This window comes from Novosphingobium profundi (genome assembly GCF_018491765.1).
Taxonomy (GTDB): Bacteria; Pseudomonadota; Alphaproteobacteria; order Sphingomonadales; family Sphingomonadaceae; genus Novosphingobium; species Novosphingobium profundi.
Genome location: NZ_JABWCU010000016.1, coordinates 1 through 56925 on the forward strand (window position 1 = coordinate 1; position 56925 = coordinate 56925).

General features: G+C 67.0%; 51 protein-coding genes. 25 read left to right on the plus strand and 26 right to left on the minus strand.

Going from position 1 to position 56925, the window contains the following annotated elements; all coding sequences use genetic code 11:
* Positions 1 to 242, plus strand: a 242-nt coding sequence (locus HT136_RS18090; RefSeq protein WP_214201232.1) for a GNAT family N-acetyltransferase, incomplete at its 5' end; no start/stop codon positions are given.
* Positions 243 to 273: 31 nt separating this feature from the next.
* Here HT136_RS18090 and phoB read toward each other — a convergent pair.
* The 8 genes from phoB to HT136_RS18130 all read right to left on the minus strand — a co-directional run bounded on the left by phoB (position 274) and on the right by HT136_RS18130 (position 8751).
* Entirely contained in the window at positions 274 to 960 is a 687-nt protein-coding gene (phoB, locus tag HT136_RS18095; RefSeq protein WP_214201233.1) for a phosphate regulon transcriptional regulator PhoB, read from the minus strand.
* Positions 961 to 1002: 42 nt separating this feature from the next.
* Positions 1003 to 1698, minus strand: a complete 696-nt coding sequence (gene phoU / locus HT136_RS18100; protein ID WP_214201234.1) for a phosphate signaling complex protein PhoU — start codon at positions 1696 to 1698, stop codon at positions 1003 to 1005.
* Between the two features lie 56 nt (positions 1699 to 1754).
* Positions 1755 to 2516 (minus strand): phosphate ABC transporter ATP-binding protein PstB, encoded by a 762-nt coding sequence (pstB, locus tag HT136_RS18105; protein ID WP_214201235.1) that lies wholly within the window; start codon positions 2514 to 2516, stop codon positions 1755 to 1757.
* A 4-nt stretch (positions 2517 to 2520) separates the two neighbouring features.
* Positions 2521 to 3408 (minus strand): phosphate ABC transporter permease PstA, encoded by an 888-nt coding sequence (gene pstA / locus HT136_RS18110; protein WP_214201236.1) that lies wholly within the window; start codon positions 3406 to 3408, stop codon positions 2521 to 2523.
* Positions 3401 to 4774 (minus strand): phosphate ABC transporter permease subunit PstC, encoded by a 1374-nt coding sequence (gene pstC / locus HT136_RS18115; RefSeq protein WP_214201237.1) that lies wholly within the window; start codon positions 4772 to 4774, stop codon positions 3401 to 3403. Before pstC ends, pstA begins: the two co-directional genes overlap by 8 nt.
* A gap of 31 nt (positions 4775 to 4805) precedes the next feature.
* Entirely contained in the window at positions 4806 to 5852 is a 1047-nt protein-coding gene (locus tag HT136_RS18120) for a substrate-binding domain-containing protein (protein WP_214201238.1), read from the minus strand.
* A 239-nt stretch (positions 5853 to 6091) separates the two neighbouring features.
* Positions 6092 to 7540 carry a porin gene (locus HT136_RS18125; protein WP_343222234.1) on the minus strand — a complete coding sequence of 483 codons (1449 nt, stop codon included), beginning with the start codon at positions 7538 to 7540 and terminating at the stop codon, positions 6092 to 6094.
* Between the two features lie 149 nt (positions 7541 to 7689).
* Positions 7690 to 8751, minus strand: coding sequence for a sensor histidine kinase (locus tag HT136_RS18130; RefSeq protein ID WP_246543885.1), 1062 nt, complete (start codon positions 8749 to 8751; stop codon positions 7690 to 7692).
* Positions 8752 to 9025: 274 nt separating this feature from the next.
* On the opposite strand from HT136_RS18130, the gene zwf reads away from it, so the two are divergent.
* The 8 genes from zwf to HT136_RS18170 all read left to right on the plus strand — a co-directional run bounded on the left by zwf (position 9026) and on the right by HT136_RS18170 (position 20584).
* Positions 9026 to 10468 carry a glucose-6-phosphate dehydrogenase gene (gene zwf / locus HT136_RS18135; RefSeq protein ID WP_214201239.1) on the plus strand — a complete coding sequence of 481 codons (1443 nt, stop codon included), beginning with the start codon at positions 9026 to 9028 and terminating at the stop codon, positions 10466 to 10468.
* Positions 10469 to 10578: 110 nt separating this feature from the next.
* Positions 10579 to 12408, plus strand: coding sequence for a phosphogluconate dehydratase (edd, locus tag HT136_RS18140; RefSeq protein ID WP_214201240.1), 1830 nt, complete (start codon positions 10579 to 10581; stop codon positions 12406 to 12408).
* Positions 12409 to 12479: 71 nt separating this feature from the next.
* On the plus strand, positions 12480 to 13463 hold the full coding sequence (locus HT136_RS18145) for a glucokinase (RefSeq protein WP_214201241.1): 984 nt from the start codon (positions 12480 to 12482) through the stop codon (positions 13461 to 13463).
* Positions 13460 to 14086, plus strand: coding sequence for a bifunctional 4-hydroxy-2-oxoglutarate aldolase/2-dehydro-3-deoxy-phosphogluconate aldolase (gene eda / locus HT136_RS18150; protein ID WP_214201242.1), 627 nt, complete (start codon positions 13460 to 13462; stop codon positions 14084 to 14086). The genes HT136_RS18145 and eda overlap by 4 nt, the downstream gene beginning before the upstream one ends.
* Before the next feature lie 62 nt (positions 14087 to 14148).
* Positions 14149 to 16935: a phosphoenolpyruvate carboxylase gene (locus tag HT136_RS18155; protein WP_214201243.1), complete on the plus strand. Its 2787-nt coding sequence runs from the start codon at positions 14149 to 14151 to the stop codon at positions 16933 to 16935.
* A 150-nt stretch (positions 16936 to 17085) separates the two neighbouring features.
* Complete coding sequence (locus HT136_RS18160) at positions 17086 to 18291, plus strand: hydrolase (RefSeq protein ID WP_214201244.1); 1206 nt, start codon at positions 17086 to 17088, stop codon at positions 18289 to 18291.
* Complete coding sequence (locus tag HT136_RS18165; protein ID WP_214201245.1) at positions 18288 to 19307, plus strand: arginine N-succinyltransferase; 1020 nt, start codon at positions 18288 to 18290, stop codon at positions 19305 to 19307. Before HT136_RS18160 ends, HT136_RS18165 begins: the two co-directional genes overlap by 4 nt.
* A 14-nt stretch (positions 19308 to 19321) precedes the next feature.
* Positions 19322 to 20584 carry an N-succinylarginine dihydrolase gene (locus HT136_RS18170; protein WP_214201246.1) on the plus strand — a complete coding sequence of 421 codons (1263 nt, stop codon included), beginning with the start codon at positions 19322 to 19324 and terminating at the stop codon, positions 20582 to 20584.
* A 91-nt stretch (positions 20585 to 20675) separates the two neighbouring features.
* On the opposite strand, the gene HT136_RS18175 is transcribed toward HT136_RS18170, so the two are convergent.
* The 3 genes from HT136_RS18175 to HT136_RS18185 all read right to left on the minus strand — a co-directional run bounded on the left by HT136_RS18175 (position 20676) and on the right by HT136_RS18185 (position 24413).
* Entirely contained in the window at positions 20676 to 22892 is a 2217-nt protein-coding gene (locus tag HT136_RS18175) for a transglycosylase domain-containing protein (protein WP_214201247.1), read from the minus strand.
* A 149-nt stretch (positions 22893 to 23041) separates the two neighbouring features.
* Positions 23042 to 23455: a peptide-methionine (R)-S-oxide reductase MsrB gene (gene msrB, locus HT136_RS18180; RefSeq protein ID WP_214201248.1), complete on the minus strand. Its 414-nt coding sequence runs from the start codon at positions 23453 to 23455 to the stop codon at positions 23042 to 23044.
* Positions 23456 to 23528: 73 nt separating this feature from the next.
* The gene (locus tag HT136_RS18185) at positions 23529 to 24413 is read right to left on the minus strand and encodes a dienelactone hydrolase family protein (RefSeq protein WP_214201249.1); all 885 of its coding nucleotides are present in this window, start codon (positions 24411 to 24413) and stop codon (positions 23529 to 23531) included.
* A 151-nt stretch (positions 24414 to 24564) separates the two neighbouring features.
* On the opposite strand from HT136_RS18185, the gene HT136_RS18190 reads away from it, so the two are divergent.
* On the plus strand, positions 24565 to 25038 hold the full coding sequence (locus tag HT136_RS18190) for a protein tyrosine phosphatase family protein (RefSeq protein WP_214201250.1): 474 nt from the start codon (positions 24565 to 24567) through the stop codon (positions 25036 to 25038).
* On the opposite strand, the gene purU is transcribed toward HT136_RS18190, so the two are convergent.
* Both purU and HT136_RS18200 read right to left on the minus strand, forming a co-directional pair.
* A complete protein-coding gene (gene purU, locus HT136_RS18195) occupies positions 25028 to 25882 on the minus strand; it encodes a formyltetrahydrofolate deformylase (protein ID WP_214201251.1) in 855 nt (284 codons plus the stop codon). The two genes, HT136_RS18190 and purU, sit on opposite strands and share 11 nt — an antisense overlap.
* A 29-nt stretch (positions 25883 to 25911) precedes the next feature.
* Complete coding sequence (locus HT136_RS18200; protein ID WP_214201252.1) at positions 25912 to 26931, minus strand: NAD(P)H-dependent flavin oxidoreductase; 1020 nt, start codon at positions 26929 to 26931, stop codon at positions 25912 to 25914.
* Between HT136_RS18200 and HT136_RS18205 the strand changes: the two genes are divergently transcribed.
* Positions 26915 to 27442 (plus strand): hypothetical protein, encoded by a 528-nt coding sequence (locus HT136_RS18205; protein ID WP_214201253.1) that lies wholly within the window; start codon positions 26915 to 26917, stop codon positions 27440 to 27442. The two genes, HT136_RS18200 and HT136_RS18205, sit on opposite strands and share 17 nt — an antisense overlap.
* Positions 27443 to 27623: 181 nt before the next feature.
* Here HT136_RS18205 and HT136_RS18210 read toward each other — a convergent pair whose 3' ends face one another.
* Both HT136_RS18210 and HT136_RS18215 read right to left on the minus strand, forming a co-directional pair.
* A complete protein-coding gene (locus tag HT136_RS18210) occupies positions 27624 to 29978 on the minus strand; it encodes a glycoside hydrolase family 3 N-terminal domain-containing protein (protein WP_246543886.1) in 2355 nt (784 codons plus the stop codon).
* A gap of 261 nt (positions 29979 to 30239) precedes the next feature.
* Positions 30240 to 30575 carry a GIY-YIG nuclease family protein gene (locus HT136_RS18215; protein ID WP_214201254.1) on the minus strand — a complete coding sequence of 112 codons (336 nt, stop codon included), beginning with the start codon at positions 30573 to 30575 and terminating at the stop codon, positions 30240 to 30242.
* Positions 30576 to 30669: 94 nt separating this feature from the next.
* Between HT136_RS18215 and HT136_RS18220 the strand changes: the two genes are divergently transcribed.
* Positions 30670 to 31224 (plus strand): DUF2239 family protein, encoded by a 555-nt coding sequence (locus tag HT136_RS18220; protein WP_214201255.1) that lies wholly within the window; start codon positions 30670 to 30672, stop codon positions 31222 to 31224.
* A gap of 105 nt (positions 31225 to 31329) precedes the next feature.
* On the opposite strand, the gene HT136_RS18225 is transcribed toward HT136_RS18220, so the two are convergent.
* Positions 31330 to 32589 carry an aspartate kinase gene (locus HT136_RS18225; protein WP_425516903.1) on the minus strand — a complete coding sequence of 420 codons (1260 nt, stop codon included), beginning with the start codon at positions 32587 to 32589 and terminating at the stop codon, positions 31330 to 31332.
* 103 nt (positions 32590 to 32692) lie between these two features.
* Between HT136_RS18225 and ubiG the strand changes: the two genes are divergently transcribed.
* The gene (gene ubiG / locus HT136_RS18230) at positions 32693 to 33490 is read left to right on the plus strand and encodes a bifunctional 2-polyprenyl-6-hydroxyphenol methylase/3-demethylubiquinol 3-O-methyltransferase UbiG (protein WP_214201256.1); all 798 of its coding nucleotides are present in this window, start codon (positions 32693 to 32695) and stop codon (positions 33488 to 33490) included.
* Between the two features lie 26 nt (positions 33491 to 33516).
* A complete protein-coding gene (locus tag HT136_RS18235) occupies positions 33517 to 34725 on the plus strand; it encodes an APC family permease (protein ID WP_214201257.1) in 1209 nt (402 codons plus the stop codon).
* Here the strand turns inward: HT136_RS18235 and pnuC are convergent.
* Genes pnuC through HT136_RS18250 form a run of 3 tightly spaced genes read right to left on the minus strand, consistent with a single transcriptional unit; the run spans position 34722 to position 35976 of the window.
* Positions 34722 to 35318 carry a nicotinamide riboside transporter PnuC gene (gene pnuC / locus HT136_RS18240; protein ID WP_214201258.1) on the minus strand — a complete coding sequence of 199 codons (597 nt, stop codon included), beginning with the start codon at positions 35316 to 35318 and terminating at the stop codon, positions 34722 to 34724. The two genes, HT136_RS18235 and pnuC, sit on opposite strands and share 4 nt — an antisense overlap.
* Positions 35315 to 35662, minus strand: a complete 348-nt coding sequence (locus HT136_RS18245) for an arsenate reductase (RefSeq protein WP_214201259.1) — start codon at positions 35660 to 35662, stop codon at positions 35315 to 35317. The genes pnuC and HT136_RS18245 overlap by 4 nt, the downstream gene beginning before the upstream one ends.
* Complete coding sequence (locus HT136_RS18250; RefSeq protein WP_214201378.1) at positions 35659 to 35976, minus strand: antibiotic biosynthesis monooxygenase family protein; 318 nt, start codon at positions 35974 to 35976, stop codon at positions 35659 to 35661. Before HT136_RS18250 ends, HT136_RS18245 begins: the two co-directional genes overlap by 4 nt.
* 82 nt (positions 35977 to 36058) lie before the next feature.
* Between HT136_RS18250 and aroC the strand changes: the two genes are divergently transcribed.
* The 5 genes from aroC (at position 36059) to HT136_RS18275 (ending at position 41565) form a co-directional block, all read left to right on the plus strand.
* On the plus strand, positions 36059 to 37171 hold the full coding sequence (aroC, locus tag HT136_RS18255; RefSeq protein ID WP_214201260.1) for a chorismate synthase: 1113 nt from the start codon (positions 36059 to 36061) through the stop codon (positions 37169 to 37171).
* Between the two features lie 7 nt (positions 37172 to 37178).
* On the plus strand, positions 37179 to 37598 hold the full coding sequence (locus HT136_RS18260; RefSeq protein ID WP_343222235.1) for a GFA family protein: 420 nt from the start codon (positions 37179 to 37181) through the stop codon (positions 37596 to 37598).
* Complete coding sequence (locus HT136_RS18265) at positions 37591 to 38076, plus strand: YaiI/YqxD family protein (protein WP_214201261.1); 486 nt, start codon at positions 37591 to 37593, stop codon at positions 38074 to 38076. Before HT136_RS18260 ends, HT136_RS18265 begins: the two co-directional genes overlap by 8 nt.
* Positions 38077 to 38179: 103 nt before the next feature.
* Positions 38180 to 38599: an SPFH domain-containing protein gene (locus HT136_RS18270; RefSeq protein WP_246543887.1), complete on the plus strand. Its 420-nt coding sequence runs from the start codon at positions 38180 to 38182 to the stop codon at positions 38597 to 38599.
* Between the two features lie 98 nt (positions 38600 to 38697).
* Entirely contained in the window at positions 38698 to 41565 is a 2868-nt protein-coding gene (locus HT136_RS18275; RefSeq protein ID WP_214201262.1) for a TonB-dependent receptor, read from the plus strand.
* 117 nt (positions 41566 to 41682) lie between these two features.
* Here HT136_RS18275 and acpA read toward each other — a convergent pair whose 3' ends face one another.
* Positions 41683 to 43368, minus strand: coding sequence for an acid phosphatase (gene acpA / locus HT136_RS18280; RefSeq protein ID WP_214201263.1), 1686 nt, complete (start codon positions 43366 to 43368; stop codon positions 41683 to 41685).
* A gap of 248 nt (positions 43369 to 43616) precedes the next feature.
* Between acpA and ahpC the strand changes: the two genes are divergently transcribed.
* The gene (gene ahpC, locus HT136_RS18285) at positions 43617 to 44180 is read left to right on the plus strand and encodes an alkyl hydroperoxide reductase subunit C (RefSeq protein ID WP_214201264.1); all 564 of its coding nucleotides are present in this window, start codon (positions 43617 to 43619) and stop codon (positions 44178 to 44180) included.
* Between the two features lie 213 nt (positions 44181 to 44393).
* On the plus strand, positions 44394 to 46007 hold the full coding sequence (gene ahpF, locus HT136_RS18290) for an alkyl hydroperoxide reductase subunit F (RefSeq protein ID WP_214201265.1): 1614 nt from the start codon (positions 44394 to 44396) through the stop codon (positions 46005 to 46007).
* A 171-nt stretch (positions 46008 to 46178) separates the two neighbouring features.
* Here ahpF and HT136_RS18295 read toward each other — a convergent pair whose 3' ends face one another.
* Positions 46179 to 46970 (minus strand): TonB-dependent receptor domain-containing protein, encoded by a 792-nt coding sequence (locus HT136_RS18295; RefSeq protein ID WP_214201266.1) that lies wholly within the window; start codon positions 46968 to 46970, stop codon positions 46179 to 46181.
* 61 nt (positions 46971 to 47031) lie between these two features.
* Here HT136_RS18295 and HT136_RS18300 point away from each other — a divergent pair, with 61 nt between their 5' ends.
* Positions 47032 to 48270 (plus strand): PepSY-associated TM helix domain-containing protein, encoded by a 1239-nt coding sequence (locus HT136_RS18300; RefSeq protein WP_214201267.1) that lies wholly within the window; start codon positions 47032 to 47034, stop codon positions 48268 to 48270.
* A 400-nt stretch (positions 48271 to 48670) separates the two neighbouring features.
* Here the strand turns inward: HT136_RS18300 and HT136_RS18305 are convergent, their stop codons facing one another.
* The 3 genes from HT136_RS18305 to HT136_RS18315 all read right to left on the minus strand — a co-directional run bounded on the left by HT136_RS18305 (position 48671) and on the right by HT136_RS18315 (position 51337).
* Positions 48671 to 49255 (minus strand): Smr/MutS family protein, encoded by a 585-nt coding sequence (locus HT136_RS18305; RefSeq protein ID WP_214201268.1) that lies wholly within the window; start codon positions 49253 to 49255, stop codon positions 48671 to 48673.
* A gap of 19 nt (positions 49256 to 49274) precedes the next feature.
* On the minus strand, positions 49275 to 50447 hold the full coding sequence (gene mltA, locus HT136_RS18310) for a murein transglycosylase A (protein WP_425516905.1): 1173 nt from the start codon (positions 50445 to 50447) through the stop codon (positions 49275 to 49277).
* Between the two features lie 197 nt (positions 50448 to 50644).
* Positions 50645 to 51337, minus strand: a complete 693-nt coding sequence (locus HT136_RS18315; protein ID WP_214201269.1) for a Tim44/TimA family putative adaptor protein — start codon at positions 51335 to 51337, stop codon at positions 50645 to 50647.
* 307 nt (positions 51338 to 51644) lie between these two features.
* Between HT136_RS18315 and secB the strand changes: the two genes are divergently transcribed.
* The 3 genes from secB (at position 51645) to trpS (ending at position 54919) form a co-directional block, all read left to right on the plus strand.
* Positions 51645 to 52157 carry a protein-export chaperone SecB gene (gene secB, locus HT136_RS18320; protein ID WP_214201270.1) on the plus strand — a complete coding sequence of 171 codons (513 nt, stop codon included), beginning with the start codon at positions 51645 to 51647 and terminating at the stop codon, positions 52155 to 52157.
* Positions 52158 to 52267: 110 nt separating this feature from the next.
* Positions 52268 to 53881 (plus strand): murein biosynthesis integral membrane protein MurJ, encoded by a 1614-nt coding sequence (gene murJ / locus HT136_RS18325; protein ID WP_214201271.1) that lies wholly within the window; start codon positions 52268 to 52270, stop codon positions 53879 to 53881.
* 18 nt (positions 53882 to 53899) lie between these two features.
* A complete protein-coding gene (gene trpS / locus HT136_RS18330) occupies positions 53900 to 54919 on the plus strand; it encodes a tryptophan--tRNA ligase (RefSeq protein ID WP_214201272.1) in 1020 nt (339 codons plus the stop codon).
* A gap of 56 nt (positions 54920 to 54975) precedes the next feature.
* On the opposite strand, the gene HT136_RS18335 is transcribed toward trpS, so the two are convergent.
* Entirely contained in the window at positions 54976 to 56064 is a 1089-nt protein-coding gene (locus tag HT136_RS18335) for a glycoside hydrolase family 76 protein (RefSeq protein ID WP_214201273.1), read from the minus strand.
* A 10-nt stretch (positions 56065 to 56074) separates the two neighbouring features.
* Positions 56075 to 56716: an MOSC domain-containing protein gene (locus tag HT136_RS18340; protein ID WP_214201274.1), complete on the minus strand. Its 642-nt coding sequence runs from the start codon at positions 56714 to 56716 to the stop codon at positions 56075 to 56077.
* Between the last annotated feature and the right edge of the window lie 209 nt (positions 56717 to 56925).

Sequence of the window (56925 nt, forward strand, 5' to 3'; positions counted from 1 at the left end):
GCACCGCGATGGCCGGTTACGACGGCCATCGCGGCTGGCTCTATTCGATCGCGGTCGATCCTGACTGGCAGGGCCAGGGGGTGGGCAGCGCGCTCGTCATCGAGGCGCAGGCGCGCCTCAAGTCGCTGGGCTGCGGCAAGGTCAACCTACAGGTGCGCGCGGGCAACCAGACCGTTACCGCGTTCTACCGCAAGCACGGCTTCGTGGTTGAAGAACGCGTGAGCATGGGCAAGCGTCTCTAGGTCGAGGCGCCTTGCCCTGCCCCAGGCGCGCTCAGTTCACGTCCATGGCATAGCCCGCCGCACGCACGGTACGGATCGGATCGGCTTCGCCATCGCGGTTGATCGCCTTGCGCAGGCGACGGATGTGGACGTCGACGGTGCGCTCGTCGATGTCCGAGTCCATGCCCCAGACCCCGTCGAGGATCTGCTGGCGCGAGACGACACGGTTGGGGCGCTCCATGAAGTAGCGCAGCAGGCGAAATTCGGTCGGACCCAGATGCAGCGGCTCGCCGCCACGGCGCACGCGGTGGCTGGTCGCGTCGAGCTCGATGTCGCCCCACACCAGCACGTTGCCGGCCAGGCTGGGGCGCGAACGGCGCAGCAGCGCCTCGATCCGCGCCATCAGCTCGCGCGGCGAGAACGGCTTGGTGACATAGTCGTCCGCGCCGGTCTTGAGGCCGCGGATGCGGTCCTCCTCCTCGCCGCGCGCGGTGACCATGATCACCGGGATCTGCGCGGTCTCCTTGTCCTTGCGCAGCTGGCGGCAGACCTCGATGCCGGGGATCTGGTCGAGCATCCAGTCGAGCACGATGGCGTCGGGAGCCTGCTCACGCACCATCAGCAGCGCTTCCTCGCCATCGCCCGTGCTGCGCACGTCATAGCCTTCGGCGGACAGGTTCCAGGTGAGCAGTTCGCACAAGGCGACATCGTCTTCGACAACAAGGACCGAGGGGTTCATCGCAGCTTCCTTGATGGTTTCGGGGCGTTACGGCGAGGCGGATCAGACCGCGTCGCTGGTGTCGTCGGTCTGGCTGTCGCGCTCGGTGCAGTACTCGCCGGTGGCGGCGTAGTAGACCATCTCGGCGACGTTGGTGGCGTGGTCGCCAATGCGTTCCAGGTTGCGCGCGATGAACAGCATCTGCGCGGCCACGGTGATGGTGGAGGGGTTCTCCATCATGTGCGTGAGCAGCGAGCGGAACAGCGTGTTGTAGAAATGGTCGAGCTTGGCGTCGCGGCGGATCACCTCGACGGCGAGCTGCGCATCGCGTGAGCCGTAGGCGTTGAGCACGTCGCGCACCATGCCTTCGGCGATCTCGGCCATCGTGGGCACCAGCGTCACCGGCTCGATCCGCGAGGCACGGTCGAGCGCGTCAACGCGCTTGGCGATGTTCTTGGCGTAGTCGCCGATACGCTCGATCACGCCCGAGATCTTGAGCGCGGCGATCACGTCGCGCAAGTCGTCGGCCATGGGAGCCCTGAGCGCGATGGTGCGCACCGCGAGCCTGTCGACCTCGGCCTCGAGCGCGTCGAGGCGCGCGTCGTTGGCGACGACTTCGGCGGCGAGCACGTCGTCGTGCTCGGTCAGCGCCTTGATCGCGTCGCGGATCGCCACTTCGGCGAGGCCGCCCATTTCGGCCACGAGGCCGCGCAGCTGACCGATCTCGGAATCGAATGCCTTGACGGTATGATCAACCATACGAAAGTCCCTGTATGTCCCCCGGTCCCGTGCTCGGGCCGGCGACGCTTATGCAATCAGCCGTAGCGGCCGGTAATGTAGTCCTTGGTGCGGTCCTCGCGCGGCGTGGTGAAGACCTGGCTGGTCTCGCCGTATTCCACCAGGTTGCCGAGGTGGAAGAACGCGGTGCGCTGCGACACGCGGGCCGCCTGCTGCATCGAGTGGGTCACGATGACGATGGCGTAGGAATTCTTCAGCTCGTCGATCAGTTCCTCGATACGCGCGGTGGCGATCGGGTCGAGCGCGGAGCACGGCTCGTCCATCAGGATAACCTCGGGGCTGACCGCGATCGCGCGCGCGATGCACAGGCGTTGCTGCTGGCCGCCCGAGAGCGCGGTGCCCGCATCGCTCAGGCGATCCTTGACCTCGTCCCACAGGCCCGCCTTGGTCAGCGCACGCTCGACGATCTCGTCCATTTGCGCCTTGCCCTGGGCCAGGCCGTGGATGCGCGGCCCATAGGCGATGTTCTCGTAGATCGACTTGGGGAACGGGTTGGGTTTCTGGAACACCATCCCCACCCGCGCGCGCAGCGCCACGGGGTCCATCGAAGCGGCGTAGATGTCCTCGCCGTCGAGCAGGATCTCGCCGGTAACTTTCGCGCCGGCAATGGTGTCGTTCATGCGGTTCAGCGAACGCAGGAAGGTCGACTTGCCGCAGCCCGAGGGGCCGATGAAGGCGGTGACGATGCCGTTGTCGATGTCGATCGAGACGTTGTCGATCGCCTTCTTCTCGCCGTAGTAGACGTCGACGTTGCGGGCAATAAGCTTGGGTTCGGTCATAATCCTACCAGCGGACCTCGAATTTGTTTCGAAGGTATATGGCAAGGCCGTTCATCGCCAGCAGGAAGACCAAGAGGACGATGATGGCGGCCGAGGTGTTCTGGACAAAGCCCTTGTCGATCTCGTCCGACCACAGGAAAATCTGCATCGGAAGCACGCTCGAGGGGTCGGTGATGCCGCCCGGAGGGGTGGCGACGAAGGCACGCATGCCGATCATCAGCAGCGGCGCGGTTTCACCCAACGCGCGGGCCATGCCGATGATCGTGCCGGTCAGGATGCCCGGAAGCGCGAGCGGCAGCACGTGGTGGAAAGTTGTCTGCACCTTGCTCGCGCCGATCCCGTAGGCGGCTTCGCGGATCGAAGGCGGGACTGCCTTGATCGCGTTGCGCCCCGAAATGACGATCACGGGCATCGTCATCAGCGCCAGCGTCAACCCGCCGACCACCGGCGAGGAACGCGGCAGGTGCAGCGTGTTGATGAAGACCGCGAGGCCGAGCAGACCGAAGATGATCGAGGGCACCGCCGCGAGGTTGTTGATCGAGACCTCGACAAGGTCGATCCACTTGTTCTTTGGTGCGAATTCCTCGAGGTAGATCGCAGCCAGTACGCCCATCGGGAAGGCCAGCACGAGCGTGACGAACATGGTCAGGAGCGAGCCCTTGGCCGCGCCCCACACGCCCGCCATGTCCGGACTGGTCGAGTCCGAACCGGTCAGGAACGACCAGTCGAGACCGCCCAGGCCGTTCTTGAGCATGATCACGAGGAGCAGCACCAGGAAGGCCATCGAAAGCACGATCGCGCCCAGGCCCAGCGCCTTGAACCGGCGTTCGGAGGCGTGGCGCCTGGCGAGGCGCCGGCGCGCCTCGGGCGTCTGCCATTGGGGATTACTCATAAGCTTCCCGGAACCGCTTCACCACGCGCAGCGCGATGATGTTAAGGACGAGGGTGACGATGAACAGGATCAGGCCCAGCGCGAAGGCCGAAAGGGTCTTGGGGCTGTTGAACTCCTGGTCGCCCGTCAGCAACTGGACGATCTGGAAGGTGACCGTGGTCATCGAAGCGAAGGGATTCGCCGAAAGATTGGCGGCGGCACCCGCGGCCATGACGACGATCATGGTCTCGCCGATGGCGCGGCTGATCGCCAGCATGACGCCCGCGACGATGCCGGGAAGCGCGGCGGGCAGCAGCACCTTCTTGATCGTCTCCGAACGCGTGGCGCCCAATGCCAGCGAACCGTCGCTCATCGCGCGCGGCACGGCGGCAAGCGCGTCGTCGGCCATCGAGGAGACGAAGGGAATGATCATCACGCCCATCACCAGCCCTGCGGCCAGCGCGCTCTCGGTCGAGGGGTTCTGCATGCCGATCGAGGCGGCGAAGTCGCGCACCAGCGGGGCGACGGTCAGCGCGGCGAAGTAGCCGTAGACGACGGTCGGGATGCCCGCGAGGATCTCGAGGATGGGCTTCAGCCACTTGCGCATCGAACGCGAGGCGTATTGCGTGAGGTAGACCGCGCTCATCAGGCCGAGCGGGATCGCCACCAGCATGGCGATGATCGCGCCGATGTAGATCGTGCCCCAGAACAGCGGCACCGCGCCGAAGTTCTCGGCGATGTCGGCGCCGCGCGCGTTGCCCGGCGACCAATGGGTGCCGGTCAGGAAGGCGATCGGCGAGACGTCCTTGAAGAACAGCCCGGCCTCGAACACCAGCGAGGCGACGATGCCGAAGGTGGTCAGGATCGCGATCAGCGAAGCGAGCAGCAGCACGCCCATGACCGCGCGTTCGACCTGGGTGCGCGCCTCGAAGCGCGCCCGGATACGGGTGAAGCCGTAGGCACCGCCCGCGAAGGCGACGATCGCGACCAGCAGCGCGCCGATCAGCGAGAAGCGCGTGACGATCGCGCGCAAGGGCGCTGCGAGCGCCTGCGACTGCGCGTTGAACACCGAGGCGCCCGGGTCGTTGGCAAGCATGTGCGCCTCGGCCAGGATGGCGCTGCGGTGCATGGCATCGGCCGGCAGCGTGGCTGCGACCGGATCGGCCATCAGCGCGCCCTCGACGAGGCCGGGCTGGATCGCCGACCACGCCGTCCAGACGACCAGCGCCGGGACCACGATCCACAGCGCCAGGTGCCAGCCATGATAGGTGGGCATCGAATGCATCGAGCCGCGCCCGTCGTAGAGGAGGCGCGCACGCCCCCTCCCCACGAACCAGCCGACGAGGCCGAGGCCCACCACGGCCAGGAGGATTCCTGTCAAGATCATGGCCGAAAAGCCGGTCCTTCCTGGTTGGGATTTACTTCAGGACGCTCGGGTCGAGCAGCGTGCCTTCGGCGATGATCTTGGCGTTCTTGGCGCGCACGTCATCAGGCGAGATCACCATGCCCTTCTTCTGGAGAAGGCCGTCGGGACCCCAGAGCTTGGGCCAGGCGTCGACATAGGCCTTGAGGCCCTTGACCGGCGCCATGTGCTGCTTCTTCACGTAGATGTAGAGCGGACGCGCGCCCGGGTAGGAGAAGTCCGAGATCGAGGCGTAGGTCGGCGTCACGTCGGACATCGGAATGCCCTTGAGCGTGTCGGGGTTCTCTTCGAGGAAGGAGAAGCCGAAGATGCCGATTGCCTTGGAATTTTGCGAGATCTTCTGAACGATCAGGTTGTCGTTCTCGCCCGCGTCAACATAAGGACCATCCTCGCGGATGTCGTGGCAGGCCGCCTCGTACTTGTCCTTGTCGCTGTCCTTGAGCGCGACCATCGCCGGATCGGTCTTGCAGCCGGCCTCGAGGATGAGTTCCTTGAGCGCGTCGCGCGTGCCCGAGGTCGAAGGCGGGCCGTAGACGAGGATCGGCATGTCGGGCAGCGCCGGGTTGACGTCCTTCCAGGTCTTGGCGGTATTCGGCTTGCCGAACGGATTGGCGGCGAGCGCCTTGTAGATGTCGACCGGGGTCAGCTTCATGCCCGGGCCGTTCTTGCCTTCGGCGAAGGCGATGCCGTCGATGCCGACCTGGATTTCCATGATCTGGGTGACGCCGTTGGCCTTGCAGGTCTCGTATTCCGACTTCTTCATCCGGCGCGAGGCGTCCTCGACATCGGGGTAGTCGAAGCCGACGCCCTGGCAGAACAGCTCCATGCCCGCGCCGGTACCGGTCGATTCGATGACCGGCGACTTGCTGCCGGTGCTGCGCGCGAAGTCTTCGGCAACTGCGGTCGCGAAGGGATAGACGGTCGAGGAACCGACGGCCGTCACATAGTCGCGGGCGCCCGAAGCGCCGCCACCCGAACCACCGCAGGCACTGAGCGCGAGCACCGAGGCTGCGGCAAGGACGAGAGAACTGATCGATCGCATGAAGATATCCCTTGGTCTGGACTTCCGGAACCGCCCCTATTGGTCTTGAATGACACTTCCATGACAAAAGTGTGACATTCTTCCCGGGATGCCGGATCGTGTCGTTTGGTGACAGTCGGTATTTGGTCTTCCGCGCGCGGTGCAGGGCCCGAATTCAGGCACCTGCGCCGCAGGCAGGCTCTAGGGCCTGACCCAGTGCGATGCAAGCCGCGCGCGCGGGACGCGGCCGGCATCGGCGCTCAGAAGTCGATTTGTGCGCGCATCGCGATGACGTCGACTCCGTAGTCGCGGCTGCCCGACGCGGTGGCGTAATAGGCATCCGTATAATCGAGGTGCGCGTAGTTGAGCATCAGGCGGGTGTAATCGGTCTGGGTCCAGATGATCGAGGCTTCGTAGCCCTTCTGGATGCCGCCGACGATCCCCGCGTCGGTGAGGTCGAGGTAGTCGTAGCGCGCATTGAGCTGGATCGCGCCGATGCCGCCCTCGCCCACCGGGTGCGCCGGCTTCACCCGGTCGAACACGCCATGCTTGTAGCCGCGCGTATCGCCCCTGGTGAGGAAGTAGCCGACTTCGAACGACCCGCCGAAGAAGGTCGGGTTGGCAAGATCGCCGGGCCGCACGACATGCTGCCAGTAGGCTTCACCGCTGGCGTGGAAGCGCCCGGCGATCACCGCGCTCTCCAGCCCGATGCCCTGCTCCGCGGTGGCGGAGATAAGGCCGGTGTTGAGGTAGCGCGTGCTGGTGAAATGCTCGAAGGGGCGCTGGCGATACCGCACGGTCGCATCGTCGCCCGCCAGCCCGGCGTAGTGGTACGAGGCGCCCAGGTGCAACTGGGTCGAGCCGATCTTGGGCGCATAGACCACGCGCGTGTCGAGGCTGTAGTTCTTGTTGGTCAGGTCCTCGGCGTTGTCCGAAAAGACGCCGCCCTGGAGCAGCAGCGCGCCGGTCGCGTACTGCGCCGAAAGGCCGAGGCGACGCTCGAAGTTGAAGGCATCGGTGAAGGCCGCGCGCTCGAGGAACGAGGTGTTGAGGCTGCTCGAGATTTCCTCAAGCCCCTGGAAGTTGTTGTGCTGGCCCGCGATGATCTCGAGGCCCTTGTCCTCGTAGCTGATGTAGGCGTCGGTCAGGTCCTGCGCGGCGGGCGCGAAATCGTACTCGAACTTGTATCCAAAGCCGCCGGGGATGCTCCCCTGAACACGCAGGCGCGCGCGGCGGATCTCGCTACCGATCCCGTCGCTCGGCCCCGCGCTGTCGGGCGCGCTGATGTAGCCGGCGTCGAGATTGAGGCGACCGCCCAGCTTGAACGACCAGCCGTCCTTGGTCTTGAATTCGGGTGCGCCCTTCCAGGCGATCTGGGTTTCCTGCGCCTTGGCGCTGCTGGCCTGGGCCGCGCTGGCGACCTGGGTCGCCGACTGCGCGGCCGCGCTGGCGCTCTGCGCCGTGACGGTGGCACTCTGCGCCACCGTGCTGGCCTGGGCGGCGTCGGCCTTGGTCTGCTCGAGTTCACCCTCGAGCTGATCGATGCGCTGTGCCATGCGGGCGATCTGGGCGCGCATTTCGGCAAGCTCCTGCGCGGTTGCGCTGGGCTGCGCGGCCGAGCCGGAACCGGCGGCGAACGCCTCCACCGGCGCACCACCGGCCAGGACGAGCGCGATCGCGCCCGTGGAAATACCAAGAATGGAACGCACCCGAGACCCCTTTTCTTACGTCGTCGTGTCTGTCGGGCGACGCCAATATGACCACTGAATGTCACTTTGATGACACCAAGCAGACACAATTGGCGTGGAAGCCTTCCGGGCGCGAAAACGATCGAACAAGTCTCTGTTGCGCGTACGCTTTATTGATCGCGCAGCGGCAGCATCAGCGAAGCGGTGGTGCCCTTGCCGGGGCGGCTCTCGATGTCGAATCGCCCGCGGTGGCGCTCCACGATGTGCTTGACGATGGAAAGTCCAAGACCCGTTCCGCCCGCAGCCCGGCTGCGGCTGTTGCTGGCCCGGTAGAAGCGCTCGGTGACGCGCGGCAGGTGCTCGGGTGCGATCCCCTCGCCTTCGTCGCGCACCATGACCAGCAGCCAGCCGGTGCTCGCGGCCTCGACCGAAACGTGGACCGGACCGCCGGGCTGACCGTACTTGAGCGCGTTGTCGATAAGGTTGCGCAGGACCTGCAGGAGTTGGCCCCGGTCGCCCGCAACCACCGCACTTTCGCAATTGGTCACCAGCTCGACGTGCGCGCTGTCGCGGAATTCCCCGGTCAGCTCGCGCGCAAGATGCACCACGTCGACCGATTCGGACGGCGCCTCGTGCTTGACCGCCTCGATCCGCGACAGCGACATGAGGTCGGAAATGAGCGCCTGCATGCGCTGTGCCTCGTGGCGGATGGTGCCCAGGAACCGCTCGCGCAGTTCCTCGTTGCTCCCCGCCTTGGGGTTCATCAGCGTCTCGACGTAACCGATCACGTTGGCCAGCGGCGTGCGCAGTTCATGGCTGGCGTTGGCGACGAAATCGGCGTGCGACTTGGCAACGCTCACCCTTTCGGAGAGATCGTAGAGGCTGACGATGCGGTCGGTCCCGTTCACGACCTTGCAGTCCACCTCCCACACGCTGCCCCCGGTCGAGAGGCCGGGGATGCGCGCGGTGCCGCCACTTTCGCTCAGGATCGCGGCGACGGCCTTGGGATCGCGGATGGCGATGCGCACGTCCTGACCCACGATATGGGCGCCCAGCAGGGATTTCGCCGCGGCATTGGCAAAGCGCACCTGCCCGCGCGCGACCATCAGCGCCGGGGTCTGCAGATGTTCCAGAAGATCGACACCCTCGATGACCATTCGTGCGCGTGCTCCGCTTTCGACCGGCGGCTCGACGAAAATGCCCTCCCCCGGATAATTCCATTCATCCTTCATGCGCCCTGCCCTTGCATTCGGCAAGTAGACCTAGCCCGCCTGCAAGACAGTCCTGTTGCACCCCGCGAACACCGCCTTTCCCGCCAGAGGTGCGCCCCTGCACGAGTTGCCCGAACGCCGCGCGCAGGGGTAGCCGAGGCGCGTTCAAAACGGACCATCGACCTAGCGGACCAGATAGACCCTTGATATGCTGCACCCGCGTGGTCCAAAGGGGCACCTCGAAGATTCACGAAGGCCGGGAGGAGGAGCCCGGCCATCAGGTGGAAAGGCTTACGTGACCAAATTCACTTCCGATCGACTCCTCCTGTTCGGCGCGACGGGCGATCTCTCGCGCCGGATGCTCCTGCCGTCGCTGTGCGCGCTGGACGCGGAGGGTCTGCTTGACCCCGAAATCGAAATCATCGGCACCGCCCGCTCCGAGATGGACGACCTCGCGTTCCGCAATTTCGCGCGCGAATCGCTCGAGCAGTTCCTCGCCCCCGAGCGGCGCGGCGGCATGGCCCGGTTCCTCAACCGGCTGACCTACCAACAGCTCGATGCGACCGATCCGGAAGGTTACAAGGCGCTGGCGGAAAAGGTCGGCCAGCCCAAGCATGGTCTGTCGATCTTCCTCTCGACCGCGCCCAGCCTGTTCGAGCCGACGATCCGGGGGCTCGAGAACAACGGCCTCGCCGGCCCCAACGTGCGCATCGCGCTCGAGAAGCCGCTCGGCGTCGACCTCGCCTCGAGCAAGGTCATCAACGACGCGGTCTCGCTCGCCTTCCCCGAGGAACGCATCTTCCGCATCGACCATTATCTCGGCAAGGAGACGGTGCAGAACCTGCTCGCGCTGCGCTTTGCCAACCTGATGTTCGAACCCTTGTGGAACGCGGCGCACATCGACCACGTGCAGATCACCGTGGCCGAGACCGTGGGCCTGGAATCGCGCGTCGCCTATTACGACGATTCGGGCGCGCTGCGCGACATGGTGCAGAACCACATGCTCCAGCTCCTCGCGCTCGTCGCGATGGAGCCGCCGGTCTCCTACGAGGCAACGGCCGTGCGCGACGAGAAGGTCAAGGTCCTGCGCTCGCTGCGCTCGGTCCAGGCCGACGAGACCGTGACCGGCCAGTACCGCGCGGGCGCCGTCGCCCGCCAGGCCGTCCCCGGCTACGACGAGGAACTCGGCAAGGATTCGAACACCGAGACCTTCGTCGCGATCAAGGCCCACATCGACAACTGGCGCTGGCAGGGTGTGCCCTTCTACTTGCGCACCGGCAAGCGCCTGCCCAGGCGCACCACCGAAGTGGTGGTGCAGTTCCGCGACGTGCCGCACTCGATCTTCTCGGGTCGTGGCGCGCGCACGGTGCCCAACCGCCTCGTCATCTCGCTTCAGCCCAACGAGAACATCACGCTCTCGCTGATGGCCAAGACCCCGGGCCTCGACCGCGAGGGCTTCGGCCTGCGCGCGATCCCGCTCGACATCTCGATGCCCGACGCCTTTGCCGGGCCGCAGCGCCGCATCGCCTACGAACGCCTCTGGCTCGACCTCATCGAAGGCGACCAGACCCTGTTCGTGCGCCGCGACGAAGTGGAAGCCCAGTGGGAGTGGATCGACGCGATCCGCGCCACCTGGGAGGAACAGGAACTGGCGCCCAAGACTTATACCGCCGGGAGCTGGGGACCGTCCGCCGCCATCGCGCTTGCCGAGCGCGGCGGCGTGACCTGGCACGAATAAGGCCAATAATGCCCATGCGGCCCGGTTCGCGGGCCGCCCCATGATTGTGCGCGCACGTGCTGCCTCGTTCAGCCGGACAGGCGGCGCGGTGCGCGATCAGGAGACTACCCATGACCCATCTCGCCCCCGTCGTCGACCGCGTCACCGACCGGATCATCGAACGCTCCAAGGAGAGCCGCGCCGCCTATCTCGCCATGGTGCGCGCCGAAGCCGGCCGCCATTCGGACCGCTCGTTCCTGTCCTGCTCGAACCTTGCGCACGGTTTTGCCGCGAGCGGTGAGGACAAGGGCGCGATCGCGGCGATGAGCACCGTCAACATCGGCATCGTCACCGCCTTCAACGACATGCTCTCGGCGCACCAGCCCTATGGCCGCTACCCCGAGCAGATGAAGCTGTTTGCTCGCGAGGCGGGCGCAACCGCGCAAGTCGCGGGCGGCGTGCCCGCGATGTGCGACGGCGTGACGCAAGGCTTCGACGGCATGGAGCTTTCGCTCTTCAGCCGCGACACGATCGCGCTCTCGACCGCCGTAGGCCTGTCCCACGCGATGTTCGACGGCGTGACCTTGCTGGGCATCTGCGACAAGATCGTGCCGGGCCTCGTCATGGGCGCGCTGCGCTTCGGCCATCTTCCCGCGGTGTTCATCCCCTCGGGACCGATGCCGAGCGGCATCTCGAACAAGGAAAAGCAGAAGACCCGCCAGCTCTATGCCGAAGGCAAGGTCGGGCGCGAGGAACTGCTCGCCAGCGAAAGCGCCAGCTACCACTCGGCGGGTACCTGCACCTTCTACGGCACCGCCAACTCCAACCAGATGATGATGGAGATGATGGGCCTGCACATGCCGGGCGCCGCCTTCGTGCCGCCCAACACCCCGCTGCGCCAGGCGCTGACCCGCGCCGCCACCCACCGCGTCGCCGCGATCACCAAGAAGGGCAACGACTACCGCCCGATGGCCGAACTCGTCGACGAGAAGGCGATCGTCAACGCCATGGTCGGCCTGCTCGCCACCGGCGGCTCGACCAACCACGCCATCCACATCCCCGCGATGGCGCGCGCGGCGGGCATCGTGATCGACTGGCAGGACCTTTCGGAACTGTCCTCGGCGGTGCCGCTGCTCACGCGCGTCTACCCCAATGGCTCGGGTGACGTGAACCACTTCCACGCCGCAGGCGGCATGGCCTGGATCGTGCGCGAACTGCTCGATGCCGGCCTTGCCCACGAGGACATCCTGACCGTCGCCGAAGGCGGCATGCGCGCCTACGCCACCGAGCCCACGCTCAACGAAGGCGAACTGACCTGGAAACCCGCGCCCGCAACGAGCGGCGATGAAAGCATGCTGCGCACCGTCGCCCAGGCCTTCCAGCCCGACGGCGGCATGCGCCTCGTCGAAGGGAACCTCGGCCGCGCGACCTTCAAGACCAGCGCGGTCGACAAGGAACGCTGGACGATCGAGGCCCCGTGCCGCGTGTTCGACACGCAGGAAGCCGTCAGCGCCGCCTTCAAGGCGGGCGAGCTCGACAAGGACGTCGTCGTCGTCGTGCGCTTCCAGGGCCCGCGCGCCAACGGCATGCCCGAACTGCACAAGCTGACCCCGCCGCTCGGCATCCTGCAGGACCGTGGCCACAAGGTCGCGCTGGTCACCGACGGGCGCATGTCGGGCGCTTCGGGCAAGGTCCCCGCCGCGATCCACGTCACCCCCGAGGCGCTTCCCGCCGCCGATGGCAGCTGGGGCCCGCTCGCCTACCTCCAGGACGGCGACATCGTGCGCGTCTGCGCCGAGACCGGCGAACTCTCGACCACCGCGGATCTCTCGGGTCGCACCCCGGCTCCCGCGCCCAAGCCGGCGATGGGCATGGGCCGCGAACTCTTCGCCATGTTCCGCGTCAACGCGAGCGGCGCCGAGGACGGCGGTTCGGCCATGCTCGCGATGGCGGGCCTGTGAGCGAAAGCGCAACCATCGACACCCCCCGTACCGCCCCCAAGCGAGGGGCGGCGGGGCCTGCGGAGAGAAAGATGACACAGCTCGTTTCCGTCGACATCGGCGGAACCCACGCCCGCTTCGCGATCGCCACCGTCGATGACGCGGGCGCAATCACGCTGGGCGATCCGGCCACGCTCCATACCAAGGACCACGGTAGCTTCCAGCTCGCCTGGCAGGCCTTCGCGGCGATGAACGGGGGCGCCCTGCCCAAGGCCGTCGCCTTTGCCGTGGCGGGTCCGGTCGGCGGCGAGGTTATCAAGTTCACCAACAACCCCTGGATCATCCGCCCCGCGATGATCGAGGAGCGCCTAGGCGCCACCAGTTTCACCATCGTCAACGACTTCGAGGCGGTCGGCCACGCCGTCGCCTGCGCCGACGAGAGCGAGTTCGTCCATCTCGCTGGCCCTGAAATCCCGCTGCCCCCGCGCGGCACGCTTAGCGTGCTGGGCCCGGGCACCGGGCTCGGGGTCGCCCATGTCTGGCGCGACGGGGCCAAGGGCTACCACGTCCAGGCGACCGAAGGCGGGCACATCGACTTCTCGCCGCTCGACCTCGTCGACGACGCGATCCTCGCGCGGCTGAGGAAGCGCCACAATCGCGTCTCGGTCGAACGCGTGGTCTCGGGTCCGGCCATCGTCGACATCTACGAGACATTGGCCGCGATGCAGCACACCGCGCACATCGACAAGACCGACATCGAGATCTGGACCGCCGGAACCTCGGAATCGCGCGAGGACCCGCTCGCCAACGCCGCGGTCGACCGGTTCTGCCTCTCGCTTGGCGCGGCCGCAGGCGATTATGCCCTGGCGCAAGGCGCGAGCGGCGTCGTGATCGCCGGCGGCCTTGGCTACCGTATCCGCCAGACCATTCTGAAGTCCGGCTTTTCCGAGCGCTTCTGCGCCAAGGGGCGCTTCGCCAACATGATGGCGAACCTGCCCGTCAAGCTTATCACCCATCCGCAGCCCGGCCTGTTCGGCGCGGCTGCCGCCTATGTCCGGGAGCACCTTTCGCAATGACTACCTACACTGACCGCGTTGAAGCCGTGATGCGCCTGGCGCCCGTGATCCCCGTGCTGGTGATCGAGGACGTCGCCCACGCCGTGCCGATCGCCGAAGCTCTCGTCGCCGGCGGGTTGCCCGCGCTCGAAGTGACGCTGCGCACGCCCTGCGCGCTCGACGTCATCAAGGCGATGAAGACCGTGCCCGGCGCCAAGGTGGGCGCGGGCACCGTGCTTAGCCCCTCCGACATGAACAAGGCGCTTGATGCAGGCGCGGAATTCCTCGTCTCGCCCGGCCTCACCCCGGCGCTCGGCGAAGCCGCGCTCAAGGCCGACGTGCCGCTCCTGCCCGGCACCGCCAACGCCACCGACATCATGCTGGCGATGGACATGGGCTTCGATCGCCTCAAGTTCTTCCCCGCCATGGCGGCCGGTGGTCCCTCGGCGCTCAAGGCGATCTCGGCCCCGCTCGCGGGCGCCAAGTTCTGCCCGACCGGCGGCATCACCCCGGGCAACGCGCCCGAGTGGCTCGCGCTCGACTGCGTGGTCTGCGTGGGTGGTTCGTGGATGGTGCCCAAGGGCGCGCCCGACGTCGCCAAGATCGAGGCCGACGCGCGCCTCGCCGCCGCCCTCACCGCCTGAGCCCCCGACGCGCCGCCCCCCTATTTCCGCGCCGACCTGCCGATTGCGAAGGAACCCTGACGATGACCGGACCTGCCCTGACAACTGTCGAGGAATTGACCGCCCGCCTTCGCGAACTGCACAAGCTCACGGCCCAGACACCGCTCTACAACCCCGTTTTCCAGCTCGGCCTCGAACTGTCGCGCAAGCTGGAGAACGGGGAGATGACGCTCGACCAGATCGAGGCGTTGGTGGCCGAAATGGAATGCGAGGGGCTGCGCGCGCGCGCCGCGCGGCTCGACCGGGTGCTGGGCACGCTCTCGCCCGAGAGCAACGACGCCGCGCTCGATGCGGCCGCCGCGCAGGATGACTTCACCGACTTCGCGGCGCACTGGCAGCGGCCCGCGGGGCACGTCGTGTTCACCGCGCACCCCACCTTCCTCCTGACCGAAGCGCAGACCGAAGCGGTCGCCACCTCGGCATCGCACGGCGATTTCTCGCAGGCCAGCGTCTGCGCCGCGAGCGCCGTGCGCGACACCATCACCCTCGACTACGAGCACGCCAAGGCGATGGACGCGATGAAGCGCGGCCAGAAGGCCCGCGACCGCATGGCCGCGCGCCTGTTCGACATCGCCGCGCACCGCTGGCCCAAGCGCTGGAAGAGCCTCCAGCCGATGCCGGTCCGCTTCGCCACCTGGGTCGGCTACGACATGGACGGGCGCACCGACATCTCGTGGAACACCTCGATCCGCTACCGGCTTGAGGAAAAGGCGATGCGGCTCGAAGGCTATGCCGAGAGCCTCGCCCCGATCGAGCCCAACATCGCCGCGCGTCTGCAGCGCGCCGCCACGCACACCGCCGAGATGGCGCGCCTCTTCGCCCAGGACTTCTCAAACCCCGAAGCCCTGTCCAGCGCCGCGAATGCGCTGACCGCCTCGCATCCCGACAAGCTCATCAGCCTGTCCGACGTGATCGCCGAGCTCGAGGAAGAGGCCCGCCACGCCGGCCACGAAACCGCGCGCGAACTGCTCGTCGTGGCGGCAGCCATGCGCGGCGATGGCCTGGGCATGGGCGGCATTCATTTCCGCGTGAACGCCTCGCAGCTCCAGAACGCGATCCGCCGCCGCATCGACCCCGATGGCAAGCTTTCGCTCTCCAGCCAGGCCGCGCTGATGCGCATGCGCGAGCTGCTCGCCGAAGTGAAGCCGGTGAAATCCAACTTCGCCGCGCTCGCCATCGAAAACAGCACCGCCGTGCGCCAGTTCCTCGCCATGGCGCAGATCCTTGCCCACATCGACGCCGACGCACCGATCCGCATGCTCGTCGCCGAGTGCGAGCAGCCCACCACGGTGCTCGCCGCGCTCTACTTCGCACGCAAGTTCGGGATCGAGGACAAGGTCGACGTCTCACCCTTGTTCGAGACCGAAACCGCGCTCGAACACGGCGGCCGCTTCCTCGATGCCGTGCTCGCCGAGCCCGCCTATCGCGATTACGCCAAGCTGCGCGGGCGCGTGTGCATCCAGACCGGCTTTTCCGACGCGGGCCGCTTCGTCGGCCAGATCCCGGCCGCTCTCGCGATCGAGCGCCTCCAGGGCCGTCTTGCCGAAGCGATGGCCGCCAACTCGCTGACCGACGTCTCGGCGCTGATCTTCAACACCGGCGGCGAATCGATGGGCCGCGGCTGCCATCCCATCAGCATCGATGATCGCTTCGACTGGCAGATGTCGCCCTGGGCGCGCCGCCGTTTCCTGCGTGCCAGCATCCGCCTCGAACCCGAAGTCTCGTTCCAGGGCGGCGACGGCTACCTCTGGTTCGGCTCGGACGAACTCGCCCTCGCCACGCTCACCCGCATGGCCGAGAAGCCGCTCTGGGGCGCCGACGCCGACGCACAGACCGACGTGTTCTACCGCCGCACCGATCTCAGCCTGGACTTCTACCGCGCGATCCGCCGGGTCCAGCACGAACACCTTGAATCGGCAACCTACAGCCGGGCGATCACCGCCTTTGGCCTGGGCATGCTCAACGACACCGGTAGCCGCAAGTCGCGCCGCCAGTCGGACCTCGCCTCCGACCGCACGATGAACTTGCGCCAGATCCGCGCGATCCCGCATAACGCGATCCTCCAGCAGCTGGGCTACCCGGTCAACGTGATCGCGGGTGTAGGCACGGCGGCCGACGGCAACGTCGAGGAAATCGCCGAACTGCTCAAGGACAGCGCGCGTGGGCGCCAGATCATCCGCATGGTGCGCGCCGCCGACGCGCTCGGCTCGATCAAGACGGTGAGCGCCTATGGCGAGCTGTTCAACTCGGCCTATTGGGCGAGCCGCCCTTATCGCGGCGACGAGCAGTACATCTCCGAGGCCTGCCTCACCATCGGCGAACACCTCACCAAGGATGATCGCACCGGCGTGTTCCGCCGCCTCGCCTCGCGCCTGCGCGTCGACGCGATGAAGCTGCACAAGCTACTCGACCTTGTCCCCGACGAGGCTCCCCTGCCCGATCGCGAGCACACCCGCCGCTCGCTCGGGGTGCTGCAGGCGCTGCGCATCGCGCTGATGAAGCACATGTTCCTGCGCGCGGTGATGGTCCCCGCCTTCTCCCGCGCCAACGACATCAGCCGCGACGACGTGCTCGAGATGGTCTTCACATTGCGCATCGAGGACGCGCTCGCGCAGCTGCGCCGCGCCTTCCCGGTCCACTTTCCCTCGATCCAGGATTTCCAGATCGACGAGCCGAGCGAATACCCTGATGGTAGCGCGGCGGGCTATGGCCAGATCCACGAGGACTACATCCAGCCGATCGAGCGCAGCCACGCCTTGGGCCTGCGCATCACCACCGCCATCGCCAACGAGTTCGGCGCGCACGGGTAGGCGCGCGGGGCCTTTGCTTGCCTCGTCGAAAGAGATCGTAGCGCTCGTTGGCCCAAGCCTGCAGGTTCGGTCGGAACCCGGCCCTTGCCCTCCCGTTATAATTATGTTTCGTATTCGAAAAATGATTGGACAGGGAAAGGACCGCGCCGGATGACCGGACTGACCCGTGACGAAGAGGCCCTGCTGGCCCCCATCGAACGCGCGCCCATCGAGGCGCGCACGCTCGATTGGGCGGGGGTGAACAGCGGCACGGCCAACCTAGAGGGCCTCGCCACGATGGCCGAAAAGCTGGCCGATGCCTTTGCCGAGCTGCCCGGAGAAGTGACCCTCGTCGAGCCCGGCGAGGTCGCGAAGGTCGACGCCAGGGGTGATGCACAGGCGCAGCCCCATGGGCGCCATCTCGTCCTTTCGGTGCGCCCCGAAGCGGAGCGCCGCGTGATCCTGACCGGCCACATGGACACCGTCTATGCCAAGGACCACCCGTTCCAGACCTGCGATTGGCTCGACGGCGACACGCTCCACGGGCCGGGTACGGCCGACATGAAAGGCGGCCTCTCGCTCCTGCTGGACGGCCTGCTGGCCTACGAAAGATCCGCGCCGACGCTCGGCTACGATGTCCTGATCAATTCGGACGAGGAAACCGGCTCGCTCTCCTCGAACGCGCTGATCGCGAAACTTGCCAAGGACAAGCTTTTCGCCCTCACGTATGAGCCCGCCCTGCCGGATGGCTCGATGGCGCGCGCGCGGCCGGGTTCGGGCAACTACGCCGCGGTGATCCGCGGGCGCTCCGCCCATGCCGGGCGCAATCCCGAGGACGGGCGCAACGCCCTCGTCGCCGCAAGCGACCTCGCGCTGCGGCTCGCCGCCGGGCGGCGCGAAGGGCTCTCGGTCAATCCCGCGCGGATCGAGGGTGGGGCCCCGAACAACACCGTGCCCGACCTTGCCATCCTCCATTTCAACGTGCGACCGCGCACGCCCGAACTGGCCGAGGCCGCGCAGGCGATGGTCGAGGCCGCAATCGCCCAGGTCGCCCACCTTCACGAGGTCGAGATCCATCTCCACGGCGGCGTCTCGCGCCCGCCCAAGCCGATCTCGGGCAAGACCGAAGCGCTCTACGGAGTAGTCTCGCAAGCCGCCGCCGACCTTGGCCAGGCGATGCACTGGAAGGACACCGGCGGCGTGTGCGACGGCAACAACATCGCGGCTTGCGGCGTCCCCGTGCTCGACACGATGGGCGTTCTGGGCGGCGCGATCCATTCGCCGGACGAGTTCCTGCTCGCCTCTTCGCTCGCGCCGCGCGCGGGGCTCACCGCACTCGTTCTCCACCGCATCGACCGCAAGGGCCTGCCCGCATGACCTTTCTCCTTCGTCCCGCCCGCGAGAAGGACCTCGAGGCGCTCTACCGCATGGCCAAGAGCACTGGCGGGGGCTTCACCAACCTGCCGCCCGACCGCCCGACGCTGAAGGCCAAGCTCGCCACGGCGGCGCAGAGCTTCGCGCGCGAGGAGGAGGGGCTCGGCAACGACCTATTCGTCTTCATCCTCGAGAACACCGCGACGGCACGCATTGGCGGAACCTGCCAGATCTTCTCGCAGGTGGGCACCAAGTACCCCTTCTATTCCTATCGGATCGGGCGCATCACCCAGCATTCCAAGGAGCTCGACCGCACCTTCCGCGCCGAGATGCTGACGCTGTGCACCGATCTCGACGGATCGAGCGAGGTCGGCGGGCTGTTCCTCGACGCGGGCGAACGCGCGAGCGGCGTCGGCAAGCTGCTCGCGCGCAGCCGCTATCTCTTCATGCGCGCGCACCGTTCGCGCTTTGCCGACCGCACGCTCGCCGAACTGCGCGGCGCGATCGACGATGCAGGCAACTCGCCGTTCTGGGACGGGCTCGCAGGGCGCTTCTTCGACATGTCCTTTCGCGACGCCGACGAATTCAACGCGCGCCACGGTCACCAGTTCATCGCCGATCTCATGCCCAAGCACCCGATCTACACCGCGCTCCTCTCCGAAGCCGCGCGCCAGGTCATGGGCCAGCCGCACTTCTCCGGGCGTCCCGCCAAGCGCATGCTGGAGAACGAGGGCTTCACCTTCCAGAACTACGTCGACATCTTCGATGGCGGACCTTCGATGATGGCCGAGACCGACCGCATCCGCACCATCCGCGAGGCGCAGGACGCGCCGATCACCGCGCTCGCGCCCCGCAGCGACGATCCGGCCACGCATCTCGTCTCCTGCGGGCATCTCGCCCAGTTCCGCGCTTGCCAGGGCGAGTTGACCGGCGATGCCGCCGGCGTCACGCTCGATGCCGAGAGCGCCGAACTGCTGGGTGTCGGCATCGGCGACACGATCACCTTCGCCCCGGCCTGAGGACCTTTTCTGTCATGATCACCGAAATCAACTTCGACGGGATCGTCGGCCCCTCGCACAACTACGCCGGGCTCAGCCTCGGCAATCTCGCCTCGGCGAAGAACCTGGGCAAGGTTTCGCGCCCGCGCGAGGCGGCGCTCCAGGGCCTCGCCAAGATGCGCGCCAATCTCGAACGCGGGCTGGCGCAGGGGTTCTTCCTGCCGCAACGCCGCCCCGACGAAGGCTGGCTGCGCGCGCTTGGCACCACGCCGGAAGCCGCAAGCCCGGCCCTTCGCGCCAACGCCATGTCCGCCTCTTCGATGTGGGCGGCCAACGCAGGCACGGTGAGCCCGGCAAGCGATTGCGCCGACGGACGCTGCCACATAACCGTCGCGAACCTGGTGACGATGCCCCACCGCAGCCACGAATGGCGCGAGACGCTGGCGCAGTTGCAGCTCGCCTTCGCCGACCCCGAAGCCTTCTGCGTACACGGCCCGGTGCCGCCCCCTTTCGGCGATGAAGGCGCCGCCAACCACATGCGGCTTTGCACGCGCCACGAGGGTCCTGGCGTCGAGGTCTTCGTCTATGGCGAGACCGGTGGCCCCTTCCCCGCGCGCCAGCACCGCGAGGCAAGCGAGGCCATCGCCCGCCTCCACGGGCTCGATCCCGAACGCACCGTCTTCGCCCTGCAATCGCCCAAGGCGATCGCGGCGGGGGCCTTCCACAACGACGTCGTCGCCGTCGCCAACGAGCGCGTGCTCTTCGCGCACGAACTGGCCTTCGCCGACAGGGACGCGCTCTACGCCGAGTTGCGCGCAAAGTTGCCCGAGATCGAGATCGTCGAAGTCCCCGCCTCGGCGGTAAGCCTCGCCGATGCGATCACCTCCTACCTGTTCAACGCGCAGCTCGTTACCTTGCCCTCAGGCGAAACCGCGCTGGTGCTACCCGGCGAGGCCCGCGAAACCCCGGCGGTGTGGAACTGGCTCGAGGCCCATGTCGCGGGCAATGGTCCGATCCGCCATCTCTTCGTCCATGACTTGCGCGAATCGATGGCCAATGGAGGTGGTCCTGCCTGCTTGCGCCTGCGCGTCGTTGCCGATCCCGCGCGCGTCGATCCGCGCTTCCTGGCAAATCCCGACAAGCTGGCCGCCATCGAGGCCGTCGTGCGCGAACACTGGCCCGAGGCGATCGCGGTGGAAGACCTCGCCAGTCCGGCACTGTGGCGCCAGTGCGTCGCGGCAAGGGCCGCGCTGTGCACCGCGCTTGACCTGCGTGAAATGGACCGGGACGCCTTCTGACACCGGACAAAGGATCATGAAAAAGGGCGGCGCGGGATTGCTCCCGCGCCGCCCTTTTTTTTTCATTTTCCGACCGTACCCGGCAGGCGCCTCAGTAAGGTGGCTGGGGCTGGGGCGTCGACGTGCCGCGCGGTACGGGCGGGCGCTGTCCCGGCAAGCCGCGTGTGACGGTTACCGGAGGCGGGGTGGACGGGCCCTGCGGGCGCGTGACGGTGCCCTGCCGGCCGGTCGCGCGGTCGAGGAAATCCTCGTTCGCCGCTGCCGGTCCCTGCGATGGCATGGGAACCGGCGCCGGTCCGGGGCCCGGCCCGGGGAACGGCGAACCATCCTCGTAGCGCGGTTGGTCGGCATTGGCTCCGCCGGTCGTGGCATCGGGGTACACCACGTTCCCGTTCTCATCGACGTAGTAGTAATCGTCGGGATCGCCCTGGAGCGATTCGTCGTCGGGTTCGAGCTGCCATTCGGGCAGCTTGAGTTCGGTGTCGAACTTTTCGACCGGCCGTCCCTGCACCGCCACGGCCATGTAGTCGTGGAAGGCCTTGGCCGGACCGGTGCCGCCCCACAATCCGCTCACACGCTTCGCGTCGTCACGGCCCATCCACACGCCGGTGGTGACCCCGCTCGAGAAGCCGAGGAACCAGCCGTCCTTGTTCGAACTGGTGGTGCCGGTCTTGCCCGCAACGGGCCGGCCGATCTGCGCGCGCCGACCGGTGCCGGTGGCGACAGCGGTCTGCAGCAGGTCGGTGATACCGGCCGCCACGTAATGCGGAACGAGCATCTGGCCCTGAACCGACTTGTGCTCGTAGAGCACCTCGCCCGAGGTCGTCGTCACCTTGCGGATGCCGAAGGGCTCGACCGAGGTCCCGCCCGCCGAGACCGCCGCGAAGGCGCGGGTCATGTCGATCACGCGCACTTCCGAGCTGCCGAGCACCATCGAGGGGTTGGTGCCCACCGGCGTGGAGATGCCGAAGCGGCGCGCCATGCTGGCAACCGTGCCGAAGCCCACTTCCGAGCCGAGCTTGGCCGCGATGGTGTTCTTCGAATAGGCGAAAGCCGAGCGCACGTCGATCGGGCCGGCGAACTTGCCGTCGTCGTTCTGCGGGCTCCAGCCATCGATCGTGACCGGCTCGTCGACGACCTGGTCATCGGGCGTGTATCCCGCCTCGAGCGCGGCCATGTAGACGAACAGCTTCCACGCCGAACCGGGCTGGCGCACGGCCTTGGTGGCGCGGTTGTAATTCGAGGTGATGTAGTCGGTGCCGCCCACCATCGCGAGCACGGCGCCATCATTGTCCATGCTGACGAGCGCGCCCTGCGCGCCCTTGGGCACGTTGCTGTCGACCGCCTTGGTCGCAGCTTCCTGCATCTTGGGATCGAGCGTGGTCCACACTTCGATCGGCTCGGTCGTCTCGGGCAGCAGCATGTCGAGCTGGGGCAGCGCCCAGTCGGTGAAGTAGCGCACCGAGTTCTGGCCGCTCTCGCTTGCCATCTTGACCTGCGACAGGTCGGTGGCGTCGGCTTCGGCCTGCGAGATCGCGCCCGTCTCGACCATCAGGTCGAGAACCACCTTGCCGCGATCGATCGAGGCCTGGACGTCGGCGGTCGGCGAATAGTGCGATGGCGCCTTGACCAGCCCGGCGATGATGGCCGCCTCGCCGGTCGACAGTTCGGTCGCGGGATGGCCGAAGAACTTGCGGCTGGCCGCGTCGATGCCGTAGGCCCCGCCGCCGAAATAGACCTTGTTGAGGTAAAGTTCGAGGATCTGGTCCTTGGTGAACTTGCGCTCCATCGCCAGCGCCAGGATCATCTCGCGGCCCTTGCGCCCGAAGGTGCGGGCGTTGTTGAGGAAGATATTGCGCGCCAGCTGCTGGGTGATGGTGGAGGCACCCTCGCGGAAGTGGCCCTTCTCGAGACGCACCTTGAAGATGCGCGCGAGGGCCACCGGATCGACGCCGATGTGCTCGCGAAAGCGCCGGTCCTCGGTCGAGATGATGGCGTCCTTCATCACCTGCGGGATCTGGTCATAGGCAAGCCACTTGCCGTAGCTTGGCCCGAGCGAGACGAGTTCGGACCCGTCGTTCGCGCGCACCACGATCATCTGCCCGTTCTGGCTGCTCTCGAGCGCGGAAAGGCTGGGCAGCTCGCGCATCGTGAACATGACCGCGGTGCCCAGGAAGATCGCGCCGAGCAGGCACAGCGCCGCCCCCCAGATCAATCCTGCCCGCACGATACGGCGCCAGAGCGGTTTCTTTGCAGTCTTGCGCGCAGACGCCGCCGATTTCGGGCGCCGGCCGGAATTGTTGGCCATCGGTTGGATGAAGTTCCCTGTGACGGACGCACATCGTCCGGGCGACGCTCTACACTTTGCAGGGCGAAATGTAACCTGCCGTTAACAGCGCCCGTCGAACGGCCTGGCCGTTTGGCCAAAGAGGCCTGCGCCTGCGCGCCGTTATGGCCTCAATCCTCGCCTTCGTCCGCTTCGGGCTCGAAATCGAGCGAGGCGCTGTTGATGCAGTACCGCAGCCCCGTGGGCCCCGGACCATCGGGGAATACATGGCCCAGATGCCCCTCGCAGCGCGAGCAGAGCACTTCCACGCGCACCATACCGTGCGACATGTCGCGCCGCACTTCGAGCGCGCTCTCGTCGACCGGCGCCGAATAGGCGGGCCAGCCGCAGCCCGAGTTGAACTTTTCCTCGTTGCTGAACAGCGGCGCTCCGCAGCCTGCGCAGAAATAGGTGCCGTCCTGATAGTTCTTGTCGTACTTGCCGGTGAAGGCGCGCTCGGTCCCGGCCTCGCGCAGCACGTGGTATTGCTCGGGGCTCAGCTTTGCGCGCCATTCCGCGTCGGACAGGGTGAGCTTGTCGGTCATGGGCTTCTCCTTGGCCCCGGATATGGGACGAGGCCGGGTATTTTCCAAGCGCGCGAGGGCCTTCGCGCTGCTTCTAGAGGCCGGCGAAGAGCACCAGCATGCGCTTCCACGCCCGGTCGGCCTCGTCCGGATCCCACGAGGGTGTATCAGGCACGCACCAGCCGTGATCGGCGTCGTAGACCTCGATCTCGGCCTCGCGCCCGGCTTTCGCGGCCGCCTCGCGCAGCTGCGTCTTCTGGTCGCTCTGGCGCGCATCGTCGTTGCGCGCGATCGCAAAGAGATAGGAGGCCTTGGTCTTTGCAAGGAGACGATGCGGGCTGTCGGGCTCCTCGCTCACCAGCCCGGCGCCGTGGAAAGAGGCCGCGGCCTTGACCCGCTCGGGCGCCGCCGCAGCCGAGCGCACGGTGAAGGGCCCGCCCATGCAGTAGCCGTTCGAGCCGATGCCGCGCGTGGTGTCGACTTCCTCGCGCCCATCGAGGAAGGCGACGAAGGCGGCCGCGTCGCGGGTGATCGCCGCGGGGGTCAGCTCCTCGCGCATCGGGGTGATGCGCGCCTGGCCTTCGGGCGTGCGCCAGTCGGCGAAGCTCCTGAGCACGGGGGCGGGGCTCGAGCGGTAGTACTGGTTCACCACCAGGACCGCGTAGCCTTCCGCCGCGAGCGTGCGCGCCATGATCTTCTTCGCCTCGCGCAGCCCGGCAATGTCGGGCCACATGATCACGCCGGGGTGGCGTCCATGCACCGGGTGCACGAAGAAGGCATCGCACACGCCGTCCTTGGTGGTGACCGAGACCATGCCTTCGCGGATGTCGCTGCCCCCGGCCGCCGTACCCTTGGCACCGACGGTGCATCCCGCCAGGGCCGCGCTTGCGCCTAGCGCGGCGAATGCGCGCCGATTGAGGCCCTTGGCCGCCCCGACGGCCCGGGTTGCATTATCGGCTGCGGTAAATTCATCGCACATGCTTGCTGTCCACTTTTTGCGCTCTTGCTGTTCATCAAGGTAACGGCACTTGAACGCACAGGCGAGCCCCGGGTTCAGGTTTCGCGATGGTCCCTCCGCTTGCCACCGCCCGACGGAGCCCTAGACTGACCCCGAAAGGACCCACGCGCCAATGCCCGATCCCGACGACATCGCCGCCTGGCAGCGCCTTGATGCCCGTATCACCACCTCGGGTTACCTGACGCGCGGCGATCCGGCGCGGCTCAAGGCGCTTGGGGTCGCCTGCGTGATCAACCTCGCGATGCCCGGTTCGGACCATGCATTGGACGGGGAAGCCACGCTGATGGAGGTGCAGGGCCTGGCCTACGTCGCCATCCCCGTGCCCTTCGATGCGCCGGAAGAGGCGCATTTCGCCGAGTTCTGCAAAGCGATGGAGCGCGCCGCCGGGGCGCCGGTCCACGTCCACTGCATCGCCAATTGGCGCGTGAGCGCCTTTTTCTACCGCTGGAACCGGCTGCAGGGGATGAACGAGAGCACCGCGCGCAGCCTGATGATCCGGCAATGGGATCCGGTGACCAGCCCCCACCCCTCGGCCCCGGCCTGGGCCCGCTTCGTCGAGGCGGCGCCGCGCCGCGTCAGCTCTTGAACACCACCGTGCGCTGGCCATTGAGGAGCACCCGGTCCTCGAGGTGCAGGCGCACCGCCTCTGCCAGCACGCGCCGTTCGATGTCGCGCCCCTTGCGCACCATGTCGTCGGGCGTGGCGGCGTGCGTCACGGCCTCGACGTCCTGGTGGATGATCGGGCCTTCGTCGAGGTCGGCGGTGACGTAGTGCGCAGTCGCGCCGATCATCTTGACCCCGCGCGCGTGCGCCTGGTGGTAGGGCTTGGCGCCCTTGAAACCGGGCAGGAACGAGTGGTGGATGTTGATGCAGCGGCCCGAGAGGTAGCGCGCCATGTCGTCCGAGAGAATCTGCATGTAGCGCGCAAGCACCACCAGTTCGGCGCGGGTCTCCTCGACCAGCGCGCGCACCCGGGCTTCCTGTTCGGCCTTGGTGTCACTCGTCACGGGCATGTGGTGGAACGGCACCCCGTCGAGCAGGTGCGTGCCGAAGGCCTCGCGCGGGTGGTTCGAAACCACCGCGACGACGTCCATTGCGATCTCGCCGATGCGCTGGCGGTAGAGCAGGTCGGCCAGGCAATGGTCGAACTTGCTCACCATCAGCAGCACGCGGCGCGCACGATCGCGGCGCAGCATCGACCAGGCCATGGCGTATTCGTGCGCGATCGGCCCGAACCCCTCGCGGATTTCCTCACGGTCGGTCGTGCCCGGATCGAAGGCCACGCGCATGAAGAACTTGTCCTCGGCGAGGTCGTTGAACTGCTGCGCCTCGATGATGTTGCAGCCGCACCGCGCGAGATACCCGGTCACCCGCGCGACGATGCCGGGGCGGTCGGCGCAGGACAGGGCGAGGATCATCGGTGCGGACATGCAAGGGTTCCTTCGGAAATGGGGGAAGGTCAGGCCGCCGAGCGCTTGGTGAGCGCGGCTTCGCTCTCGTCCATCAGCGCGGCGAGAATATCGGCCACCGGCTCCTCAGCCTTGACCATGCCGACCGACTGGCCGGCCATGACCGAGCCGTTCTCGACGTCGCCGTCGATCACCGCGCGGCGCAGCGCCCCGGCCCAGAAATGCTCGATCGCCAGCTGCGCCTCGCCCATGTCGACTTCGCCGGCATCGAGCCGCTTGGCGACCTCGATCTGCTTGGCGGTGAACTCGTCGGTGCCCTTGTTGCGCAAGGCGCGCACCGGGATCACCGGCAGGCGCGGATCGACCTGCACCGAGGCCACGGCATCGCGCGCGGAAGCGCGGAAGAACATCTTCTTGAAGTCGGGGTGCGCGATCGATTCCGCGGCGCAGGCAAAGCGGGTGCCCAGCTGCACGCCCGCCGCGCCCATTTCCAGATAACCGGCCATCGCCTCGCCGCGGCCGATGCCGCCCGCGACGAAGACCACGTGTTCCTCGGCCAGCGCGGGGAGGATTTCCTGCGCCAGCACCGAAGTCGAGACCGGACCGATGTGGCCGCCCGCTTCCGAACCCTCGATCACCAGCGCGTCGGCGCCCGAGCGCAGCAGCTTCTTGCCGAGCGCCAGCGTGGGCGCGAAGCAGATCACCTTGGCCCCGCCCTCCTTGATCGCCTCGACGCTGCCCTTGGGGGGAATGCCGCCCGCCAGCACGACGTGGCCGACGCCATGCTTGATGCAGACCGCGATGAGATCGAAGAGCTGCGGGTGCATCGTGATGAGGTTCACGCCGAAGGGCTTTTGCGTGAGCTGCCGGGTCGCGGCGATCTCGGTGTCGAGCAGCTGGGGGGTCATCGCCCCGCAGGCGATCACGCCAAAGCCGCCCGCGTTGCTGATCGCGGCGACGAGATTGCGTTCGGAAACCCAGGACATCGCACCGCACAGGATCGCCGTCTCGGTCCCGAGGAATTCACGCCCCCGGGCCATCAGGGCGAGTGTCTTGCTGTGTGCGGTCATCGAAAATCCTTTTGCGCGATATGCCAAGCGATGCGCCATAAGCGGTGGAGAGAAACTGGACAAGCCGCGATGCGGGAACCAATCGCCGTTCTATAACTTAGGGATGCTTGTCTCGGTTCTGGAACGTTTCAAAATTGCAATTTTACGGGGGTCGCGCGTGTATCTATCAAATCCTGAGGGCCTTTCGCTCGCCAATCCCTCACAGGATATCATGCAGATTCCTTCCGATTTCCGCCTCGACGCGAGTCTTTTCGAAGACATTCTCGACCTTGAGGCCTGCGTACGACTGGCCGCCTCGGGCTCGGATGTGCCCGGCCTTCCGGGGCTCGATGAAATACACGATGCCTGGATTGCGCTGGAAGGGCGGCTTCCACAGGCGCTCGACAGCTATCTTGGAACCTGCGTCGAGCGCATGCTCGATGCCTCCCGTCGGCGCGACAGTGCCGCCATTGTCGAGGCGCAGAAAACCATCGCGACGCATCTCACCGAGTTTCGCAAGCGCACCGCTTGACGACGAAACACGCGTCCCAAACACAGCCTGAACCGATTACCGGGCGCAAGTGCGACCGGGAGGATCCCCCTCCCCCCGGTCGCAGCGCGATCCGTCCGGTCGTGTTTCCCACCCCCCAGCGGGCACGTCCGGACAGACTTCTACCTGGCGCAAGTGGCCAGGTGCGGAGCGTGCGCGCCGCTCAGGGCGCGATCGTGAACTCACCGGCCAGGTCGGCCTTGGAACTGCCGCCGACCCAGACATCGAACGCACTGGCGTCCTCCACCCAACCGCGCGTTGCCGCGCTCCAGTAGCGCAAGTCGTCCGCCGTGAGCGTGAAGGTCACGCGCCGCGTTTCGCCCGGGGCCAGCGCCATGCGCGCGAATTTCTTGAGCTGACGTACCGGGCGCGAGGACGTTCCCGCGCGCTGGTGGATGTAGAGCTGGGCCACTTCCTCGCCCTTTCGCTTACCCGTATTCGTCAGATCGAAGCTGACATCAAGAGACGCGCCCTTGGCAATCGTGTCCTTCGACACGGCAAGGTTGGCATAGGCGAAAGTCGTGTAGCTCAGGCCATAGCCGAAGGGATACCTCGGCGTGCTGGTGGCCGTGTCCCAGTAGCGCGTGGCCGCGCCCCAGGGCGCGTGGCTGGGCATGAAATCATAGCTGTAGGGCGCCTCGCTGGCGCTGTTGATCCAGCTGTAGGGCAGCTTGCCGCCCGGCACCGCATCGCCCATCAGGAGATCGGCCACAGCCGGTCCACCCTGCGAGCCGGGGTACCAGACGTCGAGCACCGCGGCAGGCCTGGCCCCCTTGAGATCGATCGGGCGCGCGCTCATCAGCACCAGCACGACCGGCTTGCCGGTGGCGATCACGGCCTCGAGCAGTTCCTGCTGGCGCCCGGGCAGGCCAAGGCCTTCGCGCGAGGCGGATTCGCCCGCCATGTTCTGCGCCTCACCCAACACCAGCACTGCCACATCGGACTCCGCCGCCAGGGCCACGGCCTTGTCGAACTCGCTCTTCGCGTCGAACGCGGGCAGCGGCACCGGCGGGTTCACCTTCCCGTCGAAGAACGACTTGTGGATCCGCTCGGGCACGGGCACGCCGGGGGAATAGGACAGCGCGACCTTGGTGCCGAGCTTGGCCTTGAGCCCCTCCAGAATGCTCACCCCGGTCGGCTTGGGCCCGGTAAAGACCCAGGGCCCCAGCGTATCGTGCCAGGAATCGGCGAAAGGCCCGATCAAAGCGATCGACTTCGTCTTCGCCGCATTGAGCGGAAGCAATCCGCCCTCGTTCTCGAGCAGGACGGCCGAGCGCTCGGCCGCCGTGCGCGCGACTTGCGCGTGCGCGGGATCGGCGATCTGCGCGGCATAGGCCTTGGGATCGACATAGGGATTCTCGAAAAGACCCATGCGGATCTTCGCCTCGAGCAGGCGCAGCACGGCGGTGTCGAGCGTATCCTGGCTGACCGTGTCCGCCTTCACCGCATCGACGAGCGAGAGCATCGGGCTCTTGCCCGGAAACTCCATCGAGAGATCGACGCCCGCGTTGATCGCGCGCGTGGCCGCTTCCTCAGGGCTCGCGGCAGCGCCCTGGCGCGGCAGCGAGAGCACCCCGCCCGCATCGGTGACGACGAAGCCCTTGAAGCCCCACTCCTTACGCAGAACCTCGTTCAGCAGCCAGCCGTTGGCCGCCGCCGGCACGCCGTTCAATTGCATGTAGGCGCTCATGATGTTTCCCGCGCCAGCATCGACCGCCGCCTTGAACGGGGGCAGGTAGACGTTGTGAAGCTGGCTGTCCGACAGCTCGACCTCGTCGTAGTCGCGTCCGCCGGTCGCCGCGCCATAGCCGGCAAAGTGCTTGGGGCCCGCGATGATGTGACCCGGCGCGCCGATGTAGCTACCCTGGAAGCCGCGCACTTGCGCCGCCGCCATCGCCGCCCCCAGCACGGGGTCCTCGCCGGCGCCTTCGACGATACGGCCCCAGCGCGGATCGCGCGTGATGTCGACCATCGGCGCGAACGTCCAGTTCACGCCCGCCGCGCGCGCTTCGGCCGCCGCCACCGCCTGCCCGGCCTCGGCCACCTTGGGGTCCCACGAGGCGGCCATCGCCAGCGGCACCGGCATGATCGTGTGGAATCCGTGGATCACGTCAAAGCCGAACAGCAGCGGGATCTTGAGCCGCGAATTCTCGACCGCAATGCGCTGGAGGCGGTTGACCTCGTTGGGATCGGTCACCAGCAGCAGCGAGCCCACCTCACCGCGCGCGATCGCCGCGTCGGCATCATAGGGCTTGGCCGAGGCATCCGACGTCGTCGCGCCGGCGTTGGTGCCGCTGTAGAAGAACTGGACGAGCTGCCCGACCTTCTCGGCCTGGGTCATCTGGCCAAGCAGCGCGCGGGCGCGGGCCTCGACCGCCGCGTCGGAAGGGGGAGCCGGCGTGTTGCGAGCCGGGGGCGCCTTGGCCGCGAGGGCGCCCGGCGCGACGCCGCCCGCGCCTGCCGCCAGACACGTGGCCATCAGCAGAACCCGCAAGCGGGCGCGATGAGGGTTCTTCAATTCCGGTCTCCTGCGACATGGCCGCGTGCCCTGACGGGAACGCAAGTGGACGGGCAGGGACTATGGGAATTGCCCGGAAGGCACGCGCGCGGCCCCGGCAAAATCCATCCGCTTCCCCCCGTCCGCGAATACCGGCAAGACTAAGTCGAGCTTGGCGTGCAGGTGTATTCGAAAGGCTCGAACTATCCGCGTGGCGAAGGAACTCTGGCCAATTCGACTGCGTAAACCCATCTTTTCCGGACCGCCTGACGCCGTGTCGGCTCAAATGCGCTTCGCGCCAAGATGGGCGATCCAGTGTTCATGACGCTCCTTGAGAACCCGCTCACGCGAAAGGCCGAGCGCGTCCTCCTCGTCCAGTTCCTCGAGCAGCGAAAAGGCAAGGCCCGCCCCGCCCTCCTCGTTCCACGCCGCCTGCATGTCCCGATGCGGGCTGGTGCCCTGGCGCAGGACGAACAGGACCCGGTTGGCGATCGTGTCAAGATTGCTCGCCCGTCCGACCCAGGCGGCCCCGCTGCGCGCGGTCAACGCATAAATTCCCGGTCGTGGGCGCCGTTCGCGCCAGGCGGCCTGCGCGGCCTTGCGGTGCGACTTGTCCAAACTGCGTGCTCCTCCTGTTCGCGATCCAGCGACGATTCGATTTCTACCCGGATATATTGACCCGCGGCGAAGATCAATTTACCCGGATGAAATTATGACGTCATCCCCTTCTCCCGCCTGCACCGCCTTTCGCGGTCACCAGGTCATCGCGCGCGGAACGCCCGAGCGGCTCGTGCGTGAGCTGCACAAGGCACGCGAAGGCATCCTCGTCTTCGACGACACCACGGGCCGCGTCGTCGACCTCGATTGGCGCCTGGCGCAGATCGCCGAGGAGCCGGGCGAAACCCCACCGCCACCCCGCCGGCGCGGTCGCCCGCGGCTCGGGGTCACCGCGCGCGAGGTCACCCTGCTCCCGCGCCACTGGGACTGGCTGGCCCTGCAACCGGGCGGCGCCTCGCAGGCGCTACGCCGTCTCGTCGAGGAAGCGCGCCGGGCCGATGGCGGGCGAACCGCCAGGCGCCAGGCGCAAGAGCGTTGCTACCGCGTGCTCTCGGCGCTCGGCGGCGACCTGCCCGGCTTCGAGGAAGCCTCGCGCCAGCTCTTTGCCCAGGACATGGCCGCATTCGCGCAAAGCCTTGCCGCCTGGCCGCCGGACTTGCGCGACTACATCCTCGGCCTGTCGCGCCCGGACAGCGAGCCATCTGCGTGACAACCACGCAAGACCGCCCGGAATCGCGCGCGATTCCGGGCGGTCGAAACGGTGTACCAAAGCGGCCTCCCTTCGTTCGGGAAATCCGCGAAGGGCGAAGGCCGATCAGCTCTTGGCGTCAAGCCCGTAGGCGGTGTGCAGCACGCGCACGGCCAGTTCGGTCTCGTCGGCGTCGATCAGCACCGAGACCTTGATCTCGCTGGTCGAGATCGCCTGGATGTTGATGCCGCGATCGGCCAGCGTCTTGAACATCGTCGAGGCGACGCCCGCGTGGCTGCGCATGCCCACGCCCACGACCGAGATCTTGGAGACCTTGTCGTTCGAGATCAGGCGGTAGAAGCCGATCTGCTCCTTGCGCTCTTCGAGCATGGCGATCGTGCGCGCCAGATCGGCCGTCGGCGCGGTGAAGGTGACGTCGGTCTCGCCCTTGTCCTTCGCCACGTTCTGGATGATCATGTCGACGTTGATGTTCGCCTCGGCCAGCGGGGTGAAGATCGAAGCCACCGCGCCCGGACGGTCGGGCACGCGGGTAAGGGTAACCTTCGCCTCGTTCTTGTCGGCGGCGATACCGGTGATCAGCTGGCGTTCCATGTCGCTTTCTTCCAATTCTTCATCGCTGACAATCATCGTGCCGGGCAGGTCGTCGGCCGGCGGGGCGTTCTCGTCGATGAACGAGGAGAGCACCTGCACGCGCACGTTTTCCTTCATGGCGAGCGAGACCGAGCGGGTCTGCAGCACCTTCGAGCCGACCGAGGCCAGCTCGAGCATTTCCTCGTAGGTGACGAGCGGCAGCTTCTGCGCCTTGGCGACGATGCGCGGGTCGGTGGTGTAGACGCCGTCGACGTCGGTGTAGATGTCGCAGCGATCGGCCTTGATCGCTGCGGCCACCGCCACCGCCGAAGTGTCCGAGCCGCCCCGGCCCAGCGTCGTCACCCGGCCTTCGGGCGAAACGCCCTGGAAGCCCGGGAACACCGCGATCTCACCCCTGCCCATCGAGGCCAGCACGGCATCGGCGTCGATGTCCTCGATGCGGGCCTTGGCGTGGGCGCTGTCGGTCTTGATCGGCGCCTGCCAGCCCTGCCACGAACGCGCCTTGCAGCCCATCGCCTGGAGGGTGAGCGCAAGAAGGCCCGAGGTCACCTGCTCGCCCGCCGAGACGACCACGTCGTATTCGGCCGGATCGTAGAGCGCGTTCGCCTCGCGGCAGAAATTGACCAGGCGGTCGGTCTCGCCCGCCATCGCGGAAACCACCACGGCCACTTCGTGCCCGGCTTCCTGCTGGCGTTTGACAATACCCGCCACGCGCCGGATTCGCTCGGTCCCGGCCATGGAGGTGCCGCCGAATTTCATCACGATACGGGCCAAGGTGCCAGTGCTCCCGTCAAATAAGGTATCGCGTGCGGCTGTGTGAAAATTTCAATCCACGCGCGATATGGATAAGGTTCGGGCGCGCTGTTAGGGGGGAGTCATGAACAATGCAACTCCCACTGCGACTCCCGACGCGATTCCTGCCGCCGCCCAAAGCGCCGCTCCGGCAGCCGCGCCCGCCACGATCCGGCCCGAAGAGGCCGCGCACTTCGGCACGCTGGCGGCCGAGTGGTGGGATCCCAAGGGCTCCTCGGCGATGCTGCACAAGCTCAACCCGGTGCGCCTCGGCTTCATCCGCCAGGCCATCGACGCGCACTTCCACACCGAGACCCGGACGCTGAAGCCGCTGGCGGGGCGGCGCGCGCTCGATGCCGGGTGCGGCGCGGGACTGCTGTGCGAACCGCTCGCCCGCCTCGGCGCCGAGGTCACCGGCGTGGACGCCGCGCCCGAGAACATCGCCGCCGCGCGCGCGCATGCCGAAGCCTCGGGCCTTGCCATCGACTACCGCTGCGGCGAGTTGGGGAGCCTGGGCCTTGCCGGGTTCGACCTCGTCTGCTCGCTCGAGGTGATCGAGCACGTTGCCGACAAGGGCGCCTTCCTCCAAAGTCTCGCCGGCTGCCTCGCGCCCGACGGGCTGATGATCCTTTCCTGCCCGAATCGCACCACGCGCTCGCGCCTTCTGCTGGTCGAGGCCGCCGAGCGCCTCGGCAAGGTCCCGCGCGGCACACACGACTGGGCCTCGTTCCCCACGCCCGAAGAGCTGGCCGAGCTCGCCGCCGGAGCCGGCCTCGAACTGGGCGAGCCGACCGGGATTTCCTGGTCGCCCACCAAGGGCCTTCACCTGTCCGAAGACCTTGCGCTCAACTTCATCGTGACCGCGCGCCACGCCCGCACCTGACGAGAGCGTTCCGGAACAGCCTAAAAATGTCCCTGCCTCCGATCGACATCGGCCTCGCCCTCGCGGGGCTGGCCTGCGGCGCCCTGCTCGTCTGGCCGCGCCTGGTCCGCGCGCGCCTGTGGCGCGCCAGTATCACTCCGCTGGCCTCGATCATCGGCAGCGGCTTCCTGATCCTGGGGCCGATCCTTACCGACAGTTTCGGCACCTGGGGCATTGCCGCGATGGCGCTGCTGTGCCTCGCTGGCTACCTGTTCGGCGCGGCGATCCGTTACAATATCGCGCAGATCGAGGACGGCCACCACGAGAGCCCCCTCTCCCGCCACCTCGAGCGCATCGCGAGCTGGGCCCTGGCCTTCGCCTACGTCATTTCGGTCGCCTACTACCTCAACTTGTTCGGGGCCTTCGCCGCGCGCATATTCGGCGCGCCTTCCGGCGAACTGGCGCGGCTGATCACGAGCGGGGCCTATGGCCTCATCCTTGTCGCCGGGCTGACCAAGGGATTCGCGCTGCTCGAGCGGATGGAGCAGCTGACCGTCTCGATCAAGCTGGTCATCATCGCCGCGCTGATCGGCGCGCTCACCGTCCACGCCGGGATCGAATGGGACCATGGCACGCTGGCGCAAAGTGGCACGAAGCTGGGCCCGCTCGCCGCGCTGCAACTGATGTTCGGCCTCGTCATCACGGTGCAGGGCTTCGAGACCTCGCGCTATCTCGGCGCGCATTACTCCGCACCCGAACGCCAGACCTCGATGAAGCTGGCGCAAGGGATCGCGAGCGGCATCTACCTCGTCTACGTCGTCCTGCTCGCGACGAGCTTTGCGAGCGGCAGCTTCACGCTCACCGAAACCGCGATCATCGACATCATGCGCACCGTCTCGGCGGTGCTCGGCCCGCTCCTGATCGTCGCGGCGCTCAGCGCCCAGTTCAGCGCGGCGGTCGCCGACACCAACGGAGCCGGCGGCCTCGTTGCCGAACTGACCCACGCGCGCTTCGGCATGAAGCCGACCTACCTCCTGCTGATCGGCGCGGGGCTGGCGCTGACCTGGCTTGCCGACGTGTTCCAGATCGTCAGCTACGCCAGCCGCGCCTTCGCCTTCTATTACGCGATCCAGAGCGCGCTCGCCGCGATCCGCGCACGCTCGGCCGGCGCAAGCCGCCTGCGCATCGCGGGATACGCGGCGCTCGGCCTGCTCGGCCTTGCCGCCGCGCTCTTCGGGACCTCGGTCGAAAGCTAGGCCGCAACCGTGTCCTTGCGCGCGGCACGAACCCATTCGACGAGCCCCAGCACCGAAAGTACGAGCATCAGCGCGTAGATCACGGCCGTGGGGTAGAGCCCGCGGTTGAGGTAGAGGCCCACCGCGACCACGTCGACGAGAATCCACACCACCCAGTTCTCGACCCGCCGAAACGCCAACAGGATCTGCGCGGTCACGCTTGCCCCGGTGACGGCGGCATCGGCGAAGGGCAGCGCGGCATCGGTAAAGCGGTTGAGCACCAGGCCCAGGTTCAGCGCCACCGCCAGCGTCGCCACCGCCCAGACCGTGCGGCTCCAGCCATCAAGCCAGCGCACCGGCACCTGACCATGTTCGTGCTCGCGGGTCAAAGTGCGCTGCCACAGCCACCAGCCCCAGGCCTGCGCCGCGAAGAAGAACACCTGCAGGCCCGCCTCGGCGTAAAGCTTCTGGCTCCAGAACACGAAGACGTAGCAGGCCACCATGGCCATGCCGAACGGGTAGTTCCACACCGATCGGCGCACCAGCAGCCCTACGTTGAGAACGCCGAAACCGGCCGCCACCCACTCCAGGATGGCCGCAAGCTGCGGGCTCATCCCAGGACGGCTTCCCACTGCATCTGGTTGAACCCGACGAGCAGGCCCTTGGGATGCTCGACCACCGGGCGCTTGATGGTGCTGGTGTACTGGGTCATCAGCGCCACCGCCTTGGCATCGTCGATGTCCGCCTTCTCCGCGTCCGAGAGCTTGCGGAAGGTGGTGCCGGCCTTGTTGAGCACCGCACCCACGCCCGCCTTTGCCACCCAGTCGGCAAGCTTTTGCGGATCGGCGCCTTCCTTCTTGTAGTCATGGAAGGTGTAGTCGATGCCGCGTGCCTCGAGCCACTTTCGCGCCTTCTTCACCGTGTCGCAGTTCGGGATACCGTAGACGTCGAGGCTCACGAGAGGGGCTCCTTCCATTCGAATTCGTGGATGCGCGGGGCGTCGCACGCAAACAGGGTGTAACTGGCGTAGTAGCGCGCACGGCCCTCGCCCTGGACCAGGGCATGTTCGGCCTGGCGACCCCAGGCGCGCGCACTTGCCTCGTCGGCCCATTCGGACAGGGCAACGACCTCGCCATCCTCGCTGGTATAGCTCTTGAAGGCAAGGAAACCGGGTTGGCGGCGCGCGAGCGCGTCCATCGCCTCGGCATCGCGGGCATAGGCGCGCGCATCGATGTCGGCGCGCTTGCGGTTGCGGAAGACGACAAGAAACATCGTCCCGGCCATGGCCCGCGCACCAATCGTGTGCAAGCGCTAATACTGGACAAACGATGCATTGCGCGACAAAGCGCGTGCCATGTCCGCAAACACGTTTGGCCGTCTCTTTCGATTCACCACCTGGGGCGAGAGCCACGGGCCTGCCATTGGCGCCGTCGTCGACGGGTGCCCCCCGGGCCTCGCGATCGACGAAAGCGTGATCCAGCCTTTCCTCGATGCGCGCAAGCCCGGCACCAGCAAGTTCACCACCCAGCGCAAGGAGCCCGACCAGGTCCGTATCCTTTCGGGCGTGTTCGAGGCGCCCGATGGCGTGCAGCGTACCACCGGCACCCCGATCAGCCTGATGATCGAGAATGTCGACCAGCGCTCGAAGGACTATTCGGACGTCGCGCGCGCCTATCGCCCGGGCCACGCCGACTACGCCTACGACGCCAAGTACGGTTTTCGCGACTACCGCGGCGGCGGGCGTTCCTCGGCGCGCGAGACCGCCAGCCGCGTGGCCGCCGGCGCTGTCGCGCGCCTCGTCATCCCGGAAGTGACGATCCTCGCCTATGTTTCGGAAATCGGCGGCGACATGATCGACCCGGCCAACTTCGACGCCGAGGAAATCGGCAACAACCCCTTCTTCTGCCCCGATGCGGCCGCCGCCAAGCGCTGGGAAGCGATCGTCGACGACGCGCGCAAGAGCGGTTCCTCGGTCGGTGCGGTCGTCGAATGCTACGCCAGCGGTGTTCCCGCGGGCTGGGGCGCCCCGCTCTACGGCAAGCTCGACGGTGATCTCGCTGCGGCCATGATGGGCATCAACGCGGTCAAGGGCGTCGAGATCGGCGACGGGTTCGCCGCCGCGCGCCTGACCGGCGAGGGCAATGCCGACCCGATGCGCCCGGCCACCGAAACCGGCCCCGACGGCGCCCCCGAATTCCTCGCCAACCACGCGGGCGGCATCGCGGGCGGGATCTCGACCGGCCAGCCGGTGACCTGCCGCGTCGCGTTCAAGCCGACCAGCTCGATCCTCACCCCCCAGCCCACCGTCACGCGCCCCAACGAAAAGGGCGAACGCGAGGCGACCGAGTTGTTCACCAAGGGCCGCCACGACCCCTGCGTGGGCATTCGCGGGGTGCCCGTGGTCGAGGCGATGATGGCCTGCGTGCTGGCCGATCACAAGCTGCTCCACCGCGGCCAGTGCGGCTGAGCACGGCGTGCGCGACGAACCCGTCTCCTGCGCCTGCCACTGCGGCACCGTGCGCTTCGAGGCGAGGCTCGTCGACGGGCTGAACACCGCGCGACGCTGCACCTGTTCGCTGTGCCGGATGCGCGGCGCGGTGGCGGTTTCGGTGGCGCTGGGCGGCATTCGCTTTACCGCTGGGGAAGACAACCTCGCGCGCTACCGCTTCAACACCGGCACCGCAGAGCATTTCTTCTGCAAGACCTGCGGCATCTACACCCACCACCAACGCCGCTCGAACCCGGACCAATACGGTGTCAACTTCGCCTGCATCGAAGGCATGAGCCCTTTCGACCTTACCGAAGTGATCGTCAACGACGGGCAAAACCACCCCAGCGACACCGGCGGCGAAACGCGCCGCGCCGGCATCTTGCGCTTCTTCGCCGATGACTGATGCAAGGCCTTCGATCCGCATCCTCGTCGATGCCGATGCCTGCCCGGTGAAGGAGGAGATCTACAAGGTCGCCGAGCGCTACAAGGTGCCCGTCGTCGTTGTCTCCAACCAGATCATCCGTATTCCGCAGAGCCCGCGCGTCAGCCGCAAGATCGTCAGCGACGCGTTCGACGCCGCCGACGACTGGATCGCCGAGAACACCGCCCGGGGCTCTGTCGTCGTGACCAACGACATCCTGCTGGCAGACCGCTGCCTCAAAGCGGGCGGAGAAGTGCTCGCGGCGAACGGCAAGGCCTTCACCATGGCCTCGATCGGCGGGGCGATCGCGACACGTGCGATCATGGCGGACTTGCGCGCGGGCGGCGACCAGCTCGGCGGCCCTCCCCCGTTCTCGAAACAGGACCGCTCGCGCTTCCTCTCCGCGCTCGACCAGACGCTCGTAAAGTTGCTGCGCGCCGCACAATCAGGACAACCATAGGAAAAGCCCGCCGAAAATCGGCACAGATCCAAACGGTTTCGCTGGCTCCACCCACCACCCCTGCTAAATTGCTCAGGATATTTCCAAATTGGGGGGCAATCTCATGAACCGTACATCCGACAGCTTGATCAAGATTGCAGCGACTTTCGTCATTCTGCTGGCGGTAGTGGTTGGCGGAGGCCTCGGGTCGTGCGCCGCGTACAATTCACTGCGCGTATGGAATGCGCAGGTCGCAGGCGAAGCCCAATTGGCGCAGGCAACGCAGAACCGTCGGATCGCCGTACTCGAAGCACAAGCCGCGCTCGATAGCGCAAAGCTCAAGGCCTCTGCCGAAGTCGAGCGCGCGAAGGGGCTCGCCGCGGCCAATCGTATCGTCGCCGATAGCCTCGGTGGTCCGGAGGGATACCTGCGCTACCTTTACATCCAGAATCTCGAAGAATCGAAAGGTCAGATCATCTACGTACCAACCGAAGGCGGGCTTCCCATCCTCGAGGCTGGCAAGCGCGGGTACTCTGCCGACTGAGAGCGGAACTGCGCAACGCCGCCAACCTGTAGCAGGGCGATACATTTTCTTACCATTTGAGGATGTCGCAAGGCACCCGCCAGACGTAGCGCGGCACCATGAACACCTGTCCGCGTCCGCGCCGCCCGTCCCGGCTCTCGATCCTGCTTCTCGCGTCCGGCGCGACGCTGGTGCCGCACCTGGCCGTGGCCCAGAGCGGTGCCGGAGCAAGCGCGAGTTCGCCCGGATCGACGCGCCAGGCTTCCAGTTCGGCCGATGCCGCCGCGATGGACGAGATCATCGTCACGGGGCAGGCCGTCCCCGGCGCGGTGATCGGTGACATTCCGCCCGAGAACCAGATCGGACGGCAGGAAATCGAGAGCTACGGCGTCGATTCGATCAACGACCTGCTCGACCAGATCGCCGACCAGACCACCAGCATCGAGGGGCGCGATTCGTCGAGTGGTCCGGTGGTGCTGGTCAACGGCAAGCGCATTTCGGGTGTCAACGAGGTCGGCGACCTGCCGGTGGAATCGGTGCTGCGGGTCGACATCCTGCCCGAGGAAGTCGCGCTCAAGTACGGCTATGACGCCCAGCAAAAGGTCGTGAACATCATCCTCAAGCGCCGCTTCCAGTCGAAGGTGGTGAACCTCGAGGGCGGCATGTCGATGCAAGGTGGCGGCGAAAGCGGGCAAGGCGGCTTTGTCTACACCCGAATCCACGACAACGACCGGCTCAATGTGATGGGCCGCATCAAGGCCCAGGCCTCGCTGCTGGAAAGCGATCGCGACATCGAACCCGATGCGGACAGCGGCATCACCGAGGCGGCCGGCCTTGCCGACGATCGCAAATACCGTACCTTGCAGGCCGAGACGCGCACCTACCAGGGCAACGCCAGCCTCGCCCACGACATCAGCTCGAACGCCAACGCCTCGTTCTACCTGCGCGGTGAATATACGACTTCGGACTCGCTCGACGGCCTGGCCAGCGGCGACCTGTCGATCCCCGCCGACAGCCCCTACGGCAGCGGCAGCGACACGACGATCAGCCGCTATCTCTCCGACGATGCGCTGAACAAGTCGGCGCAAAGCGCGACCTTCTCGGGCGGCGGCACGCTCAACGTCGATTTGTCGACGCGCTGGAAGCTCTCGGTCGTCGGCAGTTATTCGTACGCCCAGAGCGATACCCGCACCGACACCGGTTACGATACCGACGCGCTTCAGGCCGCGCTCGATGCGGGCGATGCCGCGGTCGATCCCTACGGCGTCCTCAATCCCAGCCTGCTCGGCGCGATGCAGACCAACCGTGCCAAGTCGACCAGCAACACCGGCAGCGCCAGCGCGGTGCTGCTGGGCAAGGGCTTCGCGCTGCCCGCCGGCGACATCGGGCTCGCCCTCAAGCTCGGCGCGGACTTCACCGCACAGGACGCCGAGACCACGCAAGCCAGCGGCGTGACTTCGAGCGACACAACCCGCAACACCGAATCCGCGCGGCTCAACATCGACATTCCGCTCACCAGCAAGAGCAACGACGTCCTTGGCGCCGTGGGCACGCTCAGCCTGAACCTCAACGGGGGCGTCACGCAGGTTTCCGACTATGGCGCGCTCGGCACCTTCGGCTACGGGCTGACCTGGACCCCGTTCACCGGACTGAGCGTGATCGCCGCCTTCAACGAGGACCGCAACGCACCGACCGTCGCCCAGCTCAACGGCCCGGTCATCACCACCACCAATTCGCGCGTCTACGACTATGTGACCGGCGAGACCGTGCTCGTCACCCGCGTCTCGGGTGGCAATCCCGATCTCAAGGCCGACGACCGCCACGTCTTCAAGCTGGGCATCAACGCCAGGCTGATGGACAGCCCCAAGCTCAACTTCACGCTCAACTACGCCGACAGCGACACGCGCAACGCGATCATCACGCCCGGCGGCGTGACCGCCGCGCTCGAGGACGCCTTCCCCGACCTCTACACCCGCGATGCCAACGGCACGCTGACCGGCATCGATGCCCGCTCGATCAACGTCTACCGCGAGCAGAAGCGCCAGTTGCGCTGGGGCTTCAACATGTCCGCCGTGCTGCGCAAGGCCAAGCGCCCCTCGCGCCCGCCCTGGGGCGATGGCCCGCCGCCCTGGGCGCGGCGCCAGCAGGAAGGTGCAACGGTCGGCGCCAACGGCCCCGACGCGCCCAGGGGTCAGGCCAGACAAGCGCCGGGCGAAGGTGAACAGGCAAGGCTCGACGCCGACGGCAAACCGATGGTGGGGCCCGACGGCAACGTCATCACGGTAACCGGCGATCGCCCGGGCGAAGGCGGTCCTGGCGGTGGCTTCGGCCCGCCGCCGGGCGGGCCCGACGGCATGGGGCCGCCTCCTGACGGAATGGGTCCGCCCGATGGCATGGGTCCCCCCGACGGCATGGGACCGCCCCCCGGCGGTGGCCCCGGTGGCCCGGGCGGTCCCGGTGGTCCGCATGGTCCTGGCGGGCGCGGCTTCTTCGGGGGTAGCAGCAACGAAGCGCGGCTGATGTTCTCGCTCTACCACACCTGGGTCTTGCAGGACGAAGTCCAGCTCACCGCCGATTCCGCCTCCATCGACCTGCTCGACGGCGGCACGATCACGGGCAGCGCGACCTCGCGCCACAAGGTGCAGGCGCAGCTGGGGGTGACCGACAATGGTCTGGGTCTGCGCTTCGATGCCAACTGGCAGTCGGCCACCGACGTCGACGGCTCGAGCGTCACCTCCTCCTCGGATGGCGAGTTGCACTTCTCCTCGCTGTTCACGCTCGACGCGCGGATCTTCGCAAACCTGCAGAACCGCTTCCGGGGCAAGGGCTGGGCCGAGGGCACGCGCGTCTCGCTTTCGGTCGAGAACCTGTTCAACCAGCGCCAGCGCGTAACCGACGAGACGGGCACCACGCCCTACGCCTACCAGCAGGACTATCTCGATCCGCTGGGGCGCACGGTAAAGCTCTCGCTGCGCAGGATTTTCTAAGGAGGATTCAAGAGGCCATCGCCCCTTGGACCCCAAACCCGTCAACCTCGCGCCGTCCTCGACGGGAATGGGAGCTCGAGGGGCTGTGCCCCTCGAACCCCCTCTTTTTTCTTGTTCTTACGAGAAGCGCAGCGCCCCGGTCAGGTCGCCCGGCGCAGGCCCCCCGGCGGCAACCATCGCCTGCTCACGCTCGAGGAGGCCGGGCAGCTTGCGCAGGCCGAAGCGGCGCGTCAGGAAGCGTGCGATCGAGCCGGTGTCGTAGATCGTGTGGTCGACCTCGCCCTTCTTCGCGTAGGGGCTGACGATCAGCGCAGGAATGCGCGTGCCCGGCCCCCAGCGGTCGCCCTTGGGCGGGGCCACGTGGTCCCACCAGCCACCGTTCTCGTCGAAGGTGATCACCACCAGCATCCTGTCCCATTGGGGTGAGTTCTTCAGCGCCTCGATCACCCCGGTGATGTGCCGGTCGCCCGCGTCGACGTCCGAATAGCCGGCGTGCATGTTGAGGTTGCCCTGCGGCTTGTAGAAGGCGACTTGCGGCAGCTTACCCGCCGCGACATCGGCGAGGAACCGGTTGGTGCGCGCGGTTTCGCCGGTGCCGCCATCGCGCAAGTGCCTGGCGCGCGCCTCGGTTCCGGGGCCGAACTGCTGGTAGTAGTTGAGCGGCTGGTGATGCGGCTGGAAGTTGGGCCTAGAGGGGAAGTCCTTAGAATTAAGCTGGCCCTCCAGCGCCTGCGCCCAGCCGCCCGCGTACCAGGCCCATTCGACACCGCGCTCGGACAGCACGTCGCCGATGGTGTCGTGGCTCTGCGGAATGAGCGTGTGCCCGCTCTGCCAGTTGGCGTAGCCCGGCCGCTCAGGGTCGAGCTCGTATGTCGGCGCGAATGGCGGGAGCATCGTGTTGACCGCGTAGAAGTCGGGCGAGAGCGTGTTCGTCACGAAGCTGACGGGTCCGTCCATCGCGCTCGGCGGAGACTTCGCGGTCTGCTTGGGCACGATGCCCTTGGGATCGTCGCCCTCGAGCACCGCGATGCGCCCCTTGGCCGGACTCGTGTCGGCCTCGGGATAGAACGGCGGGCGCGCCGCGATCAGGTACTGGTGATTGAGGAAGGAGCCCCCGAAGGCCCCCATGAAGAAGTTGTCGCACAAGGTGAACTCGCGCGCGACCTGCCACAGGCGCAAGTTCGCCGCGTTGTCGGCGTAGTGCCCCATCGTCAGTGCGCCCGAATCGCCCCAGGCGACGAAGCCGTCGTTCTTGCCCCCGTTGATCTGCAACTGGTTGTTGTAGAAGGCGTGGATGAGGTCGCGCGTGACAACCCCGTGCGGCAGCGGGTCGCCCTCGGGCGTCGCCAGCGCAAAAGGCGCGTTGGCCAGCGGGGCGATGTCGTCGGGGCCGATCTTGTAGCTGGTGTGCTCGACGACCTGCTCGCTCGGCACGAGGCCCTCCCAGATCGGCGGCAGCTGCTTGAGCAGGCTGCCGTCGCGGTCGCGCTGCGCGGCGCGTTCGGGCGAGACTTTGGCGAGCGGCTGCTCGAGCCCGGGAAAGTCGCCGAAGAGATTGTTGAAGCTGCGGTTCTCCGCATAGATCACGACGACGGTGTCGATATGCGCGGCAAGCTCGGCGTCGCTGGGCGCGCGCGTGCCCTTGCGGCTCTTCGCCTCGGCTTCGCCCGCGACCATCGGCGCCACCGCGACGGCCCCGGCCGTGGCCATGAGCCCGCCCAGCAGGCGGCGGCGCGAGGGGTTGGGAAGTTCGTCGGAAACGGCTGTCGTTTCGGCGGGCGTGCGATCATCGTTCTGGGACATGGGCGCAGGGTCTAGGCCGGGGCACACGCGGCTGCAACGTCATAAAGTGTCATAAGGAAAACGCGGATTTACCCGATCCCCAGCGCCAAATTCGCTGCACCTGCGCTTTATCGAGGTTTTCGCTCAATCTCCCTGCGAATAATCGCACAAACCGATCAACCCAATCGGATCAACCCGCTACAAAATGTCACCCGGTGCGCCTATCTCACCCTCGTCAGTTCAACACACCCAACCGAGGGAGATTTCTCATGGGTATCATCGGAAGCAAGATCCAGCCGTTCACCAACACTGCCTATCAGGAAGGCAAGGACTTCTTCGACGTCACCGAAGCCGACATCGCCGGCAAGTGGGCCGTCTTCTTCTTCTACCCCGCCGACTTCACCTTCGTGTGCCCGACCGAACTCGAAGACCTCGGCGACCAGTACGCCACCCTCCAGTCGATGGGCGTGGAAGTGTTCGGCGTCTCGACCGACACGCACTTCAGCCACAAGGCCTGGCACGACACCTCGGACAAGATCGGCAAGATCAAGTACGCGTTCCTCGGTGACCAGAACCACGACCTCACCAAGAAGTTCGGCGTTCTGCGCGATGCCGGCCTCGCCGACCGCGCCACCTTCGTCGTCGATCCCGACGGCGTGATCCAGATCATGGAAATCACCTGCGAAGGCGTTGGCCGCAACGCGGGCGAACTGGTCCGCAAGATCAAGGCTGCCCAGTACGTGCGCAACAACCCCGGCCAGGTCTGCCCGGCCAAGTGGGAAGAAGGTTCGGAAACCCTCGCTCCCTCGCTTGACCTCGTCGGCAAGCTCTAAGACCGACGCGACAACGTATCCGGGGCGGGCCTGAGGCCCTCCCCGCGGTATCCGGGTCGCGTGAAGATGGTGCGCGGCCCGGGGCCTTCCCTCCCCCGAGCGCGCCCCCGCGCGCCCCGGATGCCGGCCAGATATGGCCCGGTGGAACCAGGAACCAGGCCCCGGACCGCCCCTCTCCCCAACGCATTTCTCTCTTTCCAGAAGGACCCTGCCATGCTCGACGCCACCGTGAAGCAACAGCTCTCCCAGTACCTCGCAATGCTGCGCGAGCCGATCGAGCTCGTCGCCTCGCTGGGCGACGATGCCAAGTCGGCCGAAACACGCGAACTGCTCACCACCATTTCCGAACTTTCGGACAAGGTCGCCGCGACCTTCGATGGTAATGACGCGCGCAAGCCCAGCTTCCTCATTCGCCGTACGTCGAACCCCGAGGCCTGCGTGCGCTTCGCCGGTGTTCCGCTCGGCCACGAATTCACCTCGCTGGTGCTCGCGCTGCTGTGGGCCGGCGGCCACCCGCCCAAGGTCGAGGACGAAGTTCTCCAGCAGATCCGCGAGCTCGAGGGCGAATACACCTTCGAGATGTATTTCTCGCTTTCGTGCCACAACTGCCCCGACGTGGTGCAGGCGCTGGCGCTGATGGCGCTCAACAACCCCAACGTGCACGCCACCCTGATCGAAGGCGGCGCATTCCAGGCCGAAGTCGAGGACCGCGGCGTGCTGGCGGTTCCCGCCGTCTTCCTCGACGGCGAGATGTGGGGTTCGGGCAAGATGGACGTCGCCGAGATCCTCGCCAAGCTCGACAGCAAGGCGGGCGAAAAGGCCGCCGCGAAGCTGGCCGAGAAGGCCCCCTTCGAAACGCTCGTGATCGGTGGTGGGCCCGCCGGTGCGGCCGCCGCGATCTACACCGCGCGCAAGGGCTTCAGCACCGGCATTGCGGCCGAACGCATGGGCGGCCAGGTCCAGGACACCATGGGCATCGAGAATTTCATCTCGGTTCCCTATACCGAAGGCCCCAAGCTCGCCGGTGCGCTGGAACAGCACATCAAGGAGTACGACATCGACTCGATGCCGCTACTGCGCGCCGAGAAGCTGATCCCGGCCAAGGAACTGGGCGGTTACCACGAAGTGGTGTTCGAGAACGGCGCCTCGCTCAAGGCGCGCTCGCTGGTCCTGACCACTGGCGCGCGCTGGCGTAACCTGGGCGTGCCCGGCGAAGCCGAGTACCGCACCAAGGGCGTGGCCTATTGCCCGCACTGCGACGGCCCGCTGTTCAAGGGCAAGCGCGTCGCAGTCATCGGTGGCGGCAACTCGGGCGTCGAAGCGGCGATCGACCTGGCCAACATCGTGGGCCACGTGACGCTCATCGAGTTCGACACCAAGCTGCGCGCCGACCAGGTGCTGCAGGACAAGCTGCGCTCGATGAAGAACGTGGTGATCCTCACGAACGCACAGTCGACCGAAGTCACCGGCGACGGCTCGAAGGTCAACGGGCTGCGCTACAAGGACCGCGACACCGGCGTCGAGACGCTGCTCGAACTGGAAGGCGTGTTCGTCCAGATCGGGCTCGTCCCCAACACCGAGTGGCTCAAGGACTCGGGTGTGGAACTCACGCCGCGCGGCGAGATCGTGATCGATGACAAGGCGGCCACCAACATCCCCGGCGTCTTCGCGGCGGGCGATGCGACCACCGTGCCCTACAAGCAGATCATCATCGCGATGGGCGAAGGCGCGAAGGCAGCGCTCTCGGCGTTCGACTTCCTGATCCGCAACGAGGCTCCGGCCGAAATCGCGCAAGGTGCGCAGAAGACCGCCGAACCGGTCGCCTGATCGCCCCGCGCGAGCTACCAGGTCCCAACGAAGAAGGGGCGGGAACCCACGCGGTTACCGCCCCTTCTTTCGTGCCCGGCAGCCCATGGCCGCGCCGGCTCACATGGACAGAGAGACCGAGGCGCGCACGCTCGGGCCATCGCCCGCATAGAGGCTCGTCCCGCCGGTCGCTCAGCAACGCTTGTTGAAGATGTTGTCGCCGTTGATGCGCAAGGTCACGACCTGGCCCGAGGGCATTTCCCAGCGGTAGTTGGCGCCGAGGCTGAACGGCACGTAGCCGGGCAGGCGCGCAAGGTTCTCATCGTCGGAAAAGCGCGCGCCAGTGTAGCAGGCACCGCCGTTGACGGCGAAGGCCGAACCCGACCAGCGCGGCGCGTTGACCACCTCGTTGCCGTCGAGTTCGTCCGAACCGGTCTTGGCCTGCTCGGAAACCAGACGCTGGCCGGACAAGGCAAGCGAGACGTTCTTCGCCAGGTTCCCCTGGAGCGAGGCTTCGAAGCCGCGATAGAGCGCGCGCCCGTTCACCACGTAATAGTTGGCCGCGTCGGTATAGGCGAGCGCCTGGTCGATGTGGAACCAGCTGAGCGCAGCACACGCGCCCAGGATCTCAAGACGGGCTCCCACTTCCCACTGCTTGCTGCGCGCAGGTGCCAGCACCTCGCCCGCGTTCTCGGCATCGTCGGGCGCGACGCCCGCGCTTTCCAGCCCCTGGAGATAGGAGGCGTAGAGACTGCTCTTCGCACTTGGACGCAGGACCAGCGCGGCCGAGGGGGTAACGGTATCGACGCGATAGTCGCCTTCGTCCGAGACGACACGGTAATCGACGAAGCGCGCGCCGCCGGGGACGCCGGGTCGGCCGTTGCCGACGTCGCGGCGGCCGCAGCGAACAGGAGCGCAAAGGACATTCTCGCGCTTTCGAAAGATTGGGTAGAGCGCGCGCCCACTATTCCTATTGCGAGGCATTTGCAATTATATTAGAGGCACTGCCAGGCCATGGGCGGCAAGGCAAGGTACTGCGCAGACGATGAAAAGGACCCTGTTCCGGATCCACAGCTGGCTCGGCATCAGTCTTGGGCTGGTGCTGGCGACGATGGGCGCGACCGGTGCGATGCTCGCCTACGAGGACGAACTCACGGGCCTGCTCGCCCCCACCTACACCGCGCCCGGCACGCCCGCGTCGCCGGATCTCTCGCCCGACGCGCTGGCCACTCGCCTTGAGGCGCGCTTCCCGGGCTACCACGTAAACCGGATCGACTGGACGATGGATCGCGACCAGTCGCACCAGGTGCGACTGGTCGGCTCGCCCTCCGGAGCACCGGGTGGCCACGCCGCACCGAACCGGATGACCGGCCGGGTCGATCGCGCCAGTGGAGCCTGGCTTCCCGAACCCGCCATCGTGCGCGCTTTTGCGACGATCGAGCACGTCCACCGTTGGCTGGCCCTCCCCGGCAAGGGGGATGGTCCGGGCCGCACGATCACCTTCCTCGGCGCGCTCGCACTGCTTGGTTTCGCCATGACCGGCCTGGCCTTGCGCTGGCCGCGTACGCGCCGCCAGTGGCGCAAGCTGCTGGTTCTCGACCTCCGCCAGCGCAAGGGTCGCCTGCGCGTCCTCCACCGGGTGGTTGGCCTCTGGCTGCTCCCGCTCTACCTTGTCAGCGCGTTGACCGGGCTGTGGTGGGGGAGCGATACCTACAAGACCGGCGTGCGCCTCCTGCTGGTGGGCCCTACGGCGACGTGCGACGAAACCAGGCACCCGAAAAGCAAAGGCAAGGACAAGGCCGAGGCCGAGGGCACGCCGATCTGGCACGCCAACGCCGCCTGGAACGCTCTCGCCCGCATGCCCGTCCCGGCTTACGCTTCGGCGCGGATCACGATGGCGGGCGGCGGCCAGCGCGTCAGGATCGAAGCCCTGCCTCGCAACGCCCGCCACGCCAAGCAGGTCGACCTTTACGACTTTGCCGCCAGGGACGGCGCCCTGCTCAAAACCGAACCGTACAAGGACGTGCCCGTGGGACAGCGGATCGTGGATGCGGTGTTCCAGATCCACAAGGGCGCCTACTTCGGTCCGTTCGGCCGCGCGGCGCTGTTCGTCTCGAGCCTGTTCCTACCCTTTTTCGCGATCAGCGGGTTGCTCTTCTGGTGGCAGCGCCGCCCCCGGCGCCGGAAGCCGGCCCAGGGCGCCAGGCCGCGCGCACGCTCTCCGATCGGACCCGCGAGCCCCGCGCTCTCGGCGGAAAAAAGTGCCGGAATCACGGTGGGTTGAATTTTTTGAATTTTTCGTCTATATCCCAGGGATGACGAACACTATTTCAGAATTCTCCCGCTTCTCTTATTTAGACGAAAACTTTCAGGACTTGCGCAACTATTGCGAAGACAAAGGCATCTGGATTTGCCAGTCGCTTCGCCGCAAGGGGCCACTTACTTTTGCCCTCGCAAGAAATGATCAAGTTGCCTCAGACCTGAGTTCGCGTTTCAGCTGATCTATTCAAAAGGTCGCATGATATTCATGCGGCCTTTTTGCTATTTTCGACAGTGGGGAGGCCCAAAAGGCCAACTGTGCCGAGAGCGTTTTCCAGCCATAGTGAATCACTTGGCATTTCAGAAAACGCGGTAAAACAAGAGCATAGAGCGGCCAACCTGACGCAGTCGGATCGAGAAACGCTCTAGCGGTGGCGCCTCAGCACGATGTAGAGCGCCCCCTGCCCGCCATGCCGCCGATGTGCCCCGCGAATGGCCACGATGTCGCTGGCATGCTCGCTTACCATAAGCCAATCCTTGATCTTGGCGCGAATGGCGCCGCGACTGTCGGCCCGGTCCATCGCATCCACCGGACGCGGCTTGCCGGTCACCACCAGCACCACGCGCGCGCCCATCGCCTTGGCCTGCGACAGCCCACCCATCAACCGGCGGTAGGCCATGTCGAGGTTCGAGCCGTGAAGGTCGAGACTGAAGTCGGGCAGCAGCGTGCCCTTGGCGATGCGCCGCTCCCACGAACCGTCAAGATGGACAGGCGCATCGGACTTCGCCGCAGGCTTGGCCGCGACGGGCTTGGGCGGCAGGGGTGGCGGCACGCGCCCTTTGACCTTCTTGCGGGGGACGGTCGGTGCGGGCGCGGGCGCGTCCTTGGCGGGCGGCTGCGCCTTCGCGACGGGCACACGCGTGGCCGGGGCGAGCGGCTTGACCGTGCGCGCCACCTCGCCCCAGAGACGCGCCTCTTCCTCGCTGAGCCTGCGCCCCGGCCGCCTCACCGCCACACCCGTGCCATTCTCACTGACCTTCGAGCCGGGCGATCGCCCCTCGCGGCAGCAGCACCAGCGCCTCGCCCCGTCCCGACATGCCACCGGCGGTGACCCGGGCCTGGTCGCCGTTACCCCAGAACGTATCGAACCGGTTCGCGCCCTTGATCGCGCCCCCGGTGTCCTGCGCCACCCACAGGCCATCGGCCTCGGGTCGGTCGAGGTCGAGCCAGACCGGCGCGCCAAGCGGCACGAAGCGCGGGTCGGTCGCCACCGAGGCGTGCGCCCGGACGGTGACACCCAGCGCGCCGACCGGGCCGTCGCCTGTCAGTTCACGGAAGAAGACCCAGGAGCGGTTCTCGTTCATCAGCGCCTTGCCCGCCTCGGGGTTCTCGCGGATGTACTGCATGATGCCCTGCATCGAGCCGGGATATTGCCCTGGACCGCTGCCGATCAACCCGCGCTCGCGCATCACGCCTCCGATCCCGGTATAAGGCAAACCGTTCTGCCCGGCATAGCCGATGCGCATCACGCTGCCGTCGGGCGCCCGCAGCATGCCCGAGCCCTGCACCTGCAGGAAGAACACCTCGACCGGATCGTGAGCCCAGGCGATGATCGGTGCCTTTCCAGCGAGCGCCCCGGCCTCGATCGCGGCGCGGTCATAGTAGGGAACGAAGCGACCGCTCTCGTCGTAGCGTCCGAGCGGCATGGAACCGTTGGCAAGCGGGGCCGCTTCGCCTGCCTTCGCGCGCACGAGGTCACTCGGCATGCCGTAGATCGGCACGTCATACCCCGGCATCGGCGTGCGCGAACCAGCGATCTCGGGCTCGTAATAGCCGGTCGCGAAAGCCTGCGCGTTGCCGATGCGTGCGGTCTCGAAATAGTTCGCGAAGAAGGCGGGCGCCTGCTCCGGCGCCCAATGGGATGCCGCCGCGCAGGCCTCGCTCCAATCCTGTGGACGGGTCAGTCCGCTGGCATCGCGGCGCACGAGAAGCTTGGGGCAGCTTTCGGCAAAACCGGACAACGCCGCCTGGGCGTCGAGGAGCCCAAGCGGAAGCGAGGCCAGCGGTGGACCGGCACGGACACCGAGCGCCAGGGCGCTCTCCGGCACCGGCGCCACCCCGCCCGGCTCCCCGCCGGAGCGCGGACCGACGCAGGCGGCGAGCAGCGCGCAGAGCACCGCCGCCACGAAAACCCCACGCAGGTTCGCACGCGCAGGCCGCGCCCGGGGACGGATCGCTGTCGAACGGATTGTTCGGACCAAGGGGAACACACTCCTGACGAGGAAGGCGCCACGAGCGGTTGGGCCGCTACGAGCCGGACGCAAGGGCAAAACAAAACGGGCAGCGAAACGCGAAGGTGCGTTTCCTGCCCGTTACCTGCGCAATCGCGCGGAAAAGATCAACCGGCGTCGGTTTCCTCGAGCATCCAGTCGGGATCCGAGGAACGCACCGGACGGCTGAAGGTCCAGACATCGACCGCCTCGATCGCATCGTCGAGCGAACCGGCCACGACGTGACCTTCGGCATCGCGGGTGACGGCAGCGATGTCCGAACGGAAGCGCACGGTGATGCGCGCGACCCCCTCTTCGATCCCTGCGCTGACGATCTTCACGTCCTCAATGCGCACCAACTTGTTGTCGAGCGTCTCGCCTGCCGCGACGCGTTCGTCGATCGCGGCCTCGAAGCTCTCGCGCACCGAGTCGTCGCACAGCGCACGCAGCTCGGCCTTGTCGCCCTTCCAGAACGCCTCGAGCACGAGCCGATAGGCCCCGCGCGCGCCTTCGAGGAAGGCGAAGGCGTCGAAGCGACGGTCCGCGCCGGCGATTGCGGAAAGCCCGCGCTCGGCCATCGGAGAAGTGACCGGCACCTCGCGCATGCGCTGATCTGCCGGACCACGCGCGGCGGGCTCTTCGCTGCGGATTTCCGGGCGCTTGTGCGGCTGCGGCCGCACGCCACCGGGCTGCCCCTGCTGCCCTTCGAAGCGACCGGCAATGGGCTCCTCCTCATGCTCGGCACGGCGGCCAAGCACGGAATAGAGCCGCAAGCCGAGGAACGCTGCGATCATGGCCAGGATGACGATTTCCGGTGTCACGTTCGTGTACCCATTCCTTCCTTAAGGGCTGGCACCGGGTCCGATTTGGGCCCGGTTTGCCGGTCCAGTATTTCTCTTAACATAGCCTCAGATAGGTACGGTTGACAAATGAACAACGCGTGAGTGGCCATATCGGGTCTTTTTTTCGACATCCCGAGCCCGACCCAGGCAGATTGCACCGACCGCTTCGCACTTGGGGTGTTCCACGAAGCGCAAAAATGCTCTAGCGCGCGAGAATCGCTTCCCCTGCGCCAACGCGCGGGGGGCAGCTTCGAAATTTTCTGGATCAAAGCGGGATAAGCATAGCATGGCCGACGAAGGCAACGTGATCTCCGACCTCAACCTGGGCAACGGCGCCGACATGGGCCCGAGCGCGGGCATCATCTCGCAGTACGTCAAGGACCTCTCGGTCGAGAACCCCAACGCGCCGCAGTGCTTCCAGTGGCAGGACGTCCCCTCGATCGACGTGCAGTTCAACATCGCGGCACAGGCCATCGAAGGCGAAGTGCACGAAGTCGAACTGAAGATCACCTGCACCTCGAAGGCGCAGGCCGGCACCGCCTTCGTGGTCGACCTCAGCTACTGCGCCCTGGTGGGCATGCGCGGCCTCGACGAAGGCCAGGCCCACGCCTTCCTCTTCGCCGAAGCCCCGCGCATCCTGTTCCCCTTCGCCCGCCGCGTGGTGGCCGACGCCGTGCGCGATGCCGGCTTCGCACCGCTCATGCTCGAGCCGATCGACTTCAACGGGCTTTACGTCCAGCAGCTCCAGGCCCAGCAGCAGGGCGTGAACGCCGGCGACCCGCCGATGGGCCACGCCTGACCCACGCGCGGGTCTGATACCGGACCTGAAACGCCGGACGCGGGCGCTCGTGCCCGCGCCCGGCCTTGCCCATTTCCCATGAACCGGCGTTAAAGAGGACGCTTCAAGGCATGAGTCTCGTCCGCAACGTCGGCACCATCGGTGGCCTGACCGCCCTTAGCCGGATCTTCGGCTTCGCCCGCGACATCCTGCTCGCGCGCGTACTGGGCGCCGGTCTTGCCGCCGACGCCTTCCAGCTCGCCTTCGTGCTGCCCAACACCTTCCGCCGGCTCTTCGCCGAGGGCGCCTTCTCGGTCGCCTTCGTGCCGATGTACACGCGCACGCTCGCGGCCGCGGAGGCCGATGGCGGCGGCGAGGACGCGGCGAACCGCTTCGCCAGCGACGTGCTCTCGGTCTTCGTCTGGGTCTTGCTGGGCTTTTCCGCGCTGGCGATGATCGCCATGCCCGCGATCGTCTGGCTGCTCGCGGGCGAGTACCAGTCGGTCCCCGGCAAGTTCGAGCTGGCCGTCGCGCTCAGCCGCACGACCTTCCCCTATCTCGGGCTCGTCAGCCTCGTCGCGATGCTCTCGGGCGTGCTCAACGCCCACTCGAAATTCGCCCCCGGCGCGTTCGTGCCGGTGCTGCTCAACCTGGTGCTGATCACCGGTATCGTCACCGGCTATTTCCTCGGCAAGGCGAGCGGATCGGACCAGATCGTGGCCTGGTGCGTGGCCATCGCGGTCAGTGCCTCGGGGGTCGCGCAGCTCGCCTACATGGGCTGGGCGACGCGCAAGGCGGGCGTTCGCCTCAAGATCAGCGCCCCGCGCTTCACCCGCGACGTGCGCAAGCTGTGCCTGCTGATCCTGCCCGCCACCTTCGGCGCGGGCGTCTACCAGATCAGCCAGTTCGTCGACACGTTCTTCGCGACCTCGCTTGCCCAGGGCTCGCTGACCCTGCTCAAGTACGCCGACCGGCTCAACCAGATGCCCCTCGGCATCGTCGGCATTGCGCTCGGCACCGCGATCCTGCCGATGCTCGCGCGCCATATCCAGGGCAAGGACGAAGCGGGCGCGCAGCGCCTCCAGGCAAATGCCGTGGAGATCGCGTGCCTGCTCACGATCCCCGCCGCGGTCGCGCTCGCGGTCTGCGCCCCGGCCTTCGTCACCGCCTTCTTCGTGGGCGGCAAGATGACGCAGGCCAATGGCGACACCATGGCCGCGATCGTCGTCGCGCTCGTCTGCGGACTGCCCTCCTACGTTCTGGTCAAAGTGTTCCAGCCCGCCTTCTTCAGCCGCGAGGACACCCGCACCCCGGTGTGGATCGCCACGGTCACCCTTCTCATCAACATCGGCGTCAACATCGCCGTCGTGCCGCGCTTCGGCATCGTCGGCCTTGCCGGCGCCACCGCCTTCACCTCGAGCCTCAACGTGGCGACCCTCTACGCCGTGCTGCAGCTGCGCGGCTGGTTCCACTTCACCCTCAAGCTCGCCTCGCGCATCGCGCGCCAGATCCTGGCGAGCGCGGTGATGGGCGCTGCGCTCTGGGCGCTCGTCCCGCGGCTGGCGAGCCACTACGCCGGCCACGTGATCGAGAAGGTCTGGTCGCTTGGCGCGCTGGTCGGGGTCGGTCTCGTCGTGTTCTTCGTCGCGGCCTACCTCTTCGGAGCCCTCGACAAGGACCTGCTTGCCCAGCTACGGCGTCGCCGACCGGCGGCGAAGGCCGATCCGGTCGATCTTTCGGAATAACCACAGGCACGAAAAACCATGCGTATCGTCTCCGGCATCCAGCCTACGGGCAACCTTCACCTCGGCAACTACCTCGGCGCCATCAAGAACTGGGTGAAGATGCAGGAGGACGTGACCGCGCAGGGCGGGCAGAGCCTGTACTTCCTGGCCGACCTGCACGCGATCTCGATGCCGCACGACCCCAAGGCGCTCTCGGCCAACACCCGCGAGATGACCGCCGCGCTCGTCGCCTGCGGGATCGATCCCGAACGCTCGATCCTGTTCAACCAGACCCAGGTCCCCCAGCACGCCGAGTTGCAATGGCTGCTCAACGGCACCGCACGCATGGGCTGGCTCTCGCGCATGACCCAGTTCAAGGACAAGTCGGGCAAGAACCGCGAGGGCGCCTCGGTCGCGCTGTTCACCTACCCGGTGCTCCAGGCCGCCGACGTGCTGCTCTACCAGGCCACCCACGTGCCTGTGGGCGAGGACCAGAAGCAGCACCTCGAGCTTGCCCGCGACATCGCGCAGAAATTCAACAACGACTTCGCCAGCGAAGAGGCCCCGGTCTTCACCCTGCCCGAACCGATCATCCCGCCCGAGGCCGCGCGCATCATGTCCTTGCGCGACGGTTCGGCCAAGATGAGCAAGTCCGACCCTTCGGACATGGCGCGCATCAACCTCACCGACGATGCCGACACGATCATGAAGAAGGTCAAGAAGGCCAAGAGCGACGCCGAGCCGCTGCCCAGCGAAAAGGCGGGCCTCGAAGGCCGCGCCGAAGCCAGCAACCTGGTGGGCATCTACTCGGCGATGACCGGGCAGAGCATCGAGGCGATCCTCTCCGACTTCGGCGGTGAGGGCTTCGGCAAGTTCAAGCCTGCACTCGGCGAAGTGCTGGTCGAGAAGCTCAGCCCCATCAACGCGCGCTTCAACGAGCTTCGCAAGGACTACTCGGCGCTCGACGCGATCCTCGCCAAAGGCGCGGCGAAAGCGCGCGAACTGGCGCTGCCCACGCTCCACGCCGCCTACGACGCATTGGGCCTCGTGCGCGGCTGAACGGGATCGGGAGCTCGAGGGGTCCTGCCCCTCGAATTCCTCCGTTTCTCCTGCCCTTAACGATCGGCCGCGAGCAGCATCGCGATACCCGAGGCCTGCGCGGCCGCGCCATATTGCCCCGTCTGCCCGGTCCAGTCCGAATCGATGGGACCAGTCCCTTGCGCGCTGATCCGCCAGATCGCCTCGGCGTTGCGCCGCGCCGCCTCGCGTAGAGCCGCCTTCTCGGGACTTTCGGGCAGGACGTCCATGAGCGCGGCGAGATGGAACGCGAAGATCCCCTTGAAGGCGAGCCCGTCCACCCCGATCGAGGGCACCGGCTCGCGCAGCGTACCGTCGGGATTGACGAGCGTCGCCAGTGCGTTGGTCGCCGTCACGACCGCCCTTTGCCGATAGACGGGGCTTCCCGTGATCGTGGTCAGGTCGGACAGGCCGCTCAGCAGCACCCCCTGGTTATAGCTCCAGCGCGGCTGGCCGTTGTTGCGGCATTGCCCGGTGCGCGCGTCGATCGCGAGCCCGTCGTTGACGAGGCCATCGTGCCCGATCATGCCCGAGGCCGCCAGCCAGCCCCAGCTGCGCAGCGCCCACTGTTTGTAGCTGTCCTGCCCGGTCGCGGCGTAAAGGCGTGTCGCCGCGGTCAGCAGGAGTTCGTTGGTGATCGCGTTCTTGTAGGTCCGATGCGGCCCCCACCAGATGCCGCCACCGCAGGTCTCGTCCCAATAAGTCTCGACGAGGCCGGTGAAGGTATCGGCCGCGTAATCGAGCAGTTCCGGATCCCCTTCCAGACGCCAGCCGTCGACGCTGGCGATCACCGCCCAGAGCGCATCGTCGTTGAGCGCGAGCCGGTCGCGCGTGCGCAGCGCGGTGTGGATGCGGCTGTCCCAGCGCGTGTCGCCCGTCCGCGCGCGGTAGGCGATCATCAGGTCGACGAGCACGAAGCGCTGCCAGCCGCCCGCGCCCTGCCAGCCGTCGGGCCGTCCCCAGCGCGTATCGAGCTGTTCCATCAGCGTGCGTGCGCGGCCGGTCCAGAGCCGCTCCGGCGCGGCTTGCTCGTCCGTCACCCGTGCCTCCACCGCCTGGGCGCGAACCACAGGTGATGCCAGCAGGCACGACAGGGCCAGCGCCCCGCCCAGCCAATCCCGTTTCATGAAAAGATCTTTACCCCAGAAGTTTCTCGCGGCGCCGGGACCAGGCTTCGGCCAGCGGCGTCACCGCGCCGAGCGCCTCGAGCCCCGCGCGGTCGGCCTTGTAGCCGCCCGCGATCAGCAAGGAGAAGACCCGTGCCACGCTCCATTGCGGATAAGCGCGCTCGACGAGCTCCAGTTCGTCGCCCGCCGTGACCTGCCCCTCTTCCAGAACGCGGTAATACCAGCCCGAACGCCCGCTCGTTACGACGCCGGCCATGACCTTGGCCCCGTCGAAGCGATGGTCGAGCTTCCAGCAGGGCTGGCGCCCCTGCGCGACCTCGACGAGCGCACTGCCGAGCCGGAATCGGTCGCCGATGCACACGCTCTCCTCGGTCAGCCCCTGGGTCGAGATGTTCTCGCCAAAAGCCCCCGCAGCGTCGAGCAGGGGGTGTGGTCCGATCGCCTCGCGCCAGAACGGATAATGATCGTGCGGGTAGTGGTGGATCGCCTTTTCGGGGCCGCCGTGGACCGCCAGATCGGCCTGTTCGTCACCTTCGAGCCCGAGCCAGCCGACCCGCACCGGGCCCGCCACCGCGCGCTTGGCGATGGCGCTGTGCTCGTCGGCGCCGCGAAAGCGCGCCACCTTACCGCAATTGATCGAGAGAATGCGCATGAGCCGGACTCGCTTTCACTGTGCAAAGTGCCTATATCACAGGGCGTTGCCTATCCAGCCCTGGACCAGCGTCGATTGGGGAAAGCCTTGGGCAAGGCCCATCCACGCGCAGGCGGTTCGTCGCAAGCGCGGCGCCATTCAACCGCTATTCAGGCCCTGGACAGTATTGACGATGCCGCGCCTCTTCGGTTCGGCCCCCGGCTGCGGGT

What these genes read in the sequence shown, in the direction of transcription:
- phoB (WP_214201233.1), bottom strand. Translation starts at nt 960, where the DNA reads ATGAACCCCTCGGTCCTTGTTGTCGAAGACGATGTCGCCTTGTGCGAA.
- phoU (WP_214201234.1), bottom strand. Translation starts at nt 1,698, where the DNA reads ATGGTTGATCATACCGTCAAGGCATTCGATTCCGAGATCGGTCAGCTG.
- pstB (WP_214201235.1), bottom strand. Translation starts at nt 2,516, where the DNA reads ATGACCGAACCCAAGCTTATTGCCCGCAACGTCGACGTCTACTACGGC.
- pstA (WP_214201236.1), bottom strand. Translation starts at nt 3,408, where the DNA reads ATGAGTAATCCCCAATGGCAGACGCCCGAGGCGCGCCGGCGCCTCGCC.
- pstC (WP_214201237.1), bottom strand. Translation starts at nt 4,774, where the DNA reads ATGATCTTGACAGGAATCCTCCTGGCCGTGGTGGGCCTCGGCCTCGTC.
- HT136_RS18120 (WP_214201238.1), bottom strand. Translation starts at nt 5,852, where the DNA reads ATGCGATCGATCAGTTCTCTCGTCCTTGCCGCAGCCTCGGTGCTCGCG.
- HT136_RS18130 (WP_246543885.1), bottom strand. Translation starts at nt 8,751, where the DNA reads ATGAAGGATGAATGGAATTATCCGGGGGAGGGCATTTTCGTCGAGCCG.
- edd (WP_214201240.1), top strand. Translation starts at nt 10,579, where the DNA reads ATGACCCATCTCGCCCCCGTCGTCGACCGCGTCACCGACCGGATCATC.
- HT136_RS18145 (WP_214201241.1), top strand. Translation starts at nt 12,480, where the DNA reads ATGACACAGCTCGTTTCCGTCGACATCGGCGGAACCCACGCCCGCTTC.
- eda (WP_214201242.1), top strand. Translation starts at nt 13,460, where the DNA reads ATGACTACCTACACTGACCGCGTTGAAGCCGTGATGCGCCTGGCGCCC.
- HT136_RS18155 (WP_214201243.1), top strand. Translation starts at nt 14,149, where the DNA reads ATGACCGGACCTGCCCTGACAACTGTCGAGGAATTGACCGCCCGCCTT.
- HT136_RS18160 (WP_214201244.1), top strand. Translation starts at nt 17,086, where the DNA reads ATGACCGGACTGACCCGTGACGAAGAGGCCCTGCTGGCCCCCATCGAA.
- HT136_RS18165 (WP_214201245.1), top strand. Translation starts at nt 18,288, where the DNA reads ATGACCTTTCTCCTTCGTCCCGCCCGCGAGAAGGACCTCGAGGCGCTC.
- HT136_RS18170 (WP_214201246.1), top strand. Translation starts at nt 19,322, where the DNA reads ATGATCACCGAAATCAACTTCGACGGGATCGTCGGCCCCTCGCACAAC.
- HT136_RS18175 (WP_214201247.1), bottom strand. Translation starts at nt 22,892, where the DNA reads ATGGCCAACAATTCCGGCCGGCGCCCGAAATCGGCGGCGTCTGCGCGC.
- msrB (WP_214201248.1), bottom strand. Translation starts at nt 23,455, where the DNA reads ATGACCGACAAGCTCACCCTGTCCGACGCGGAATGGCGCGCAAAGCTG.
- HT136_RS18185 (WP_214201249.1), bottom strand. Translation starts at nt 24,413, where the DNA reads ATGTGCGATGAATTTACCGCAGCCGATAATGCAACCCGGGCCGTCGGG.
- HT136_RS18190 (WP_214201250.1), top strand. Translation starts at nt 24,565, where the DNA reads ATGCCCGATCCCGACGACATCGCCGCCTGGCAGCGCCTTGATGCCCGT.
- purU (WP_214201251.1), bottom strand. Translation starts at nt 25,882, where the DNA reads ATGTCCGCACCGATGATCCTCGCCCTGTCCTGCGCCGACCGCCCCGGC.
- HT136_RS18200 (WP_214201252.1), bottom strand. Translation starts at nt 26,931, where the DNA reads ATGACCGCACACAGCAAGACACTCGCCCTGATGGCCCGGGGGCGTGAA.
- HT136_RS18220 (WP_214201255.1), top strand. Translation starts at nt 30,670, where the DNA reads ATGACGTCATCCCCTTCTCCCGCCTGCACCGCCTTTCGCGGTCACCAG.
- ubiG (WP_214201256.1), top strand. Translation starts at nt 32,693, where the DNA reads ATGAACAATGCAACTCCCACTGCGACTCCCGACGCGATTCCTGCCGCC.
- HT136_RS18235 (WP_214201257.1), top strand. Translation starts at nt 33,517, where the DNA reads ATGTCCCTGCCTCCGATCGACATCGGCCTCGCCCTCGCGGGGCTGGCC.
- pnuC (WP_214201258.1), bottom strand. Translation starts at nt 35,318, where the DNA reads ATGAGCCCGCAGCTTGCGGCCATCCTGGAGTGGGTGGCGGCCGGTTTC.
- HT136_RS18250 (WP_214201378.1), bottom strand. Translation starts at nt 35,976, where the DNA reads ATGTTTCTTGTCGTCTTCCGCAACCGCAAGCGCGCCGACATCGATGCG.
- aroC (WP_214201260.1), top strand. Translation starts at nt 36,059, where the DNA reads ATGTCCGCAAACACGTTTGGCCGTCTCTTTCGATTCACCACCTGGGGC.
- HT136_RS18265 (WP_214201261.1), top strand. Translation starts at nt 37,591, where the DNA reads ATGACTGATGCAAGGCCTTCGATCCGCATCCTCGTCGATGCCGATGCC.
- HT136_RS18270 (WP_246543887.1), top strand. Translation starts at nt 38,180, where the DNA reads ATGAACCGTACATCCGACAGCTTGATCAAGATTGCAGCGACTTTCGTC.
- HT136_RS18275 (WP_214201262.1), top strand. Translation starts at nt 38,698, where the DNA reads ATGAACACCTGTCCGCGTCCGCGCCGCCCGTCCCGGCTCTCGATCCTG.
- acpA (WP_214201263.1), bottom strand. Translation starts at nt 43,368, where the DNA reads ATGTCCCAGAACGATGATCGCACGCCCGCCGAAACGACAGCCGTTTCC.
- ahpC (WP_214201264.1), top strand. Translation starts at nt 43,617, where the DNA reads ATGGGTATCATCGGAAGCAAGATCCAGCCGTTCACCAACACTGCCTAT.
- ahpF (WP_214201265.1), top strand. Translation starts at nt 44,394, where the DNA reads ATGCTCGACGCCACCGTGAAGCAACAGCTCTCCCAGTACCTCGCAATG.
- HT136_RS18295 (WP_214201266.1), bottom strand. Translation starts at nt 46,970, where the DNA reads ATGCCTCGCAATAGGAATAGTGGGCGCGCGCTCTACCCAATCTTTCGA.
- HT136_RS18300 (WP_214201267.1), top strand. Translation starts at nt 47,032, where the DNA reads ATGAAAAGGACCCTGTTCCGGATCCACAGCTGGCTCGGCATCAGTCTT.
- secB (WP_214201270.1), top strand. Translation starts at nt 51,645, where the DNA reads ATGGCCGACGAAGGCAACGTGATCTCCGACCTCAACCTGGGCAACGGC.
- murJ (WP_214201271.1), top strand. Translation starts at nt 52,268, where the DNA reads ATGAGTCTCGTCCGCAACGTCGGCACCATCGGTGGCCTGACCGCCCTT.
- trpS (WP_214201272.1), top strand. Translation starts at nt 53,900, where the DNA reads ATGCGTATCGTCTCCGGCATCCAGCCTACGGGCAACCTTCACCTCGGC.
- HT136_RS18335 (WP_214201273.1), bottom strand. Translation starts at nt 56,064, where the DNA reads ATGAAACGGGATTGGCTGGGCGGGGCGCTGGCCCTGTCGTGCCTGCTG.
- HT136_RS18340 (WP_214201274.1), bottom strand. Translation starts at nt 56,716, where the DNA reads ATGCGCATTCTCTCGATCAATTGCGGTAAGGTGGCGCGCTTTCGCGGC.